The sequence below is a fragment of the Acrocarpospora catenulata genome (assembly GCF_018476525.1).
Taxonomy (GTDB): domain Bacteria; phylum Actinomycetota; class Actinomycetes; order Streptosporangiales; family Streptosporangiaceae; genus Acrocarpospora; species Acrocarpospora catenulata.
Genome location: NZ_JAHCST010000006.1, coordinates 115343 through 171753, shown reverse-complemented (window position 1 = coordinate 171753; position 56411 = coordinate 115343). Strand labels below are relative to the sequence as shown.

Here is a 56411-nt window from a genome sequence, read left to right as displayed (position 1 = left end):
GCGTCAGCCGATCCGCTGCGGTGCAGGCGCTGCGTCACCTCGATCTCAGCTGCCGCATCAGGTGCGGTGTAGATCAGGAACTGGCGGTCTGCCTCATGGCCTGCCTCGGCCAGGGCGTGCAGGAACCGGTCATACATGGAGTTGAGGGCGCCCGGGGCGATGGGCTGGATACGGAACCCGATCGTGCGCGACGCACTGAACTTGAGCGCCTGAGCTGCCCGGTTGGGCCGGTACCCAAGCTGCTCGATGATCGCCTCGACTTTCGCGCGAGTTTCCGGCCGGACCCGGTGCGGGGCCTGGATCACGTTGGCGACCGTCTGGCGCGACACGCCCGCGACCTTGGCGACATCGGTGGCGGTGGGCGGAGCTGCGGCGTTCATCTCACGGCGCGCCTCGTCTGCCACTGCATCCTCCGTGTCCGTTCCCGTCGGCAAGGCCCCATTGTGCCGCTGGCCTGTCTCGCGGGGAAATGCTACCTTCCCCGCAGCAAAAATCTTGCACGTGCAAATTGCTTTGGAAGATCAGCTTCCCAACAACTCCGTCCAGCACTCTTGGCACGAGCAAACGAACGGCCAGCATAGCCCCCATCCGCCGGTCGAACGGAATGTGCCCATGCGGCCATGGGCTGGCGAGACGGCCTGAATCTGCGGGCTGCCCCAGGGGAATTCCGGCACGTGATGGGCAGGTCTTTGCATGGATCTGGAGCGCCAGGGCGACATGGCGGTGGAGCGTTCGTTTCCGTTCCGTTACCAGGGGCCGCCTCCTGGCCCCTGGTCCTATCGGTGTGACGAGTGCTACGGTCACGAAACGTAAGAATTTGCACGTGCAAATCACGATCGGAAGATCCCGCTGACGCTACGGGGGCATCGTGAGTTACCACCGCCAGCCTTCTCTGGACGACTTGGTGTCGGTGCTGTGGGCGCCGTCGGTGTGCCTGAGCGCGCCGGACGGCCAGGTCCGGCCTGGGGAGCTCGACGGCTTCTACCGCGGCGATGTCCGGCTGCTGTCGCGGCTGACCGCCGAAGTGGGGGGCGCGGCGGTCAAGCCAGTGGGCCGGCAGGTTTCGGCAGCTGAGGCGGTGTTCGCCGCCTATGTGCGCCCGGACGGTGACGACGCCTCCGATGTGTCGCTGCTGTGGTACCGCCGCCGCACGGCCGGCCCGGACGCCGTCAACGAGCAGCTGGAGTTCTCCAGCTTCGCCCCGGGAGCCACGCAGGTCACTGTCACCGTGCGGGCCGAGGCCGACCTCGCCGCGGTGCACGAGGTCCGCGGCGGAACCCATCCGCCCGTGCTCACGCCTTCACTGACCGCTGACGGCGCGGCCTGGGCCGGCGCCGGGCACATGGTCGACTTGACCTGCGATCCGCTGCCACATCAGGTGACCCTCGACGGCGCCACCGTGGTGCTGACGTTTCACCTGGAGGTCACCGCGCGGCAGCCCGCCGTGGTGACGCTGTGGGTGCTTGGCACCGAAACGCCCGGTGACGCAGCCGAGCGGGTCTTTCTTCCGCTGCCGGCCGGGCAGCCGCCGGTCTTGGCGCCCGGCTCGCAACCGGCCGACCCGCGGCGGCGCCGGCTGCTTGAGACCAGCCTTGCCGATGTGGAGCGCATGATCCTGGCCGATCCGGCCGATCCACGCGACCAGTTCGTGTCAGCGGGAAGCCCCTGGTATTTCACACTTTTCGGCCGCGACGCGCTGTGGTCGGCGTCGCTGCTGCTGCCCCACAGCCGCACCCTGGCGGCCGGAACGCTGCGCGCGTTGCAGCGCCGGCAAGGAAACCGGATCGTGCCGGGTTCGGAAGAAGAACCAGGCAAGATCCTGCACGAGGTACGCCGCGAAACCCTGCGCCTGGGCGAGATGGTGATCCCGCCGGTGTACTACGGCACCATCGACGCCACCGCGTTGTGGATCCGGCTGCTGCACGAGGCGTGGCGGGCGGGCATGCCCGAGGCCGAGGTCGCCGCGCTGCTGCCCGGACTGCAGGCGGCCCTGGACTGGATCACCACGTACGGGGATGCCGACGGCGACGGGTTCGTCGAATACCGTGCCTCCACCCGTGGCGGGCTGGCCAACCAGGGCTGGAAAGACACCCCCGGCGCGGTGCGGTGGGCCGACGGCCGCGAAGCGCAAGCACCCCTTGCCCTGTGCGAAGTTCAGGGCTACGCCTACGCGGCGGTGATGCACGGCGCCGACATGCTCGACGCTTTCGGCCAGCATGGCGTACCGCTACGGCGCCAGTGGGCAGCCGACCTGCAAGACCGGTTCCGTCACAGCTTCTGGCTCACCGACGAGTCCGGCACCTACCCGGCCATCGCTTTGGACCGCGACAAGAAACCGGTCGACGGCGCCGCGTCCAATATGGCTCATCTGCTGGGTACCGGGCTTCTTGCCCCGCATGAAGCGGCACAGGTGGCAGCCAGACTCGCCGCCCCCGACCTCAACTGCGGATATGGGCTGCGGACCTTGTCGTCGGCGAGCAAGGCGTTCAACCCGCTGAGCTACCACTGCGGCAGCGTCTGGCCGCACGACACCGCCATCGCTGTGCTTGGCCTGGCCGCCGAGGGATATCACGACATCGCCCACACCCTGGCCGAAGGCCTGGTCACCGCCGCTGAGCAGTTTGACTGGCGGCTTCCCGAACTTTACGCGGGCACCAGCGCGCATCACGGCGAACCCGTGCTGGCGTACCCGACGGCCTGCCGCCCTCAAGCCTGGGCGGCGGCCGGTGCGGTAGCCGTCATCGGTTACCTCGAAAGCTCTGGCACCACACGGGAAATCGCGGCGAGTAGCCCTGTTCCCGGCCAGCGCACCCTGCAGCACCTACGGCCCAACTAAACCTACCCGCCCAACCCAAGGAGATAGAGAAGTGAACTCGCACCGTAAACGGGACCACGGCTACGGGGCCCGGCGCGTGCTCCCCGCCGCCGCGGCCGTGCTCGCGTTAGCGTCAGCGTTAGCCGCCTGCTCCAACGCCAGCCCCGATCCTGCGGCGGGCGGCGATGACCGTGGCGCGATCACGTTCGCGACCGGCAAGGACACCTCAGGCAACCTGCAGAAGCAGGTCGACACCTGGAATGCCGCGCACCCGAACGAGAAGGTCACTATCGTCGAGCTGCCCGCCTCAGCTGACGACCAGCTCAAGCAGCTGCAGCAGAACGCCCAGGTGAAATCCGACGCCTATTCGGTGCTCGGCCTGGATGTGGTGTGGACGGCCCAGTTCGCCGCCAACCGGTGGATCGACGAGATTCCCGCCAGCACCGACACCTCTGGCCTGCTCACCTCGGCCATCGAGTCAGCCAAATACCGCGGCACCCTGTACGCCGTGCCTTGGCAGACCAACGGCGGGCTCCTGTTCTACCGCACCGACCTTTTGACCGCGGCCGGAATCACTACGGCCCCAGCAACTTGGGCCCAGATGCAGGACGCCTGCGCCAAGGTCAAAGCGCTGCCGCAGGGCAAGGATGTCAGCTGCTACGCCGGGCAGTTCGACAAATATGAAGGCCTGGTCGTCAACTTCGCCGAAGCCGTGCAGTCAGCTGGTGGGCGGGTCTTCGACGAGCAGGGCAACCCGACCGTCGACGCCCCGCAGGCGAAAGCCGCGCTGACCTGGCTGGTGTCGGCGTTCAACGACGGCACCATCCCGAAGGCCGCGATCACCTACAAGGAAGAAGACGGCCGCAAAGCGTTCCAGGACGGCACTTTGGTGTTCCTGCGCCAGTGGCCGTACGTGTGGGATCTGGCCAACAAGACCGACGGATCGTCGAAGGTCGCCGGGAAGTTCGCCGTCGCCGCGCTGCCCGGCCTGAACGGGCCTGGCTCGTCGACCCTGGGCGGGCTCAACCTTGCCGTGTCCAGCTTCGGTAAGAACAAGGCCACCGCACGTGACTTCATCACCTATCTGACCGGTGAGGAAGCACAGCGCGCCAACCTGCTGGCCACCTCCACCGCACCCACCCGCACCAGCCTGTACGCCGATGCCGCTTTGCAGAAGCAGTTCCCGTACCTGCCGTACTTGCAGAAGTCGCTGGAGTCGGCGGTGGCACGGCCCAAGGCGGTGCACTACGGCGATGTGTCCGCCGCGATCCAGAACGCGATCGCGCCGGTGATCGCCGGCGACACCGACGCGGCCACCGCGCTGACCGCGTTGCAGGCCAACCTCAAGCAGCTCACCGCTCAGTAAGCAGCCGTCCCGGCCGGGCACCACAACTGGTGCCCGGCCACCAAGCCGGATTGACCGCCCAGCGAGGAAAGACCTGTGACATCGATGCCCACACTCGCCGACGCTGATGCCGGCACGCATACTGGCCGCCCACCTCGGCGCACCCGGCGCAGTCTGTCCGAGATTAGCCAGAACCGGCTCGCGGCATTGCTGCTCTCGCCCACCTTCCTCGCCCTGGCACTCGTCATCGGATACCCACTGATATCGGCGATCCGGCAATCTCTTTACAGCCAAGGGCAAGAGTTCGACGCCGACGGGTTCGTCGTGTCCGACGAGCACTTCGTGGGCCTTTCCAACTACGCCGACGTCCTGTCCGGCGACCGTGGCGCGGCGTTCTGGAACGCCTTCGCCAACACCACCTTCTTCACCATCACCACGGTGGCCATCGAAGTCGCCATCGGCCTGGCAATGGCCCTGGTCATGCACCACGCGCTGCGGGGCCGCGCCATCGTGCGGGCCGGCATCCTCATCCCCTGGGCAGTGCCCACCGCGATGTCCGGCCTGCTCTGGCAATGGATCTTCTCGTCCAACGGGATCGCCAACCAGCTTCTGGGCCAGCAGATCCTGTGGACCGCCGACGGCTGGCCCGCCAAACTCGCCATCATCATCGCTGACACCTGGAAAACCGCCCCATTCATCGGCCTGCTCACCCTCGCCGGGCTGCAGCTCATCCCGCAGGAGCTCTACGAGGCCGCCCGCGTCGACGGCGCCACCGCCTTACAGCAGTTCCGCCGCATCACCTTGCCGCTGGTCAAACCGGTCCTGCTGGTCGCGGTGCTGTTCCGGGTCATGGACGTGCTGCGCATGTTCGACCTGCCCTACATCCTGATCGGCAGCCAGAAACAGTCCGTGCAAACCATTTCCATCCTGGCCTTCAACGAAGCCGGCAACCTGCACTACGGGCAAGCCGCCGCCTACTCGACACTCCTGTTTCTCTACGTCGTTGCGGTGGCCTACGCGTTCGTCCGGCTACTAGGCACCGACCTGATCGCAGAAACACGCACCATCCGGAAGGACGCCCGCGCATGACCGCCAGCACCCTGCCCGCCACAGGCCGGCCGCGCGGCACCCGGTCAAGGGTGCGCGCCGCCGCCCAGTACCTTGGGATCGCCGTTATCGTCGTGTACTGCCTGGCCCCGTTCTTCTGGATGGTCGTATCCGCGTTCCGCCGGCCCACCGACCAATTCCAGACCACACCGCTGCCGGATCCGTGGTCGATTGCCAACCTGCAAGCCGTATTCGAGCCCTCAGTAGGCTTTCAGCGCGCGCTGCTCAACAGCATCCTGGTCGCCGGCACCACCACCGCAGTAACCCTCCTCATTGGAACCGCCACCGCTTACGCTCTCGCGCGGCTCGACTTCCCCTTCAAACGCACCGCGGCCGCCATCGTCATCGCGACCTCCATGTTCCCCGGCATCTCCATGGTCGTACCCCTGCTGAAACTGTTCACCGACATCGGCTGGATCAACACCTACCAGGCAATGATCGCGCCCAGCATGTCGTTCGCCCTGCCCCTGGCCGTCTGGAACCTCACCGCCTACCTCCGCCAGCTGCCACCCGAACTAGAACAAGCCGCAATGATCGACGGCTGCACCCGCATGCAGGCCTTCCGCCGCATCATCTTGCCCCTGGCCGCACCTGGCGTGTTCACCACCGCGATCATCACCTTCATCGCCGCCTGGAACGAATTCATCATCGCCCTGTCCATGGTGAACAAAAAAGACATGCAAACCGCCACCGTCGCCATCTCCCGGTTCACCGGCGCCCACGGCTTCGACACCCCCTACGGCACTCAAATGGCCGCCGCCGTCGTCGTCACCATCCCGCTCGTCATAGCAGTCCTCATCTTCCAGCGCCGCATCGTGTCCGGCCTCACCGCAGGCGGCGTCAAATAACCACACCCGAACGCACTCTGATCGTCTTGACGAACGCCAGGCATCGGCGCGCCTCAGTCCAGTACGAAGGTGCCGCCCGCGGCCGTCGCCAGGTCCGCCCCGAGGGCGGCTGCCGGTGTCCAGGCCCCGGGCCTGCCGACGCCCCGGGCCAGCAGTTCGGTGACGGTGGCGGTGACCTCGGCCGTGAAGTCCATGCCATCGTCGGCGCGGAGCCATCCCTCGCGCCGGGTGCCGTCCCTCCACTCGACGACGGCGTGCCCCCAGGAGTGCTTGCGCGGACGGGGCGCGGCCTTCACCGGGACCCGGCCGAGCCGGTCGACGGCGAGGCGTCGCAGCGCCGGAACCGACAGCAGGCGGCCGAACAGCGGGAGCAGGGCGCGTATCAGCGGAGCGGCCGGCACGAGAGCGGAAGTGGCGGTGACGAACGGTGCTCCGCTCACCGCGTGCGCCGCGACGAGCTCGCCGGAGGAGACACCTGCCGACTTCGCTGACTCCCCGTCCGGGAAGGTGAGTTGCTGCGGATCCGCGCCGAGGCGCGATGTCATCAGCCGCCCGTTCTCGTACCGCCGTCCGCCGGTGGTGAGCACGTCCACGAGGCTGGCCGCCAGGGCGGCACCGAGCGCGCCCGCCTCGACGGCCACCGAGGCCACGGCGTCGACGCGCACCCGGTGCGGCGTGGGCCGGCCTTCGCACAGCTTCGCCACCACCGCCTCCGTCGCCAGCACGCCGAATCCGGCGCCGGTGACCAGGGTGCTGCCCGCCCGCACCGCTTCGTCGTGCAGGGCGAGCAGCCGGTCGACGGCGACCACGTCGTTGGCCTGGTCGACGTAGTGGCCGCCGCCGGGCAGGCAGGCACGGGCGATCACCGGTGCCGTGGCGGCGAAGGCGCCCATCGTGTTCACCACCACCCGCGGGCGTTTCCGGACGATCTCGTCCGCGATCCGCTCAGCCGAGTCGGCGACGACCACCTTCGCGTCCCCGGGCAGACCGGCTGCGGCCCCGGCGGCGAGCATCCGCTCCCGGCTGCGGCCCACCGGCATGACCTTCAGTCCCCGCGCGGCCAGTCGCGCGGTCACGCCTCGGCCGATACGGCCGGTGGCCCCGACTATCCATACCTCGTCGTTCGTCCTGCTCTCGCCGGTCGTCCCGCCGGTCTCGCTGGTCTCGGTCATGCGAACGTCACCCTGCCTACTCCGGGCCGCACCGGGAGCGGGCGCCCCCAGTGATGACACAGTGTGTCGTGATTGCAGGCTAGCACTGATGGCACAGCGGGACATCACCTGTTACCGTCGGCGTATGGCGAGGTGGGATCCGGGTGCCGAGGAGCGCCTGAAGCGGGCGGCTCTGGAGCTGTTCCTGGAGCGCGGCTACGACAACGTGACGGTGACCCATATCGCCGAGCGGGCCGGCCTCACCCGGCGCTCCTACTTCCGCTACTTTCCGGACAAGCGCGAGGTCCTGTTCGGCGGCTCGGAGCGCCTGCCCCCGGCGCTGGCGGAAGCGGTCCTGACGGCAGACCCGGACGCGGCTCCGCTCGCTGCCGCCCTCGACGCGCTGGCGCGAGTCGGTGCCCAGCTCGTCGAGCAGGTGGACGGCGCGGCGGAGCGCCGGGCGGTGATCGACGCCAGCCCGGAGCTGCAGGAACGTGAACGGACCAAGACCGCAGCGATCATCGAGGCGATCCGCGATGCTCTGATGCGGCGTCAGGTGAACGCCGGCACGGCCGAACTGGTCGCGCAGCTGGCCGCGGTGGCCTTTCAGAACGCCTTCCGGAACTGGATCGAGGCCAAGGGACATGCGAGTTTCGGCAGCTGCCTGGACGCGGTGACCGACGAACTGCGGTCCGCCCTCGCCGGGACGTGACAAGGACGTCCGCCCAGCGCCGCAACTGATCGTTTCAGGGCGCCACCGACACCTCCACCTTGCAGGATGGCTCTCCGACTGCGGCACTTGCACTCGCGTGCGCCCTGCACGCCAGGACCGGCAGGTGTCAGAAGGAGTCCTGGCTGGCGGCGTTGGCGACGCCGCCGGCCGGCATGTTGGCCCTATCGCAGCTTCGGCAGGATTTCCTGTCCGACCAGATCGCACCGTTCGAGCCACTGGCCGGGCGGGCAGACCAGGGTGATGTGCGCGCCTGAGCACCCCCAGTCCCGTATTTGCGCCAGGCGGGCCGCGCAATCGTCGGCGTCGCCGGCGATGACGAGTTCCCGGAAGGTCTCGGGGTTCTGCCGGTACATGTGGCCCACCCACTCCGCCGCGTCTGCGCGGGCGCGGTCGCCGTTGTCGTCCACGTGCAGGAAGACGTAGGGCATGATCGGCACCCGCTGCTCGATCATGCCGATTTGCTCCCTGAGGCGGTGCGGGCGCAGCAGGTACGGCATGTACACGTCACCGGCGCGGATCGCCCGGCGCACGGCGGCCGGGGAGCGCCCGGCCACCCAGATCCGGGGCGGCGACGGCGGCTCGGGCTGCAGGCGGCCCTTCACCTGCCAGAACCGGCCGTCGTGGTCGACCTGCCGGCCGGTCCACATGGCGCGCATCACGTCGATCGCCTCGTCCGTGCGCGCGCCGCGGGTGCGCACGTCCACGCCGCAGGCGGTGAACTCCGCGGGATACTCCCCGCCGACGCCGATGCCGAGCTCGAACCGGCCGTCGGCGAGGATCGCCAGTGACGCCGCCATCTTCGCGAGCAGGGCGGCCGGGTAGAGGGGCACCAGCGTGATCGCGCTCAGCAGGCGGATCCGCGAGGTCACCCCGGCGAGGAAGGCCAGGTTGATCAGCGCGCTGGAGGTCGGGTTGTGGAACATGACGTGCTCGCCGTTGCCGAACCACGCGAAGCCGAGGTCCTCGGCCCGGGTCGCGGCCTCGGCGAGTTGGCTCCCGTCGCGTGCTCCGCCCGACGGGCCGCCGATTCCCAGTTCGAAGGCCGGTGCCACGTCCTCACCCTTCGTCGGCACGGAGAACCGCCGCCGCCGAGTTGAAGAAGAAGCCGCCAGAGGTCACCAGCGCGGTGGTCGCGCCCGGCACCTGGCGGCCCTCCGACGCCTCCCCCCTGAGCTGGAGCACCGCCTCCCGGAAGTGCCCGGAGCCCTGGGTGCCGCCGTCGGCCAGGCTGCCACCGTGGGGGTTGACGAGCACCCTCCCGTCGATCTCGATGCGCTCGCGCTCGGTGTTCCAGTGGTGCTTCATGAAGTCGTACGCCTCACCGGGCCCGCAGTATCCGATGACCTCGAACCAGCGGGTCTCGATGATGGAGAACCCGTCGTACGGCAGGAACACGTCGATGTCACGCAGGGTGGCGTCGCTGCGTGACCACATGGCGGCCGCCGCGATCTGCTGGCCGGTGTGGTCGAGGTCGACGAGTTGCTCCTCGTTGTTCACCCGTGCCTGGCCCATCGAGGCGGCGTGGATGGTCACCGGCCGCCGGGGGAGGTCGCGAGCGCGTTCCGTGCTCGTCACCACGAAGGCGTCGGCACCGTCGACCGGCAGGTCCATGTCGAGCATGGTCAGCGGTTCGCGCAACATCCGGGCGGCGAGGTAGTCGTCCATGGTGAGTGGTTCGCGCATCGCCGCGTGCTCGTTGAGCAAGGCGTTCGAGCGGCCGTTGACGGCGACCATGCCGAAGGTCGTACGGTCCAGACCGTAGTCGTGGAGGTAGCGGCCGGCCCAGGTCGCGTAGCCGACGGCGTTGACAGCGGCGTCGGGGTTCGCGTTCGGCACGTTGGTGCCCAGGCCGAACCGCCGCCGGAACGGGTCCGCGGCGGCCGACCGGGAGACCCCCGGCGCGCGGTAGGTGACGTGGTAGACCAGTACGGTCGTGGCCGCACCGGACCACACCGCGTACATCGCCTCGAAGAGCTGGTGGTAGACCGGGATGCGCTGGTTGCACCACCACGTGATCTCGGGGACGCCGAGCGCGGCCTGGAGCGTGTTCGAGTGCACGAGCTGGGATCCGGACAGGCCGTCGACGTCGCAGGGACCGAGCCCGGCGTCCCGCAACGCTCCGACGCACGCCTCGGTGACCATCGCCAGCGCCGTCATGCCCCGCGAGCGGGTGTACGGCGCGGAGAACACCCCGGCGATCGCGATCTGATCGCTGATCGGCTGAGCCATGGGTTCAGACCTCCTCTGAGCTTGGAACGAAGGCGGGGGTGGGGCCGTCCGCGCGGTCGATCCACACGAGTTCGACCCGCTCGTCGAGGCGGGCGTCGCGCCCGTCCGGCGTGACGAACTGGCCGGAGAGGCGGAGGCCTGGTTGTTCTCGCAGCTCGACGACGGCGATCGGGTGCCCTGCCGCGTAGTCGATCCCGAAGCCGGCCGGGCCGGTGTGTACCCGGCTGAAGAGGACCACCCTGCCCGCGCCGCTGACCGGTGCCGCCGCCACGTCGCCGGAGAGGCAGTCGGGGCAGAAGGACCGTGGTGGCTCGTGGTAGCGGTCGCAGGCACGGCATCGCTTGACGAGGAGCCGGCGCTCCAGACGGCCCAGGTAGATGTCGAGGTTGTCGTGGGTGATCGGCGCGTTGGGGAAAACGTCGAAGACCTCGTCGATCGAGCGGGGGTGATCTGGCACGTCCCGATGTCCTTCCTGGACTTGACCGGCTCCGGTGGGGTTGCATTAACTCGCCCGAAGTATACTATTCAGTCAGTGAACTATGGGCAAGGTTGTCTGGCGGCTGTTGGCACTGGGCGGATCCCTGGGGAGTGCATGTCGAAGTCATCGAATGAGAAGGCCGGGTTTCTCGCCGGGATCCGTGTGGTCGAACTGGCCGACGAACTCGGGGAGTACTGCGGCCGGGTGCTGGCGGGCCTCGGCGCCGACGTCGTCAAGGTGGAGCCTGTCGGCGGCGAGACCACCCGGTCGATCGGCCCGTTCTACCAGGACGTGGAAGGCCCCGACCGCAGCCTTCATTTCTGGCACTACAACCTGGGCAAACGCTCCGTCGTACTGGATCTGGACACCGACGCCGGACAGGCCGCCCTGGCCGGGCTGCTCGCCTCGAGCGACGTGCTCCTGGAGACACGGCCCCGCGGCTACCTCGCGGGCATCGGGTTCGACGCGCGGCGCCTGGCGGAGCTGAACCCTGGTCTGGTGCACGCACGGATCACCGCGTTCGGCGACGACGGGCCGTGGGCCCACTTCTCCGGCAGCGACCTGATCCACCTGGCGCTGGGCGGGGTGATGATGAACTGCGGGTACGACCCCGAGCCCGACGGCCACTACGACCTGCCCCCGGTGGCCCCGCAGATGTGGCAGGCCTACCACATCACCGGCGAGATGATGGCGACCTCCGTCATGGCGGCGTTGTGGCACCGCGACCGCACGGGGGAGGGCCAGCGGGTGGAGACCTCGGTGCACGAGTCGGTCAGCAAGAACACCGAGACCGACCTGCCCAACTGGATCTTCCAGCGGCAGACGCACCGGCGCCAGACCTGCCGGCACTCCCTCCCCACGCCCGGCGCCCCCGTACTGGCGGCCACCAAGGACGGCCGCTGGACGCTGCCGTACAACACCTACCTGCCCGGTCGCTCGACCACCTGGCGGGAGACCGTCGCCATGCTGGAACGCCACGGCATGGCCGATGATCTGGCCGAGGAGAAGTACGAGGACGGTGCCTACCGCAACTCGCCGCCCGTCCGCAAACACCTCGCGGCCGTCTTCGCCGCCTTCGTCGGAAGGTTCCTGAACGATCGGGAGATCTGGCGCGAGGGGCAGCGGGCCGGTCTGCCGTGGGCGCCCATCCGGCGGCCCGAGGAGAACCTCGCCGACGACCACTGGGCGCAGCGCGGCACGTTCGTCGAGGTCGACCATCCCGAGCACGGGCGCAGCTTCACCTACGTCGGAGCGAAGTGGGTCTGCGACGAGGTTCCGTGGAGCACCGGCACGCGTCCGCCGCTCCTGGGGGAGCACACCCAGGAGGTCCTCGGCTCGGAGCTCCAGCCCCGGTCCTGGCCGGAGAACCGCACCGAGACCGGTGACCGGCCGTTCGCGCTGCGGGGCGTCCGGGTGCTCGACCTCGCCTGGTTGCTGGCCAGTGCCGGGGCCGGGCGGTTCTTCACCGCCCTGGGCGCCGAGGTGATCAAGGTCGAGCACTCGTCCCGCTACGACGGCATGCGCTTCGGCACCGCCTTCCCCCCGCTCGGCGGACGCGCGGAACGGGACGCGGCCACCGGTCCCATCCCCAACCCCCAGATTCCGGGCCCCAACCGCTCAGGCTCCTTCATGGAGATCAACTCCGGCAAACTCGGCCTGAGCCTCAACCTGAAGACGCCGCGCGGGATGGAGATCCTCAAACAGCTCATCGCCCGCGCGGACGTGGTGATCGAGGGGTTCTCGCCCGGCACCATGGAGCGGATGGGCCTCGGCTACGCCGAACTTCGCAAGATCAACCCGTCGATCGTCTACGTGCAGCAGTCCGGCATGGGACAGCGGGGCTCCTACAGCACCATGCGCAGTTACGGCCCCACCGCGCAGGCGTTCTCCGGTCTCAGCGACATGTCCGGCCTGCCCGAGCCGTTCGCGCCCGCCGGAATCGGCTACTCCTACCTTGACTGGTTCGGCGCGTACAACATGAGCACCGCCATGATGGCCGCCCTCTACCGCAGGCAGCGCACCGGGGAAGGCTGTTACATCGACGCCTCCCAGGTCGAGACCGGGCTCTACCTGACCGGCACCGCGATCCTGGACCACAGTGCCAACGGCCGCCGCTGGTCCCGGTACGGCAACCGCTCGCCGTACAAACCGGCCGCGCCGCACGGCGCCTACCGGGCGGCCGGTGACGACCGGTGGATCGCGATCGGGTGCTTCACCCAGACCCAGTGGGAGTCGCTCGCCAAGGTGATCAGCGTCCAAGCGCTGCTGGAGGACGCGCGGTTCGCGGACCTGCCCGCCCGCCTGAAGCACCAGGACCTGCTCGACCGGCTGGTCGGCGAGGCCACCGCCGGATGGGACGCGTACGAGCTCATGGCGACCCTCCAGCAGAACGGCGTCCCGGCCGGCGTCTGCCAGACCGCCCAGGACCGGTACGAGACCGACCCCCAGCTCCGGCACCTGAACTGGCTGGTCGAGCTGGACCAGACGGAACTCGGCCGGTGGCCGGTCAAGGAGCTGCCTGTGCACTTCGAGAAGACCCCCGCCCACATCGGCGGTCTGATCAACCGTTCCGGCCCGAACTACGGAGAGGACACCGACCACGTGCTCGGCACCCTGCTGGGGCTGGACACCGCCGAGATCGCCGCGCTGCGCGCGGACGGCGTGACCTGAGCCAGGCCACCCGAACGACCACACCACCATTCCGCTGCGAACGAGAGAGAACCATGACCGAAGTGCTGAACTACAGCGGCCGGACCCCTGAGTCGATCAAGGGCATCAAGGTGATCGACGCTGACACGCACCTGACGGAGCCCGCCGACCTGTGGACCCGCCTGGCACCGGAGAAGTACAAGGACCAGGTGCCCCGGGTGGTGTCCTCGGCCGGACGGGAGATCTACAACCCCCACAAGGGCCGGATGGAGTCGGCCGACATGTGGATCTGGGTCGTCGGCGACAACGTGATGGGCCGCGCCGGAGGCGGGTCGGTCATCAACCACCAGAACGTGAAACACAAGGGGCCCGGCTTCACCCACTGGCCGCTCACCGAGGTCTCCCCGGCGGCCTCCTTCCTGGAGCCCCGGCTCGACCTGATGGACGAGGTCGGCATCTGGGGCCAGATCATCTACCCCAACGTGGTCGGTTTCGGCGGCCAGGCGTTCAAGGCGATCGAGGACCGCCAGCTCCGCCTGCTCTGCGCCCAGATCTGGAACGACACGATGATCGAGCTCTACGAGAACTCCAACGGCCGCCTGCACGGCATGGCGATGATCCCTTGGTGGGACATCGAGGCCGCGGTCAAGGAGACCCAGCGGGTGCACGCCCAGGGCCTCAAGGGTGTCAACATCACCTCCGACCCGCAGCACCAGGATCTCCCCGACCTGAGCGACCTGCACTGGGAGCCGCTGTGGGAGGTGTGCGAGTCGCTCGGCATGCCGATCAACTTCCACGTGGGAGCCAGCGACACCGGTGTCCAGTGGTACGGCGACTCGCCGTGGCCCAGCTTCGAGGAATCGAAGCGCCTGGCCATCGGCTCGGCGATGCTCTACCTCGGCAACGCCCGGGTGGTCGCCAACCTGATCTTCTCCGGCATCCTGGAGCGGCACCCGAACCTCAAGTTCGTCTCGGTCGAGAGCGGCATCGGGTGGATGCCCTTCCTGCTGGAGGCGCTCGACTACCAGGCCGACGAGGCCAACGTGCGGCTGTCGATGAAGCCCTCGGAGTACTTCCACCGGCAGATCTACTCCTGCTTCTGGTTCGAGAACCAGACGCTGCTGCGCGACATCGACTTCGTCGGCTGGGACAAGGTCATGTTCGAGACCGACTTCCCGCACCCCACGTGCCTCTACCCCGAGCCGCTCAAGCAGATCGGGGCGACCCTGGAGAAGGTGGACTTCGCCAAGCGTGAGGCCGTGCTCAGCGGCAACGCCGCGAGGCTCTACAACATCGACACCTCCCGGGGCTGATCTCTTCGAGGAAAGGGATGGCGGGCCATGCACGCATGGCCCGCCATCCCTGGGGCAGGTCAGGGTCTGGTCTCCGTCGGCCGGTACGAGGTCGCCAGGAGACCCGCCGCGGCCACCGTTCCGCCGATCGCGGCGATGGCGGCCCACCGCCAGCCGTACAGGTCGAGTCCGAGCAGGTGGTCGAGCGACCAGCGGCCGGGACCCAGCGCGGCGACACCGACCGACGCCATGGCGATGAGGATCGTGTACTCGCCGCCGCCCTTGAAGACGAAGTAGCCCTTGCCGCGGTGGTCGGTGAGGGTGGCGACGACCATCAGGGCCACGTACGCCGTGGCGTCAAGCCCGGTCAGCAGGCCAAGCGTCAGGAACACGCCGGCACCGATCTCCACGGTCGCCGCCATCCGGGCGTGCAGCCACGCCGGGCGCAGGCCGAGCGCCTCGAACCAGCCCTGTGTGCCGGTCAATCCCCCCGATCCGAAGAGTTTGTTCCAGCCGTGCGCGACGAGCATCGGCCCGAGCGCCAGTCGCAGGATGAACGCCGCGAGGTCGGTTTCCACCTGACTCCTCCACCGTGGTTCAGCCAAGTTGGCGAGACGGCTCACCGTGAACATCAACCTGGAGACGACAAATAAACTGAGTGATTAGTAATTAAGCTGGCCCGTCAGCAGGCGTAGCGGCGGACATCGGCCCGTTCCTCACAGGAGAGGACGCCGCGGGAGACCAGTACGTCGAGGTGGGCGAGGGTCTCCGAGACGGCGAGCATCTGGTTGAGCGGATCGAGTTCCCGGAAACGTCGGCCCCGGCTCGTCCAGGCCAGCGCCCTGGCGACGTCGTAGCCCGTGGTGCCGGTGGGACGCACTTCGGCCCGGCACAGCGCCAGCCTGTTCTCGTGATGCTCCAGCAGTTCGGCGGCGCGCCGGTGAACGCTCGGTCCCGGCGCGCCGTGGGCTGGGAGCATCGCCATGTCGGGCAGTTCGCGGACCCGTTCGAGGGAGTCGAGGAAGTCCTGCAGGGGCAGCTGGGCCTGGGCGGCCTCGAAACCGATCGACGGCGTGATGTGGGGGAGCACGTGGTCGCCGGTGAAGAGCAGGTCGCGGTGACGGTCGGCGAAGACGATGTGCCCCCGCGTGTGGCCCGGCGTGTGGATCGCTTCGAGGTGGCGCTGCGCGTCGACCGGGATGCGCTCGCCTCCGGTCAGCCACTGATCCGGCAGCTCCCAGGCGCGCGGCTCCATGGCGCGGCCGAATCCGGCCGCCAGCAGGTCCTCGGCCAACTCGCCGGCGTCGGCCCGGCGCAGCAGGGCCAGCATCGACCTGCCGCCCGGGCCCGGGGCCATCGCCTGCTCCAGCGATTCACGCTCCAGGGCGCCGAGGGCCACCCTGCTCCCGAATTCGCGCCGGATCGCCACGGCCTGCGTGTAGTGGTCGCGGTGGGCGTGGGTGACGACGAAGCGCGAGATGTCGCGCAGGCTGTGGCCGAGCGACCGCACCGCCTTCTCCAGCGCGTCCCGTGCCGCCTGTAGCGCCCAGCCGCCGTCGACCAGCAGCAGCCCGTCAGACGCTTCGAGTGCGTAGACGTTGACGGCCCGCAGGCCGTCCTGCGGCAGTGGGAGAGGGATGCGGTGGACGCCGTCGCTGACCTCATGGGCGCCGGGCGCCGTCCAGTCGTCACAGGCGGCTGTGGCCACGTGGGCCACGCCGTCGCTCGGCTGCTCGACCTGCGGGGAGTGTGCCATCCTCCACCCTTCATGCATAATGACGCTAGTATACTAATCATACAGTAACTTAATCAATCGCCCGGCCGTGCGGCCCGCCCGCAGGTCCGCTCAGTTCGCGTTAACGGACCCTTGCCGACCCGTCCTCAGCTAAGTAGTCTGACCGATCAGTGCACTAAGATGTGCGGACAGGGAGTGCCCGATGAGTGTGAACGTGGAGATCGTCGAGGCGGTACGGCGATACGCCCGTACGGAGGTCGCTCCGGTCGCGACACGCTTGGAACGGGAGGGCGCCCATCCGTGGGTCTTCGGCCCGGCACTCGCGGAGATGGGCCTCTTCGGTGCGGGGATCGACGAGAAATACGGCGGTCTGAGCCTCAACGAGTCGACCCGGGTCCGGATCGTGGAGGAGCTGGCGTACGCGTGGGCGTCCCTGGCCGGCACCGTCACCACGATCTGGGTCGCCGGAGGCCTGATCCAGACGTTCGGGACCGAGGAGCAGAAGGAGCACTGGCTGCCGAAGCTGGCAGCGGGCGAGGTGATCGCGTCCATCTCACTGTCCGAGCCGCAGGCCGGCAGTGACACCAGCGCGCTGCTGTGCCGGGCCGAACTCGACGGCGACGATTACGTCATCGATGGAGCGAAGACCTGGGTCACCAACGGATCCAGGGCGAACCTGATCGTGCTGGCCGCCCGCACCGGTGACCGCCTCTCCGCCTTTCTCGTCGAACGGGATCCGGCCGCGCCCGGCCCGACGCTGTCGGTCTCACAGCCCTTCGACAAGCTCGGGCACCGCGCGTCGGACACGGTGGAGATGACCTACAGCGGTCACCGGATCCCGGCCGCCGGCCTGCTCGGCGGGCCGGACATGCTCGGCCGGGGCCAGCACGCGTTCCTCAACCGCATCGACGTCGGCCGGATGCACGTCGGGGCGATCGCCCTCGGGCTGGCCAGGGCCGCCCTCGACCAGTCGATCTCCTACGCCGCCCAGCGGGAGGCGTTCGGCAAGCCGATCGACCAGCACCAGGCGATCGCGTTCAAGCTGGCCGACATGGCGGTGCGCGTCCGGTCGGCCGAGCTGATGCTGGACCACGCCGCCGCGCGGTACGACGCGGGCGAGGACATCCAGCTCGCCTGCTCGATGGCCAAACTCGTCTGTTCGGAGGCCGGCCTGTTCGTCACCGAGGAGGCGCTGCGCATCCACGGCGGCATCGGCTACGTCAGCGACCTGCCGATCGAGCGGTACTTCCGCGACGTGCGCCTGGAGGCCATCGGCGAGGGGACCAACGAAATCCAGCACGTCGTCATCTCGCGCTGGCTGAAGAAGCACGCGGGTCTGCCGCGCTGACCACCACCGAACGGACCGACAGGCAGGAACAATGACCGAACCGCCGAGTGGCACCGAAATCGTCCAGGCGTTTATGAAACATGTCAACGTCGGCGACCTCGACGGCGCGCTCGCCTACGTGCACGCCGACGTCCACGTATCCGAACCGCCGTCCATGCCCTATGGCGGGGAGTACCGGGGCCACGAACAGTTCGCCGACCTGATGCGGAAGATCGGTCAGACCTGGGCGTCGTGGCGGGAGACACCCAACCGCTTCGCGGAGTCGGGAAGCCTGGTCTTCCGGGAGTGCACCGTCCGGGGCCGGCTGCGCGGCAACGGAGTGGTCGTCGAGATGCCGTTCGTCGAGATGTTCGAGATCGAGCAGGGATCCATCGTCGCGATGCGACCGCACTACTGGGACCCGGGCCTGCTGCGTCAGGAGCCCGGAGCAGCCGGAACGGAGGCCACCACATGAGCCCTGACCTCGCGGGCGAGCAGACGCCCTTCGCCCTCGCCGACCTCGCCCGGCGCCGCCGGCGGCTTGAGGAGAGCATCGGCGCGTGGGCGCCGATGTCCATCGACCAGCGGCTGGACGCCAGTGCCGCGCGGTGGCCGGACCGGGCTTACCTGATCTTCGACGACGACTCCCACACCTATGCCGACACCGCCCGCCGATCGCGGGAGATCGCCGCCACGCTCGCGGCGGCGGGGGTCGGGCCCGGGGCACACGTCGGCCTCCTCATGGGGAACTGCTTTGACTTCTACGCCGCCACCTTCGCCATCTCCCGGCTGGGCGGCTGGGTCGTCCCGCTCAACTACCTGCTGGCGCCGGTCGAGCTGGCGTTCGTCCTCCGGCAGTCCCAGTGTTCCGTCGTCGTCGTCGATCCCGACGTACCGGTGCGCGATGGCGTGGAGCTGTTCACCGAGACGCTGGCCGCCGGCGGCGAGGAGGGCTTCCCGCACCTGCGGCAGGTCTTCGTCGTGCCGGCCGACTTCAAGGTGACGCCGTCCTTCGCCCACGCCCCCTTCACCCCCGGCGCGGCGTCCTACGACGGCGACTCTCTCGCCGACCCGCACGATACCTCCCACCTCTTCTACACCTCCGGCTCGACGGCCCTGCCCAAGGGCGTGACCGAGACGCATGACGCCATGCTCCGCGAGGCCTACGGAACCGCGCTGTGCCGGGCCTACGACGACGGCTGGCGGGTCATGACCGCGCTGCCGACCTTCCACATCTTCGGCCTCATGCAGTGCGTGTTCGCCTCGATGTTCGTGGGCGGCGCGGCGGTGGTGGAGAAGACGTTCGACGCCGAGCACCAGCTCGCCCAGGTCGAACGCCACCGGGTGCGGGACATCGTGTCGGTGCCGGCGATGAGCCAGCGGCTGGTCGCGGCCGCCGAAGGCAAGGACTATGACCTGTCCTCGCTGACGGCTCTGTTCACCGCGGGGAACGCGGTGCCCGCCGCGAGCTGGATGGACATCCGGCGGGTGCTCGGGGCGACCGAGCTCGGCACCGGCTACGGCATGACCGAGGCGCCGGGCATCACCTTCATCGCCCGGCCGGAGGATCCGCTGGAGGTGCTGACCGACACCGTCGGCCGGGCGAAGGTCTCCGGCGCGGCGGGCCTGGCCGAGTCCGGCGGGCGCCAGCATCGCTGTCTGATCGTCGACCTGGACACCGGCGAGCCGGTCCCCGACGGCCAGGACGGCGAGATCCTCATCTCCGGCCCGACCGTCACCCGCGGCTACTGGGACAACGACCTGGAGAACGTCAAGTCCTTCCGCGACGGCTACCTGCGTACCGGGGATGTGGGTCACCTGCGTGCGGACGGGTGCCTGGTGCTGACCGGCCGGGTGAAGGAGATGTACAAGAGCGGCGGCGAGAACGTCACGCCGAAAGAGGTGGAGGCCGCGCTCTACACCCACCCCGCGGTCGGGCAGGCGGTCGTCGTCGGCGTGCCCGACCCGAAGTGGGGGGAGACGGGCTGCGCCTGGATCGTCCCGGTCGCCGGCGTGGCGGTGACGCCGGAGGAACTGGTCGAGCACTGCCGGACGCGGCTCGCCCGCTACAAGGTGCCCCGCCACGTGTTCATCATCTCGGCCGCGGAGCTGCCGCTGACCGGCATGGGCAAGCTCAAGCGCCAGGACCTCGTGGCCATGGCGGCCGAACGGGGCCGCGACGCCAGGTCAAGGAAGGACTCACCATGCAGACCGCCCTCCTCGGTGGGCTCGTCATCGGATCGATCTACGTCATCGTCGCCCTCGGCTACAACCTGACGCTCGTCGGCGCCGGAGCGTTCAACTTCGCGCAGGGCGCGATCGTGATGCTCGGGACCATGCTCGCCTACCAGTTCGGCGTCACCGGCGACCTGCCGCCGGCGGTCGTCATCCTGCTCGGCGCCGGGTTCGGCCTCCTGGTCGGCCTCCTGGTCAACCTGCTGGCGATCAGGACCGTCCAGGGCCGGGGTTCCCACGGTGAACTCGTCACCACGGTCGGCGCCTCGATCGTCATCGAAGGCGTTGCCATCCTCATCTGGGGCGACCAGCCGTTCCAGGTGAAGGACCTGGTCTCGCCGACGGTCGTCGACCTGGTCGGCGGCCGCGTCACGGTCGACGGCCTGGCCCTGATCGCCGTGGCCCTGCTGGCCTTCCTCGGACTGTGGGGGTGGTCGCGGTTCACCCTCTCCGGCCTGTCCTGCCTCGCGATGTCCGAGGACCGCGTCGCCGCCGCGCTGCGGGGGATCAACGTCCGCCGCATGTCGCTGGCGACCACGGCGGCGGCCGGCGCGATCGGCGCCGCTGTCGGGCCGGCGGTCGGCCCCACCACCTACGCCGTCGTCACGCTCGGCACCGCCATCACCCTCAAGTCCTTCCTCGCGCTGGCGATCGGCGGGTTCGGGTCGTTCCCCGGCGCCCTCGTCGGCGGCTTCTCGGTGGGCATCGTCGAGTCGGTCTCGGCCCTCTACCTCGGCGCCAGTTTCTCCGCCGTGGCCCTGTTCGCGGTTCTCCTGTTGGTGCTGCTCCTGAGACCGACCGGACTGTTCGGCAGCCGACAGCAAAGGGTGGTGTGATGAAGATCCGCGGAGTGGACGTGACACTGACCCGCTACATGTGGGTCGCCCCCCTGGTCGTCGGCCTGTTCGTGATGGCCGCGCCCTACTGGGGAGCCGGTCACGGCTTCATGCGCCAGGTGTTGCTGATCTCGATCCTGGCCCTGGTGGTCAGCGGGCTCAACCTCGCCTGGGGGTACGGCGGTGAGCTGGCGATCGGCCAGGTCGCGATGTACGCCGCGGGGGCGTACCTGACCGGTTGGCTGTCCATCCAGGGCTACGACATGGCGGTCTCGCTGGTGGCCTCCCTGGTCTTCGTCGCGATCCTGGGCCTGATAACCGCCCTGCCCGGCCTCCGGATCACCGGCTGGGGCCTGGCCATGTGCTCCTTCTTCCTGGTCGCGCTGATCCCGGAGACCACCGACCTGCTGGACGCCTACACCGGCGGCACCTCGGGCATGCTGGGCATCAACGCCCCGGTGCTGTTCGGACAGCCGCTCGGCACCGACGGGTTCTACGTGCTGACCGTGGGCTGCCTGATTCTGTGGCTCACGCTGATGCGCAACCTGGTCCTCGGCCGGCACGGCTCGGCGCTGCGCGTGATACGGGAGAGCCCGGTCCTGGCCAAGTCGCTCGGCTACAGCGTCACCCGGCTCAAGGCCACGGCCTACGTCGTGGGCGCGTTGCCGGCCGGCGTGGCGGGCTGGCTCTACGCCTATCTCGATCGGTTCGTGACCCCCGACTACTTCAACTTCATGTTCGCGATCACCATTCTCGCCGCCGCCGTGCTCGGCGGCGCCGAGACGGTCTACGGCGCCGTCGTCGGCGTGGCGATCCTCCAGCTCGGTCCCAACCAGATGGAGGCGTTCCAGGAGTACACCTTCGTGGTGTACGGAGCCTTCCTGATCGCCGGTGGCGTCCTGCTCACCAGTGACCGGTACCGCCGGCTGGTGCGTTCGGTCAAGCGGCGCCTCGGCCTGATCCGGTCGACCGTCATCGCCAAGTCCGTCGCGGACGTCGGCGACGTGCCGCCGGTTCCCGGCAAGCGGGTGCTGGTCCAGGACATCGTCATGTCGTTCGGCGGGGTCCGGGCGCTCGACGGCGTCACTATCGAGGCGGCCCCCGGCCAGATCACCGGGCTGATCGGCGCGAACGGGTCAGGCAAGACGACGATGCTCAACATCATCTCCGGTTACTACGGCGCCGACTCCGGCCGGGTCGTCCTCGGCGCCGACGTGCTCCCGCCGCGCCGTCCGGAGACGGCGGCGCTCATGGGCGTGGCGCGCACCTTCCAGACCCCGGTCGTGCCCCGGTCGATGACCGTCGCCGAGGTCGTGTCGTCGGCCCGGTACCGGCGCCACTACACCGGCGTCCTGCCCGCGATGCTGCGGCTGCCGAACTACCGCAGGTCAGCCGTCGAGGACAGCGAGGCCGCCACCCGGTGGCTGAGCGCGGTCGGGCTGCTGCCCGTGGCCGACGCCGACGCGAGCGGCGTGCCGCTGGGCACCCGCCGCCTCGTCGAGGTCGCCCGCGCGTTGTGCACCGACGCCTCCGTCCTGCTGCTGGACGAACCGGCCTCGGGACTGGGCGCCGCGGAGGTGGAGGAGCTGAGCGACCTGCTGCGCGCCCTGCGCGACGCCGGCGCGACGATCATCTTGGTGGAGCACAACTTCGAGATGGTCTGCAACGTCGCCGACCGCATCCACGTGCTCGAACGCGGCCGGCTGATCGCCAACGGCACGCCCGACGAGATCCGCGACGACGAGGCGGTGGCGCGCAGCTACCTGGGGTCGGTGGACCCGACCGAGGTGGTCCAGGCCCTGGCGGCTCCGCGCGCCTCCGCCGCGAGTGAGGACGAGACCGACTGACATGACCGAGCTGTACCTGAGCGTCGAGAACCTCGTGTCCGGCTACGGCGACCTCACCGTCCTGCGTGACGTCGCCCTGTCCGCCGCACCAGGCAAGATCACCGTAGTCCTTGGCGCCAACGGCGCGGGGAAGACGACCCTGCTGTCCACCATCACCGGCGTCGTCAAGGCCCAGGCCGGCACGGTCGAGCTCCTCGGCCGGGACGTGACGCGGACCCCCACCCACCTGCGGGGGCGGCAGGGCCTCGCGCTCGTCCAGGAGGGCAAACGGGTCTTCCGGCAGCGGACCGTCGAGGAGAACCTGGCACTGGGCGGCCGGCACCTGGGCCGCCGCGACCGGGCCGCCGCCATGGAGGTGGCCTACCGCCGGTTCCCCGTACTCAAGGACAAGTCACGGCAGAAGGCCGCGCTGCTGTCCGGCGGCCAGCAGCAGATGCTGGCGATAGCCCAGGCGCTCATGCCGGAGCCGAAGGTCCTCATGCTCGACGAGCCGTCGGCCGGTCTCGCCCCGGTCATCGTCAAGGAACTGCTGGCCACGGTCCGGATGCTGCGCGACGAAGGCAAGGCGGTCGTGCTCGTCGAACAACTCGTCGGCGAGGCGCTCTCCGTGGCCGACCAGGTGCTCGTCCTCGGCCGGGGACGCGTCGTCATCGACGAACCGGCCAGCGCTGTCACCGAGGAGGACGTACGGGCCATCTATCTCGGCCTCGGGGCAATGACGACCTCATCGCGCGAAGCGCCGGGAGCCGCCGTCCCGGGTGCATGTCAGGACGTCTCGCGGGAAAGCAGGCAGTCGTCTTCGGGGCGGCGTCGGGGATCGGCCGGGCGATAGCCCGCCGGTTCGCGCAGGAGGGGGCGAGCAAGGGCGGCCGCCGAACCCCACATCGGAGTGATCTAGCGGGTGCCGCCGGAGGGGTTCCTCCGGCGGCCGGGTGTGTGGCTGAGCCGGGGTGCCGGGGCGGCCTGCCAGCCGGCGTCGGACCGCCGGTAGGTGCCGCGGGCGGACAGGTGCGGATCGTCACCCAGTTCGTCAAGGTCCAGCACCGGTGTGCCGCACCCCTCCGTCCCGGCGAACACGCGCGTCCACTCCGCCCGCGTCCGGGTGCCGAACACCTCGGCGACCCGCGCGGTGAGGGCGGGCCAGCGGGCCCGGTCGTGCTGGTGGGCCGGGTCCTCATCGTCGATCCCCAGGCAGGCGAGCATCGCGACGTAGAACGGCGGCTCGACGGCGCCGACCGCGAACCACCGGCCGTCCGCGCACCGGTAGGAGCGGTAGAACGGCGCCGCCCCGCGCAGCGGGTTCTCGCGGGGTGGGCCGAGCACGCCACGGCCCTCCAGTTCGAGCACGCAGGACATCAGCAGGGCCACGCCGTCGACCATCGCGGCGTCGACGACCTGACCCCTGCCGGTGCGGGCCCGTGCCTGCAGCGCGAGCAGCACGCCGATGACCGCCAGGAACGAGCCGCCGGCGAAGTCGCCGAGAAAGCCCGGTGGGGCGACCGGCTCGTCGAGCCCGATCTGGGACAGCGCGCCGGCCGCCGCGACGTAGTTGATGTCGTGTCCCGGCCGGTGGGCCGACGGCCCGTGCTGCCCCCAGCCGGTGACCCGCAGGTAGATCAACCCGGGCGTCCGGCTCAGCAGGTCATTGGGGCCAAGGCCGAGGCGCTCGGCGACACCGGGCCGGAACGCCTCCACGAACACGTCGGCGTCGGCCGCCAGGTCCCGTACGCGCTCGCGGCCCTCGGGGGATTTGAGGTCGAGCGTCAGCCGGCGCTTGCCGCCGAGGAAGAGCGGGTCCCGGCCGGCCCAGCCGGCCTGGTCCCGCCCTCCCGGTCGTTCGACCAGCGTCACCTCCGCGCCGAAGTCCTCGAGCATGAGCGTCGCCAGCGGGGCGGGGGCCAGCGACGCCAGCTCCACCACCCGGACCCCCGTCAGGGGAAGCGGGGTGTTCATTCCGCGACGGCGAGGGACCGGTCCGCGAGGCGTTCCACCGCGAGGTCTACCAGCCCTCGTTTGCGGAACTTGCCGGACGCGGAGACCGGCACGTCCGCCTCGGCGATCAGGAAGGCGTACTTGGGCACCTTGTAGCGGGCCAGGCGCTCCTGGCAGTGCGTGATGACGGCGTCCAGGTCGGGCTGGGCGCCGGGCGCCGGGACGATCCAGGCGCAGCCGGCCTGTCCCCAGCGGCGGTCCGGCACGCCGACCACGTAGGCGGCCCCGACCCCCGGCAGGTCGGCGATCAGAGCCTCGACCTCGCGCGGCGAGACCAGTTCGCCCCCGGACCGGTAGACGTCGGAGTTGCGGCCGGTGAAGACGAACGCGCCGTCCTCGCGGACCCATCCGAGGTCGCCCGAGCGGAACCAGCCGTCGACCCGGGAGGCGTCGGTCTCCGGATCCATTCGCCAGTAGCCGGGGGAGACGCTCGGGCCGCGATACTGGAGTTCGCCGATCTCGCCGGGCGCGACCACCTGTCCGCCGCCGGGGTCGACCACCCGCCACTCGTGCTCGGCGCCGCCGAGGGCGGCGATTCCCGCGCAGCCCGCCGTCGACTCCCAGCCGACCGTGTTGGCCAGAACCTCGTTCGACGAACCGGGCGGGACCATGAACGCCGTGCCCTGGAGTTCGGTCATGCCGAAGCCGGAGGTCACCTCGTCGACGCCGAAGGCGTCGCGGACCTTCTGCCAGTCGGCCTCGGGCATCGCGTCGCCGCCGATGAAGACCGACCGCAACGCCCAGCCGGGATGGGCGTCGCGGTCGAAGGTGGCGAGCTCGTCGATCAGCCGGTAGGCCATCGCCGCCACGACGACGATGTCACTGGCCGCGCCGGCCGCGATCGTCTCCAGCTGCTCCCGGGGGTCGAACCGCTGCCGCAGGATCACCCGGCCGCCGACGAAGGTGGCCGGCAGGATGCACTGCGCCAGGCCGAACAAGTGGAAGGAAGGCAGCGCGGTCAGGCTGCTCCACCCGGTGTCGTAGCCGCGGGTCAGGGCGGTCCCGTACGCCTCCCGGAGCATCGCGTCGCTGTGCAGGAGCGCGCCTTTGGGCGTGCCGGACGACCCGGCGGTGTACATGATGGCGCACGGCGCGGTGGGGGACCCGGCGTCCGGCGCGGCGGCGTCCTCACCGTCGCCGAGCAGGTCGTCCCAGGCGGTCCACGGCTCGAACGAGGGCCGGCCGGATCGCACGACGAGCCGCGGGCCCCGGCCGTCGAAGGCGCCGGTGTTCCGCAACACGGTGGCGACGTCCCGGCCGGCGACCTCGCAGTCGAGCACGACGATCGACGGCTCGGAGTGGTCCAGGACGTAGCGCATCTCCTCGGTGCCGAGGAGGTAGTTCATCGGTACGGCGATGGCCCCGATGCGGGTCAGACCGGCGTACATGGCGACGAACTCGGCGGAGTTGCCCATCAGCAGGGCCACCCGGTCGCCGGCGCCGATGCCGGCGCGGTGGAACCCACCCGCCGCGCGTCTGCTGTAGGCCGCCACGTCGCGGTAGGACCAGGACTGCCCGGCGCTCTCGATGTAGATGTTGTCCGGCCACCGTTCGGCGCAGTGGTCGAGGTGCTGGGCGAAGGTCCGAGGTGTCCAGGTCGGCCGGCTCAGTTCGAGATCAGCTCGCCGGCGGGCGAGATCGGGGTTCGTGGCGTCGGGGGAGAGGTCCAAGGCGACGTCACCTCGTCTTTCGACTTGCAGCAGGGATGTTCCGGTCGGGGCTTGCCGGAAGTCCCCGCGGGGGGCCTTTGTATTCCGACTGGACAGTGACTGTCAAGGTCGCTCCTTCCCTGCCGTCCCGCAGCCTGCGGATGCGCGTTAGTATACTGTCCATTCAGAATATGTCATCCGACCCATCATCACTCGGGCTTGCCGGTGCGGCCCGTTCCGCCGGCCGCGAGCAGGCGGTCCACCATCTCGCGGGCGATCTCGTTCAGCAGGGACGGCGGCTGACCGGTCTGCCCCGACACCAGGGCGGTGAAGAGGCCGACATCCTTGTCCAGCAGGTTCACATAGTCCATTCGCGGCTCGGGACGGTAGAACGGCGTCAGGCCGACCATCACGCTCCCGCCGCTGGTGTGCCGCAGGGCGGCCAGCATCTCCTCGGGATCCAGCCCGGCCGCCTCGCCGACGCGCAGCGCGTCGAAGATCAACGCCAGGTTCGACACCGCGAGCGTGTTGTTGATGATCTTCATGTGCTGACCGCTGCCGAGCGGTCCGAGATGGAAGACGAAGTCGGCGTAGGCGCGCAGGACCGGATGGACCCGCGCCACGACGTCCGTCTCGCCCCCGACGAGCAGACTGAAGCGGGACTCCTCGTGCGAGGCGCCGTCGCGGGTGACCGGGGCGTCGATCACGTCCACGCCCAGCGGGGCGGCCTGCTCCGCGAGAGCCACGCAGGTCCGCGGCGCGACCGTGCTGTGGACCACGAGCGTGGTGCCCGGCCGCATCGCCGCCAGCAGCCCGCCGCCGACGGCGACGTCCACGACATCGCTGTCGGCCGTCACGCAGACCGCGATGACATCGCACCGTTCGCCCAGTTCCGCCGGGGACGCGGCGACCAAGGCCCGGGTGCCGGAGAAAGGTTCCAGGGACTGCTCGCGACGGGCCCACAGCACGACGTCGTGCGGTGCCGTCAGCAGCCGGCGTACGAGCGGGACGCCCTGGTCGCCGAGGCCGATCCAGCCGACCCGGGCCGCCGTCACCGCTGCCCGCCGGGCGTGCGGGGGGTCACCTGGACCGGGAGTCCGCTCAGGGTCGGCATGCCGGTCAACGGGTCGATGCCCGTTCTGGTGCTGGTCAGCCTGTTCACGTTGGTCCTTTCGAAGCCGTGCGGAACGCTCACCGCGCCGCGGGGGAGCCGCCGGTCGAGCCGGGCCAGGGCGTCGAGCGCGCCGAACTCGCTGGTGACGGTGACCGGGCCGGCGTCGCCGATGCCGAGATCGGCGGCGTCGAGCGGGTTGAGGTACACCGCGTCCGAGCCGTCGCCGGCTGGTCCGGTGGTGAGCTGGGAGTTGAAGTGCCGGAGCTGGCGGCGTGGCAGGAGCACCAGCTCACCGGCCGGTACGGGCAGGTACATCGCCGCGCGGAGTTCGGCCGGGGCGAGGTTCCACCCGCCTCGCTCGCGGACGCCCGCCCGCACCCAGCCCGTGGCCGGCTCGGGGTCCACGACGACCCGCGCGGCGCGCAGCGTCTCCAGGTCGCAGCGGGCCGTACGCAGCGCGTCGGCGAACAGCGTGTCGGCTGTCGCCTGGGCGACCGGCACGCCGCCCGGCAGGATCGATCGGCCCAGCCGTTCGCCGAGATCGGCCAGGATCCGCCACAGTTCCCGGCGGTCGGCCGCCGGTGGGACGACCGCGTCGGTGTACTGCGCCGAGATCTCGGGCGCGTACTGGTCGGTCAGGTAGGTGAGGTCGGGCCGCTCCAGCTGACCGGCGCAGGGCAGCAGGTGGGTGGCCAGCCTGGTCATCCCGTTGTGCACGACGTCGGCGACCGCGACGACCTCGGCCGCCCGCAGGGCGCGCAGCGCGCGGCCGGTGTCCGGCAGGCAGGAGGCCAGGTTCGCGCCCAGGATCAGGAGCGCGCGGACGTTGCCCGTCTCGATCTCGTCGAGCAGCGCGACGGTGGGCTGTTCACCGAACTGGCGGGGAAGCTCGGGACGGCTCGGCGGGCCGGGGCGCGGGCGATGGTCGCCCGTCCGCCAAGGGTGCCGGTCCAGGGACCGGATGAAGCCGGGGTTGAACCAGGTGCCCCCGGGCGCGTCCGCCGACCCGGTGACGATCTGGAGGACGAGCATCAGCCACTGGGTCAGCGTGCCGGAGCGGGACATCGTCACCCCTGTGCCGGTCAGACCCGCGAACCGGCCGTGCCGCCGCAGCGCGTCGCGCATCGCCACCAGGTCATCCGGCGGGATCCCGCAGACCCGGCCGGCCAGCGCCAGATCGTAGGGGGCCAGGCAGTCCGCGAGCTCGGCCAGCCCGGTCGTCTCGCGGGCCAGCGCGCGGTGGTCGGCGACGGCCAGCATCTCGTTGACGAGGGCGGCCAGCCAGACGTGGTCGGTCCCCGGCCGCGGCGCCAGGTGCCGGGTCGCCATCTCGGCCGTCTCGGTGCGCCGTGGGTCGACGACCCAGACCTCGCCGCGGGCGGTCAGCTCGCGCAGCCGGGTGCGTGGATTCGGGGCGCCACTGGAGTGGCCGTGGGAGATGACCGGGTTGGAGCCGACCAGGACGGTCAGGGTGGCGCCGGGCGCCACCCCGGCGGCGAAGAGGCCCGGTTGGCCGGCGACCAGCGCGCCGACGAGAGGTTTGGCCGGCGCGTCGATGGTGAGGGGGCTGTAGACGCTCGTGGTCCCGAGCGCCCGGGCGAGCCGCCGTGCGGCGAGCGCGCCGGCGGCGTCCATCCCGCCGCCTGAGCCGTTGAAGACGGCGATCGCGTCGGGGCCGCTCTCCCGGCTGATCGTGGCCAGCCGGGCGGCGAGGTCGGCGAGGGCGGTGTCCCAGGTGGTCGGTCGCCGGTCCGGGCCGGCCCGGCCGACCATCGGCGTGTCGAGCCGGTCCGGGTCGTGGTGGAAGCCCGGGAGCGCGCGTCCCTTGGCACAGGTATACCCGGCGGACAGCGGGTGTTCGGCGTCTCCGGTGGCCCTGACGACCTGCCCGTCGTCGACGTCGACGAGCAGACCGCAGTGTGCGACGCAGAACCGGCAGTAGCTGCGGACGGTCATGGTCACGTGAGGTCCTCACGGCCGATAAGTAGTCTGAATGGTTAGTGTATCTGTCTGTGTGGGACTAGGACAGCTTGACATATACCGACCGTCCAGGATACAACCCAGGAGACCGGCCAGGGGTGCCGCTGCCTCTGGATTCCGAACCCCGCCGGAGGCGAAATGTCCACCCGTATTCCCACCCGGTTCACTGAGATGGTCGGCATCAGGCATCCCGTCATGCAGGACGGCATGGGGTCGGGTTCGTTCACGACCGGGGCGATCGCCGCCGCCGTGTCGGCCGCCGGAGGCCTCGGCTCGGTCAGCGTCGCCGACCTGTGGGCCGAACCGAAGAAGGCGGAGAAGGTCTTCCGCGCCCAGATGGACTTCGTCGCCTCCCACACGGACCTGCCGTTCGCCGCCAACATCCCCATCGGGATCGACTACACCGGCGACGTGATCGAGTCCTCGGTCCAGCACCTCGGCTACCTGCTCGACGCCCGGCGCGCCGATTCGGCGCTGGAGAAGCAGTTGCGGGTGGTGACGACCTCCGGCGGGGCACCGGACAGGTTCCGCGACGCCATCCGCGACGCCGGGCTCCTGCACTTCTGCAAGGTCGGCTCGACCCGGCAGGCTCTGCACGCGGTCCGCGCCGGCGTGGACCTGGTCATCGCCTCCGGTTACGAGATGGGCGGGCACACCCACTCCAAGCCCGTGCACACCTTCGTGCTCGGCCCCAACGTCACCGAGGCCGTCGACGTGCCGGTCATCGTCAGCGGCGGCGTCCGGGACGCCCGCGGCCTGGCGGCGGCGCTCTGCTTCGGGGCGGACGGGGTCGCCATGGGGACCCGCTTCATCGCCACCGAGGAAAGCGGGTGGCATCCGGCGATCATCGAGCGGGTCCTCGGGGCCAAGGAGGGCGACGACGTCACCTTCCCCGGGGTGTACGGCCCGATCCGCGGCCTGCGCAACCAGGCGACCGACACCATCGAGCGCATGGTCGCCGAGGGGCGCTCCGACGAGGAGATCACCGAATGGAAGGCGGCCGCCTTCCGCCGGGTCCAGGACGAGGGCGACGTGCTCAACGGGCTGTTCCCGACCGGCCAGGTGGCCAGCGGCATCGACTCGGTGGTACGGATCGCCGACTTCGTCCCGGGCATCGTCGCCGAGGCCGCGAAGATCCTGGCCGGACTCACCGGCCGGGCGATCGACGCCTAGCGAGCGCGGATCCTGGCCGGGCTCGCCGGCTAGGTGATCGACGACCAGCGAGCGCCGGCGCCCGGGCGTCTAGACGATGGCCCAGGTGGTCCCGGTCGCTGGGGCGGCTCAACGGCCGCCGGTGAGCCGGGCGGCGGCCTCGCCGAGGTCCGGGCGGTACCGGTTGGCGTACTGGAACTGCATCAGGACGTGCTCGGCCGCCGACTGGTCCCGGCCGGCCACGAGCATGCGTTTGCTCGCCTGGACCGCCGCCGGGTCGCCGGCGGCGATTTCCCGGGCCAGTTCGGTGGTGACCGCGCGCAGCGACTCGTCGGGCACCACCTGGCTGACCAGGCCGACCTCCCGGGCCTGCGCGCCGGTGAGCACTCGGCCGGTGAACAGGAGTTCGGCGGCCAGCGCGTATCCGACCTGGCGGGGGAGCAGCCACGTCGCCGCGCCGGTGTCGGTGACCGCGCCCATCTTCGCGTACGGGAAGCCGAACCTGGCCGACTCGCCGGCGATCCGGATGTCGGCCTGAAGGGCGAGTTCGTACCCGTAGCCGAACGCGGGGCCGTTGACCATCGCGATCACGGGCTGGCGCACGGCGCTGAGGTTCCACAGGCCGTCCCGCGAGTCGAGCAGTGTGCCGCTGGCCGGGGGGAACATCGGGGCCGTGCGCAGCGTCTCGTCCTTGAGGTCGGCGCCGGAGCAGAATCCCCGGCCGGCGCCGGTCACGACGATCACCCGGACGTCGGGCCGGGGGGACAGACCGGCGACGACGTCCTGGATCCGCGCGATACGGGCGAGGGTGACGGGGTTGAGCCGGCGTGGCTCGTTGAGCGTCACCCAGGCGATCCCGTCCCCGACCTCCGTCCTGACGTAGTCCTTGTCGCTGTCCTTGCCGCTGTCCGCGTCGCTCACGCTGCCCCTTCCTCGCTGTGCGTGGCCCTGGCCAGGCACCCCGCTCCGTGTATACTAAACGCACAGTGCGCAGAGGTGGAAGGCCCTCCCATCGGCATCGCGACCCCGGTCGAGATCGCCCACTCATGCTCGACGACGCCGCGGCGCGTCGTCATCTCACGTCGGCTGAAGAGGCTCGGGGAACCGCCTCGGGCCTGACTCCCAACGACCATGGAGAGCGGCACCATGCACGACCCCGACCCGACATTCATGCACGACAACTACGACGACATCCGCGACTTCCCGCTGGCCGGCGGCGACGTCATCGTCTCCGGCTTCCCGAAGTCGGGCACCAACTGGATGCAGGTCATGCTGAGCGGCCTGTGGGACGGCTGGGGCACGCTGTCCGGCGGCTCCCGCCAGGTGCCCAACCTCTCCGGCAAGGACCGGCCCGGTTATCGCGGTTACCTGGCCTGCGTCGAGTCCCCCTCGCCACGGCTGATGAAGACCCATCTCCCGGTGGATCTGATGCCCAGGGCCTGGCCGGAGAAGGGCAAAGTCGTCCACATCACCCGTAACCCCAAGGATGTCTGCGTCTCCTACTTCTACGAGGTCAAGGGCCTGGGGACGCACGCGGCCGGGTCCCGCTACGTGACGGGCGACGGCTTCTCGATCCACGACTTCGCCGAGCAGTTCGCCCGGGGCGAGGTGCCCTACGGCCCGTACACCGACAACGTCATCGGCTGGCGGCGGACCGAGCACCCGAATCTGCTGAAGATCACCTACGAACAGGCCCGCGCGGACGTGCGCGCCACCCTGGCCCAGGTGATCGAGTTCGTCGGCCGACCGGTGTCGCCGGAACGGCTGGCGGAGGTCATAGCCAGGACCGAGTTCAACGCGATGCGCAACAGCGACCTGCGTTTCGAGATCAACCACGCCGACCTGCGGGAGGGCCGCGAGGACGCGACGCCGTTCATGCGCAAGGGCATCGTGGGCGACTGGAAGCGCGAACTGTCCACCTACGACAGCGAACTCATCGACGCCGCCGTCGTGGCCCGCCTGGAGTCGGCCGGCGTCCACCTGACGTACGAGCTCAGCAGGACCTGATGCCCGGAGACGACACAGAGGAACTATGGCGGGCCTGGGAAGACTTCTGCGTCGGCCTGGGCGCCAAGCTCGCCTGGGCCGGAGCCGAGATCCTCGATCGCGACGGCCCCGAACTCGACCGGGTCGAGGGCCTGCGTGTCCTACTGCGCGACATGCGCATGTCGGTGGAGCGCGCGGTGGAGTACCTGGACCGGGACTTCCCGTTCTTCGGCGACGGATTCAACGACACCTACCACCTCATCGGTGACGCGCCGGACTACACCCTCCAGCTCGCCTACGTGGACGGCGACGCCGAGTACGTGATCAGGGGTCGGGCCGGCACCGCCGACTGTTTCACCTTCACCAGCCAGGGACCGGCGCCCGGATCGCCGGATCCGGGCGTCCTGATGAAGCTGGTCGACCCGACGGCCAGCGCGGCGATCACCGGCACCCTCGACAGCGACGCCATCCCCATGGACCCGGACGGCCACTTCGAGGTGACCGTGTCGCGGGCGCCTCCGGCCTCCGGTGCCTGGCTCCCGCTGGCGCCGAACTCGACGATGATCCTGGTCCGCAACGAGTTCCACGGCCGGTTCACCGACCACCGGCGCCACCGGCCGGCCAAGCTCACGATCTCCAGACGGTTCGCGCCGGAGCGTCCGGCCCCGTTGCGGGCGGCCGGCCTGCGCCGAGGGCTGGACCAGATCGTCCGGGAGACCGGCACCGCGACCGTGTCCCGGGGGCGGATGTTCGCGGAGTTCCAGCGGCGGGGCGTGGGGTTCGACGCCGCCCAGGACCGGTGGAAGGCCGGTGGCGGGAATCCCCGTACCGTCTTCCTGAGCGGTTTCTGGGAGCTGGCGCCCGGCCAGGCGCTCGTCGTCGAGGTCGACGACCCCCCGAAGGCGAGCTTCTGGCTGCTCGGGCTGACCAACGCCTGGATGGAGTCGCTCGACTTCCGCTTCCACCAGATGTACCTCAACAGCACCACCGCGACCGTCGGCCCGGACGGCGGGCTGCGCTTCGTCGTGGCCGCCGAGGACCCCGGCGTGCCCAACTGGCTGGACACCGCCGGTCACGAACGCGGCGTCCTGATGTGGCGGTGGACCTACCCCGAACGCCCGCCACCGATCCCACGGGTTCGGCCGGTGCGGCTGAGCGACCTGGTCCGGAAGCACCCGACCTGATGGCGCTCAGCGGTCCGTGACCCGGGCCGCGACGGTGAAGAGCACCGCCGCGAGCACCGTCACCGCGGCCGCCGCGAACCAGGCGGCCCCGAACGAGCCGGTCCGGACGATCCAGCCGAATCCCACCGGGCCGGCGATGCAGCCCACGAAGATCATCGCGGTGACGATCCGCAGCGGCCGGTCCGGTTCCGGGGCGAACGCGCTCACCGACGCCATCTGGTAGACGGGCGACCAGCCCCAGATGGTCACGAAGGCGATCACGATCGCCACCGCGAATGTCGAGGTGGACCCCAGGCCCAGCACGGCGAACGTCACCACCGAGGCGAGGAGGATGTTCCGGGCGATGAGCAACGGGCCGCGTCGTGCCCGGTCGGCCCGGACGCCGAGGGAGATCCGGCTGACCACGCCGACGATGCCGCCCAGCGCGACCAGCAGCCCGGCCGTCGACTCCGGGATCCCGTTGGCGCCCGCCGAGCTCACGACGAACGCCGAGAAGCTGTTCGCCGCGGCGAAGGCCAGGCCCGCGCCGATCCCGAGCAGGAGGACCAGGGTGACATCGCCCGGCGCGCGGCCGGTGGTCCGCCGGGCTGCCTGGGGCCGTACGGACGGTGTCACCAGCACGGTCGGCAGGATCAGCGCGGCTGCCACGACGAAGGCCGCACGCCAGCCCAGCGGCGCCGCGACCAGGGGGACGGCGATTCCGCAGAGCAGAGAGGAGAGGGGGAGGGCGGCGAGCTTGACGCCGAAGGCGAAGCCCTGGTGCCGACGGTCGACGGCCGCGCCGATGTAGGCGCCGGCGGCCGGTTCCACCAGACTCTGCGCCAGGCCGGCCACGGCCACGGCGATCACCAGGCCGACCCACGAGTGGACGGCGAAGGCGATGGCGAGCAGGCTGCCGGCGGCCAGGAGGATGCCGGCCTGGATCATCCGCGGGTAGCCGATGCGCGGGGTCAGCCATCCGCCGGGTATCGTCGCCACCGCCCCGGCCGCGAAGTACGCGCTCGTCACGACTCCGAGGCGGCCGGCGTCCAGGTTCATCTCGCGCCCCATGCTGAGCGCGAGTGACGCCGTCAGGTAGAGCGGGAGGAAGCACGCCAGCGGGCCTGCCGCCGGAAGTAGCAGGTCGCGCCCCCGTGGCCGCACCGACGGCTCGGGTTCACCGAGCGGCACGACAGGTCCCACGTCCGGCCGCATCCCGCACCCCCACCGATGGTTGTCGCCCAGGACCGCGATCCGGCCTTCAGCATGACCTCACGCTTAACTATACTAAGCAGTCAGGGAACTTTGAGTCTCCTATTTCGTGCAGAGAGGCCGAAATTCCCACTGATCTCGCGTAGCTCGCCAGGCTGCTGGGCCCAGAACTCCCCACACTGCGCCTCTTCGCGACGGTCACGCCGAAACCCTTGACGCGACCGCCGTACCTATGGACACTGACCATTCAGTAACTAACTCGCTAGCTCTTGTACATCGTGGGCCGTGCCCGGCGATGCCTACAGGAAGCGGGAGGACCTGGTGGGTAAACCCAAGAACACATGGCGCCGGCGGCCCTTTGCCGCTGTCGCGAGCCTGCTCATCACCGTGCTGACGGTCGCCGCGTGCGGGGCCGACGGTGAAGGCGGCGCACAGTCCGAGACCGAGCCGATCCGAATTCTCGCCCTTCTCGCCACCTCCGGCATCTCCGCACCCTCGGGTGAGCCGCTGCTCGCCGGCGTGAAGGCGGCCGCCGACGTCGTGAACGCCAACGGCGGAGTGAACGGCCGGAAGGTCGAGGTCAAGACCCTCAACACCCAGAGCGACCCGACCAGGGCCGTCTCGCTCTTCCAGGGCGAGGTGGCCGCCAGCAAGCCCGACCTGGTCTTCGCGGGCACCTCCAGCAGTGAGCTCGTCGCGCTCGCGGCGGCCACCACGGCGGCGAAGGTCCCGGTCATCTGCCCCAACCAGGCGGCGGCCGCGGGCGATGCCGCGACGAACCCCTACATCTTCTCCGGCGCGGGCGCGAGCGTGGTCCAGTCCCAGTACTTCGCGAAGCTGTTCAAGGACAAGGGCTACACCAACGCCGGGCTGCTGGTTCCCAACAGCGCGGTCGGCGAGGCCCAGGAGGCCCCCTACGCCAAGGCGTTCCAGGATCTCGGGCTCACCCTGCGCATCGAGAAGTACGGCGCCGCGGACCTCGACATGTCCGCACCGCTCACCCGGCTGCGGGACGCGGGTACCCAGGCGGTCGTGTTCTTCTCGGTCGGGCCCGCCGGCGGCTACATCATCAAGTCCCGGGCGAAGATCGGGTTCGACGCCCCCTTCTACGGGGATTCGGCGGTCGCCACCGGCAACATCTCCGGCCTGTTCACGGCCGAGGAGGCCGAGGGCGTCGTACTCAACGCCTACCAGGTCAGCGTCGCGCAGACGGACGCCGAGATGTTGCCCGGCAAGAAGAAGCTCATCGCGACGCTCGCCGAGGAGAACGTCACCTACACCACCCCGCTCCTGACCTACGCTCTCTCCTACGACACGGTTCTCGCGTCGATGAACGCCTTCATCGCCGTCGGCAAGACCGACGACCCGGACGGCTGGCGGGCCGCCATGGAGAACAACCCCACCACGCCCTTCGATCCCGCGATGAGCAGCAAGTTCGACTGGACGAAGGACAGCCACTTCCGGGGTGACCCGGGTCCCTACGTCCTGATCCCGGCGAGCACACAGCTCGTCAACGGTCAGTACGACGTGCTGTAACCCCCTCCGAGCCGGACGTCCCCGATGACCACTCGTCATCGGGGACGTCCGTTTTGTGGCAGGCCGTCACGCGGAGGGAGCGCTGCCGGCGCGGTAGATGGTCTTGGTACGCAGGTAGGCGTCGACCGACTCCGGACCGAGTTCCCGGCCCAGACCGCTCTCCTTGTAGCCGCCGAAGGGGGCCTCCAGCGCGATCGAGAACTGGTCGACGCCGACCGTGCCGGTCTGCAGCCGCCGCGCCACGTCGGTGGCGTGGTCGACGTCGCGGCTGAACACCGCTCCGCTGAGGCCGTAGGTGGAGTCGTTGGCGATGGCGATCGCCTCCTCCTCGCCGTCGTAGGGAATGATCGACAGGACCGGTCCGAAGATCTCCTCGCGGGCGATCCGCATGTCGTTGGAGACATCCCGGAACACGGTCGGTTCCACGTAGCACCCGTCTTCGAGCCCCGCCGGCCGGCCGCCACCGGTGGTCAGGCGCGCGCCTTCCCGCAGACCCGCCGCGATGTACGACTCCACCCGGGCGCGCTGCCGCGCGGACACGAGCGGCCCGAACACCGACTTCGGGTCGGCCGGGTCGCCGACCGGGACGCGGGCCAGGACCTCGGTGGCGAGTTCGACGACCTGGTCGTACTTGTCGCGAGGAGCCAGGACCCGGGTGCACGCCGTGCACTGCTGGCCGGTGTTGGGGAGGCACACCTCAAGGATCCGGGCGCCGAACTCCTCGAGGTCGGCGTCGTCGAGCAGGATGGCCGCCGACTTGCCGCCGAGTTCCAGGGTGACCGGCTTGAGCTGGGCCCCGGCCCGGGCAGCGATGATCTTGCCGGTGGCGGACGAGCCGGTGAAGGCGATCTTGGTGATCAGCGGGTGATCGACCAAGGCCTGCCCGGTCTCGGGGCCGCCGCTGACGATGTTGATCAGTCCGGGCGGGAAGCCGGCCTGCTCGATCGCCTCGCTGAGCAGGAACGCGTCGAGTGTGGTCTCCGGCGACGGCTTGATGACCACGGCGCACCCGGCGGCGAGGGCCGGCCCGAGCTTCCACGCGATGAGCCCCTGGGGGCCGTTCCACGGAATGATGAGCCCGGCGACGCCGATCGGCTCCCTGCGCACGATGGCGTAACCGGTGCTGGTCGGCCGGGTGTGTTCCAGTTCCAGGGTGTCCGCGACACCGGCGAAGTACCGGTAGTAGCGGGCGGGGCGCTCCTCGTGGACCAGCCGGGAGAAGGAGATCGGCATACCGTTCTCCGAACTCACCAGCCGGGCCATCTCCGCGCCACGCTCCACGTACGCGTCCGCCAGGCGGCGGATGTAGGCGGCCCGGTCCTTCGGCGTGAGCTCAGCCCAGCCGGACGTCCGGAACGCCCGGTCGGCCGCTTCCGCCGCCCGCGCGACGTCGGTCGCGTCACCGTCCACGATCGACCCGATGCGCTGCCCGTTGGCGGGGTTCACCACCTCGATGCGGCTCGCCGAGTGGGGTGCGACGTATTCTCCGCCGATGTAAAGGTGCTTGATGTCGTGTTCCATGACCCTCGTATCCCGTTCGGTTACTGCCGTTCCAGCACCACGACCGGAATGACCCGGTCGGTCCGCGTCGCGTACACGTCGTACTCCCAGAGCGGGACCATCTGCTTCCACAGGCGCTCGCGTTCTTCTCCGGTGGCCGTCCGGGCACGGGCGGTGAAGCGGTCGGCCTTCACCTGTAGCGTTACGACGGGGTCCGCGAGGATGTTGAGGTACCAGTTGGGGTGGCGAGGCGCTCCCCCCTGGGACGCGACCAGGATGTAGCGGCCGTCGTCCTCGCCGAAGATCAGGGCGACCGTGCGCTCCTGGCCGGAGCGCCGCCCGCGGGTGGTCAGCAGCAGGGTGGGCGTCTCCGACCAGAGGTAGCCGTCCTCGCCGTCCGTCGCGAGGTACCGGGCGATGTGGTCCGCCTTGTCGGCGAACCGGGTGTCCCAGCCGGTGCGGCGCTTTCCGCTTTCGGTCATGCCATCGCCTCCATCGCGTTGAGGTCGATCGCGGCGACCCCGAATTTGTAGACCGTGGCGGTCACGCGGAGCTCGGTCTGCATGTCCGGAGGGGTGACGAGCCAGATCCACAGGCCGAAGACGGCGTGCCTGCGGTAGCTGTCCCAGGCCTCGTCCCAGTCCGGCGCCGGGGCGCCGTGCTCCGACAGGGTCCGCAGGTAGCGTCGGAGCAGGGCCTTCTCCGAGCTGCGCCGGTCTTCCGGGTCGAGCGCCGACATCATCGTCTTGGCGACGTCGAGACTCCAGTGGCCGGCGCGTGCGCACTGCCAGTCCAGCAGGCCCGGACGGCCCTCGCCGTCGATGAACAGGTTGCCGGTGTGGGCGTCGCCGTGAATGAGGCACGGAGTCGCTCTGCCATCCAGCTCCAGCAGCCGGTAGAGGGCCTCCCGGAGGAAGACCGGGTCGCGGAAGCGCCGTGGCAGGGCTCCGCCCCGGGGCATCTCCAGGAACTCGGGGATGCGCTCGGTGAAGAGGTCGTAGAACGGATCACGCTCGCCGAGCGGGACGCCGTGGTGCAGCCAGCGCCTGTCGTGGAGCCACGGCGCGTCCCACGTCATGGCGTGCATGGCGGCCTGCTGGGAGAGCACGTCGTCGACCTGCTCCACGGTGAGCGACCGGTCCGCCGAACTGAAGGTCCCGTTGCGGAGGGTCAGGTCCTCAAGCATGATGTACGCCGACTTCGTGGCGTCGTCGTAGCCGCTGGAGAAGCAGCGGGGCACGTTGAGCGGCAGGTCCGGCAACATGCGCCCGTACATGTACGCCTCCTTGGCGTACAGCCCTCCGTCGAGCATGACCGGGCTGTGCGGGGAGCCGAAGCAGCACTTCACGCAGACCGACCGTGGGTAGTCCGGTGAGTCGTTCTCGTAGGTGAGATGGATGCGGGCCGTCATCGCGACCCCGGTGTTGACGGTCTCGACGGTCGCGGAGCTCACGACCACCCCCGGAAACGACGGTGCCAGCACCGTCGTCAACCAGTCCGGAGTGAAGTCCGCCATCGACCTCGGGATCGTGGAGCTCGCGGGTGTTTCGGCAGTGTGCATGGCGCCTCCCAGGGATGTCACCGCCGTGTTACGAACGATCGCCGAAGTCTACCGAACGTATCGTATACATGCTAGAAGTGCTCTATGAGCAGAGCTGGTACGGGCACCGGGGCCTCGACGGTCATCGCCGAAGCGGCGGTGTTCACCGAATCCGGCGGCCCGCTCGAACTCCTCGACCTGGCCGTCCGCGCACCGCTCGCGCACGAGGTGCGCGTACGACTCGCCGCCACCGGCGTCTGTCACACCGATCAGTCGATCCTCACCGGCGCCATCCCCTTCGCGCCGCCACTCGTGCTCGGCCACGAGGGCGCCGGTGTGGTCGACCTGGTCGGATCCGGCGTGACCGGGCTGTCCCCGGGCGATCCGGTGATCCTGACCTGGCTGACCCAGTGCGGCTCGTGCTTCTACTGCGTGCGGTCGCAGCCCGAGTTGTGCGAGACCAAGCCGACCGCCGATCCGTCGGCCCCGCCGCGGCTCACCCGCGCCGGCGATCCGGTGGCCCAGCTCGCCGGCGTCGGCACGTTCTCCTCCGTCGTCGTCGTCGACGCCGCCACGGTCGTGCGGCTGCCCGCTGACATTCCGATGACCAGCGCGTGCCTCATCGGGTGCGGGGTGCTCACCGGCATCGGCGCCGCCCTCAACACCGCCGCCGTCCGGCCGGGCGACGTGGTGGCCGTGCTCGGCTGCGGCGGCGTGGGCCTCAACGTGGTCCAGGGCGCGCGGATCGCCGGCGCCTCCCACATCGTCGCCGTCGACCTGATGCCGGAGAAGCTGGAGCTCGCCCGCCGGTTCGGCGCCTCCGCCGTGGTCCGGGGGACGGATCCGGCCGCGGTGCTCGAGTCGGTCCGCGAGCTGACCGGGGGACGCGGCGCCGACGTGGTGTTCGAGGTGGTGGGCCTGCCGTCGACGGTCCGGCAGGCCCTGGACCTGACGCGGCCGGGCGGGCGGGTGTGCCTGGTGGGGGCGGCGCCGCTGAACGCCACCATGGACCTGCCGATGTACCTGCCGTTCGTCAGCCAGCAGAAGTCGATCATCGGCTGCCGCTGCGGCTCGACCAACGTCGCACGCGAGGTGCCCTTCATCGTCGAGCGGTACCGGCGCGGAGATCTTCTCCTGGACGAACTCGTGGGGAACACCGTCCCGCTCACGAAGATCAACGACGTGGTGGACAACCTCGACAGCGCGGCCGTGGCCCGCACAGTCATCGACTTCACGCTTCAGCCGAGCGACTCGGCACACCGCACCTGACGTGCCCGAAGGAGAAGGTCCATGAAGCTGACCGACATCGACGTCCTCAATCCGGAGATCTACCAGAACGGCCTGCCGCACGACCAGTTCGCCTACCTGCGGCAGAACGCGCCGTGTTTCCTCCAGTCCAACCGCGAGCCCGGCATGATCGAGTCCGGCTGGATCATCACCCGGCACAGCGACGTCAGGAACATCAACCGCGACGCGGCGAACTACCTCAACTACAAGGGTGTCAGCCCGAAGAAGGCGGGCCCGACCCTCAAGAGCGGCGGCAAACCGGCCATGACCAGCCTCGACGGGCCCGAGCACCACCGGAACCGCCTGCTGGTGAGTCAGGCGTTCACCCGCCGGTCGATCAAGACGTTCGAGGACTCCTTCCGCGACCTGGCCGCCGAGATCGTCACCAAGGCGCTGGAGAAGAAGTCCTTCGACTTCGTCCACGACGTCGCCGTCGAGCTGCCCATGCAGGTGATCTGCAACCTGATGGGCGTCCCGGAGGAGGACCGGTACAAGGTTCTCGACTGGTCCAACACCATCGCCTCGCCGATGGACCCGGAGTACTCCCCGTCCCCCGAAGCCCAGATGGAGGCGGTGCACGGCCTCTGGAACTACGGCCTCCACCTCGCCGACCTGCGCAGGGACGACCCCGGCGACGACATCATGTCCAAGCTCACCAGGGCCGTGGACGGGGACCGGCTGACCAACGAGGAGCTGATGGGCTTCACGCTCCTGCTGATCGGCGCCGGCAACGAGACGACCCGCAACGCCCTGTCGCACGGCATGCACGGGCTCATCCACAACCCCGACCAGATGGCCTACCTCCGCCGGCACCTCGACCGTGTCCCCGATCCTGCGGTGGAGGAGATCCTGCGCTGGTCCACGCCGGTGGTGTTCATGCGCCGCACGGCGGCCCGGGACATCGAGCTGCACGGCTCGACCATCAAGGAGGGGGACGCCGTGATCATGATGTACGGGTCCGCCAACTTCGACCCCGACGAGTTCGAGAACCCGATGTCGTTCGACCTGACGCGCAGCCCCAACGCGCACCTCACCTTCGGCTTCGGGAACCACTTCTGCCTCGGTGCCTTCGTCGCGCGGTTGGAGATCCGCATCCTCCTGGAGGAGTTCCTGCGGCGCACGAGCGACGTGCGTCTCGACGCCGAACCGACCTACGGGCGTGACTGCTACTTCCGGCCCGTGAAGCGGATGCCGGTGACCGTCTCCCCGGCGTAGGGAAGGAGCCCGCGGTGTTGATATCGGTTGACCGCGAGGTCTGCCAGGGCCATGGCCAGTGCGCGATGGTCGACGAGTCGCTGTTCCCGCTCGACCCCGCGGGATACAGCGCGGTGGGCGACGACGGGGTGGCCGTCGAGCCGGGCAAGGAGGAGGACGCCGAACTCGGCGTGAACGTCTGCCCGGTGCAGGCGTTGCGGCTGGACTAGCGGCCTTCCGGTCCGGGGCCCGCGCCCCGGACCGGAAGCGGCTTGCTAGGAGGTCCTCCCGCGCCGTACGGCGTCGGTCATCACGGTTGGGTCGCCCTGGGACCAGACCTGGTTGAACACGATCTGGGTGAGTTTCAAGGCGCCGTCGACCTCGGTCATCCGGTCGTCGTACCACCCGGCGAGGAGATAGAGCCGGTCCGGCTCACCCTTGGTGCGCAGCACGTGCTGGGCCGTGACGTACGAACGCACCGCCAGCCCGCCGGGCCCTTGGTCGACCACCAGGTTGGACACCGCGTGGTGCGAGGCGTCCAAGCCGTCCATCACCTTGCGTACCTGGGCGATCCAGTCGTGGGCGCGCAGCGTCATGACGGACTTGTAGCCGAGGCTGCGGAAGTCGACCGTCAGTTCGTCGGCCAGGGTGGCCAGGTAGCCAGCCCAGTCCCGTCCGTCCAGGGCCCAGACGTAGCGGTGCTTGGCCTCGCGGGCCCGCTCGAGAAGCGCGGCGGTCATGAGCCGATGGCCTTCAGGAAGCCGGGCACGTCCTGGTAGAAGATGACGATCCGGCTGATCTTCCCGTCGGTGAAGGTGAAGAACTCGGCGAGCGGGGTGGTGTACTCCTGGCCGGTGGCCCGGCTGACCGCCGTGATCACGTTGAGCTTGACCACGGTGCCCTCGTTCTCGGCGTACCAGATGGGACCGTCGCTCCACCGGCGCCAGGTCGCGGCGAAGATCCGGCGGAACTCGTCGAAGCCGGCCAGGCCGGTGAACGTGCCGCCGTACGGGATCGCGTCCGGCTCTTCGATCCGCACGTTCTCCGCGACCATCTCGCGCGCGGTGTCGAACCTGCCGGAGTTCATCAGGCCGACGAAGGTCTTGAGTCGTTCGGTGTCGGTGGTCATCGGTCCGCCTCTCGTGGGGGATTGCCGGTGGACGGAGCCTTCTCCTCGGGGAAGAGGATGCATCGGTCGATCAGACCGCCGAACCGTCGCTCCAGATCGGCCCGTAGATCGGCCGCCGGGGCGACCACGGCGACGGTCTCCAGGACCTCGTCGGGCACCCGGCGGGACATCTCCTGCCACTCCTGCGCGCGGGACAGGGCGTGCAGTTCGTCGCCGAGGTCCGCCCAGCCGTGCAGGTCGAGCAGCGGGCGGTAGGTCGGCGTGCTGGCGTAGAAGGCGACCTGGCTCCGGATCGCGTCGAGCTGCCGTCGTGACCCCTCCGGATCGTCGCAGGTGGCGGCGAACGGCGGGTAGACGACCTGGAAGGGCCGCTCGAGGGGACGGGCCCGGCCGGCCAGGCCGCGCCGCAGCCGGGGGAGGGTCACCTCGCGCAGGAACCGCTCGGACATGAACCGGTGCACGACCAGGCCGTCGGCGAGTTGCCCGGCCAGTTCGGTCATCGCCGGGCCGAGCGCGCCGAGGTAGATCGGTGGACGCCCGTACGGGCTGGGGCCGGGGGAGAAGGCGTCCGTCATCAGCGTGTGGGTGTAGTACTCGCCCTTGTGGTCGAGCCGCGAGCCGGTCTCCCAGGCGTCGAAGATGGCGTGGATCGCGACGAGCATCTCGCGCATCTGGGGCGCGGGGCGGCCCCACGGCATGGAGAAACGCCGCTCGATGTGCGGTTTGACCTGGGTCCCCAGGCCGAGCACGAACCGGCCCTCGGTGGCGATCTGCAGGTCGTTGGCCAGCTGGGCGAGGATCATCGGGCTGCGGGCGAACCCGACGGCCACGGCGGTGCCGAGCTGGAGCCCGGTACGCCGGGTGGCGGCCGTGTTCAGCAGGAGAAACGGGTCGTGCCTCGTCTCGATCACCCAGCCGCCGTCGAAGCCGTCGTCGCGGGCCGCGGTACACGAGTCGCCGACCGTGGTCGGGGTGGGATCCAGCATGAGGTCGAACTTCACGGTGCCTCCGGCGGGCCGCCATGCCATCAAATATTCGGAACGGTCAGTATACTATGCTGTCAGTGAGTTCGATCGGTGGAGGGATACGACATGGACGATCGGGAAGCGGTCATCGTCTCGGCCAGGAGGACGCCGTTCGGCCGACGGCGGGGCGGGCTGTCCACCGTCCATCCGGCCGAACTCCTGGCCGGTGTGCACGCCGCCGCCCTGGAGAGCGCCGGCCTCACCTCCGCGGACGTCGACCTGGTGCTCACCGGCGCGGTGACGAAGGTCGGCGAACAGGCGTACAACATCGGCCGGATCGCCGTGCTGACCGGGGGCATGCCGGTCGAGGTCCCGGCCGTGACCCTGGACGCGCAGTGCGGGTCGAGCCAGCAGGCGGTCAACATGGCCGCCTCGTCGATCGCGGCGGGCACCGCCGACGTCGTCCTGGCCTCCGGAGTCGAGTCGATGTCCCGGGTGCCGCTGGGCAGCGACCGGGAAGCGGGCATGGGCGATCCCCTCACGGACCGGTACCGCGAGCGGTACCCGGTCGTGTCGGCGGGGGAGTCCGCCGAGATGATCGCCGAGAAGTGGGGCATCAGCCGGGCCGAGTGCGACGAGTTCGCCTGGAACTCCCACCAGCGGGCGCTGCGGGCGCGGGCGGCCGGCGCCTTCGACGCGGAGATCGCCCCGGTCGTCGTGGCGGGCGGTGTCCGGGTGACGGCCGACGAGCCGGTCCGCGACAGCGGCCTCGACGCGCTGCGCGCGCTCAGGCCGGCCTTCCGCGACGACGGCTTCCACACCGCGGCGAGTTCCTCCCCGATCACCGACGGCGCCGCCGCGGTCGTGGTCATGAGCGCCGCCGCCGCGCGGGCCCGCGGACTGCGGCCGCTCGCGCGGATCACCGGGCAGGCGATCGTCGGCGTCGACCCCACGCTGCGGCTCACCGGCCCGATCCCGGTCACCCGCGCCCTGCTGGATGTCGCAGGTCTCTCCCTGGACGACATCGACCTGTTCGAGGTCAACGAGGCGTTCGCGAGCGTGGTACTGGCCTGGTTGCGGGAGTACGACGTCGACCCGGCCCGGGTCAACCGCAACGGGGGCGCCATCGCCCTGGGCCACCCCGTCGGAGCCACCGGCGCCCGCCTGGTCACGACCGCGGTCCACGACCTCGTCCGCACCGGGGCCCGCCGCGCGCTCGTGGCCATGTGCACCGGCGGCGGCCTGGGCACCGGCACCCTGCTGGAGCGGGTCCCGCGCTGAGGGCAGGGTCAAGGTCCGGAGGTGGAGGCTCCGTCCGACGGTGCCTCCATGGCCACGGCCAAGCGGGTGCCGGGGATCAGGGCCACGCACTCACTTCGCGGGCGCGGGTGGCGACCCGGAGTCGCGGCGCGCGAAGAACTCGGCGATCTTGGCCTGGGCGGTCTCGGAGTCCATGGCGATGATCTGGGCCGTGTTCTCCAACCGCACCGCGTCCTCCAGGCTGATGCCGCCGGAGGCGTTCAGGGCCCGTTTGGTCATCCAGATCGCCAGCATGTCGTGGGCGGCGATCTGCTCGGCGAGGTCGAGCGCCGTGGCGAGCAGTTCGCCGGCGGGCGCGACCCGGTTGACCAGCCCCAGCCGCAGGGCCTCCTCGGCGTCCACCACCCGGCCGGTCAGCATCAGCTCCGCCGCCACACCCGAGCCCACCAGCCGGGGCAGGGTCCAGGAAAGCCCGGCGTCGCCGGAGGAGATCCCGATGTTGACGAAGGCCACGCCGAACGTGGCGGCGGTGCTGGCGACCCGCATGTCGCAGGCGACGGCGATCGACATGCCGCCACCCCGGGCCGGGCCGTTGACCGCCGCGATCGTCGGTGTGGTCAGTGAGTGGACCAGCAGCAGGCAGCGCACCTCGTCGTCGATGCCGATGAGCCGCTCGCCGATGGACAGACTCCGGGTGGCCTGCACTTCCGTCAGGTCGTGCCCGGCGCAGAACCCCCGGCCCGCCCCGGTGAGCACGATCACCTTCACCTCGCGGTCGCGGTCCAGCTCCCCGAGCCGGTCCGCGAGCGCCACGAACAGCTCGTTGTTCAGGGAGTTCAGGCTCTCCGGACGGTTCATGGTCACCACGGCGACCCCGGGCCGCGGCCGGTCCACCAGGATCGTGTCAGTCATGCTTCACGCCTCTCATTCGTTGGTCTCCTTCCCCGGGGGCGGCGTGGCGCTCAGGAGGTCACGCCCTCTGACGAGGTGAGATGGGGGACCTCATCGGGCGAGCTGAACACCAGCCCCCGGTAGCCGTCTGCGGCCACCTCGTCCAGTTCGCGTCTGTACCGGGGCGCCCCGCCGGTGTAGATGAGGTAGCGCGTGCGGTCCTGGCCGGGGATGTTCGGGTTGTACCCGGTGAACCAGGACTTGGCCTTGCGCAGCAACTGCCGCTGGTAGAGATCCTGGATGTGCCGGGTCCACTCCGTCTCCGCGTCGGGATCGCAGTCGATCCGGACGTAACCGAGGGCCATGACGTGGGCGAACAGGTGGGCGGCCCAGTCGACGGAGGTCTCGATGGCGCGCGGGAAATTGGTCGCGACCGAGGCGGAATGGGGCCCGCCGAGCATGACGAGGTTGGGAAACCCCGAGACGAGCGCGCCGAGATAGGTCGTCGGGCCGTCGGCCCACTTGTCGCGGAGCCGCACCCCGTCGCGGCCGCGGAAGTCGATGCGGTCGTACGACCCGGTGATCGCGTCGAAGCCGGTGGCGTACACGATCACATCGAGGTCGAACTGGCCTGCCGAGGTGGCGACGCCGGTCTCGTTGATCTCGACGATCGGCGTCTCCTCCAGATCGACCAGACGCACGGAATCGTGGTTGTAGGCCTCGTAGTAGCCGGATTCCAGGGGAACCCGGTGCACGCCGAAACCGTGGTCCTTGGGGATCAGTTTCTCCGCGGTGACCGGGTCGTGCACCCGTTTGCGAATCTTGTCGGCGATGAAGTCGGAGAACTCCCGGTTGGCGTCCTCGTCGAGGAGGATGTCGCGGAAGTTGCCCAGCCAGATTCCGAAGCCGGGGGAGGCGTACAACTTCTCCCACAGCGCGAGCCGCTCCTCCCGCGACACCTCGTGGAAGGGTCGGCGGTCGGGGCCGTGGATGAACCCGCCGGGGGTCTCCGCGCACCGGGCGAAGATCTCGTCGTAGCCGGCCTTGATGTGCGCCATCTCCTCACGGGTGATGGGGCTGTTGTTCAGCGGGGCGCACCAGTTCGGCTTGAGCTGGAAGACGTCGAGTTCGGCGACCTGCCCCGCCAGCTCGGCGATGATCTGTACGCCGGTCGACCCGGTACCGATGACCCCCACCCGTTTCCCGGTGAGGTCGAGGCCCTCGGGCCAGTCGTAGGTGTGGAACGAGGTGCCCTGGAACCGCTCGATCCCGGGGATGCGCGGTTTCACCGGGGCGGACAGCAGGCCGAGGGCCGTCATGAGGAAACGGCAGGTGAGTCGCCGGCCGTCGGCGAGTTCGAGGGTCCACCCGCCGGCGCCGTCGTCGAAGACGGCTGACCGGACCACGCTGTCGAAACGGATGTGCGGGCGCAGGTCGAACCGGTCGGCGACGTGGTTCAGGTAACGCAGCGTCTCCGGCTGGGCGGCGAAGTGCTCGCTCCAGTCCCACTCCTGGAGGAGTTCCGGGGAGAAGGAGTACCCATAGGTGTAACTCTCGGAATCGAACCGGCAACCGGGGTAGCGGTTCTTGTACCAGGTACCTCCCAGCCCGGGGTGCGCTTCGAGCGCGATGACGTCGCGCCCCATCTCCAGGAGGCGGTGAAGGGCGTACAAGCCGCAGATCCCGGCCCCGATGATGATGAACTCGTGATCCGGCCCTCCACTCCTGTCAGGTGCTCCTGCCGCCTTGCTCACCGTGCGACTCCCCTCGGCGTTTGGTCGAGCGCTCGCTCACCGCTATGTATACTGACCGGTCAGAGGCTGAATGTCAAAATCTTCAAACGGTCTTCGCTTGGGGTGCATTGGATCGAGGGCCTCCTGGAACCGGGGTGATGTCAGAGGCATGGTGCGTGTGTATACTAAGCGTTTAGTGCGCAACGGGAAGCAGGTGGGGGCAATGTCTGATGGCGGCCAGGCCATCGCGGCGGTGGTGGGGATCGGCAGAACGGCCTATACGAGGGACCCGGCCGGTCCCCGGTCGCCGCTCTCGCTGGCCGCCGAGGCGAGCCGGGCCGCCGTCGCCGACGCCGGGCTCGACGTCGCCGACATCGACGGGGTGGCGTCGTACAGCATGAACGACAGCGCCACGTTCGGGCAGGTGCCCTACGCGATCGGCGCCGGTGAGCTGACCTGGAACCTCGACGTCTACGCGGGCGGCACGGGTTCCTTCACCTCAGTGCACGCGGCGGCCATGGCCGTCAGTTCGGGCGTGTGCAGGTACGCCCTCGTCTACCGTTCCCTGTGCGGCCGTTCTGGACTGCGTTACAGCCAGGGGTCCGGCATGGCGAGCCTGCTCAACCACCCGGACCAGGTCTTCGACTTCGCCTCCGGCTACGCCGTTCCGCCGCAGTGGTTCGCGATGTGGGCCCGGCGGCACCAGGCGCGGTACGGCACCACGCCGGAGGATCTCGGCGCCCTGGCCATCACCCTGCGCGCCCACGCGGGGCGTAATCCGCACGCGGTCATGCGGGACCCGCTCACCCTGGAGGCCTACCTCGGCTCGCGGATGGTCTCCGACCCGCTGCGGGTCTACGACTGCTCGCTGGAGGTGGACGGTGCCTGCGCTCTGGTCGTCACCACACCGGAACGGGCCCGGGACCTCGCCCAGCCGGCCGTGCTCATCAGGGGCGGGGAGTTCACCTGGAACTCCGGCGGGTCGTGGAACAACTGGCCCGACTTCACCGAGATGTACACCGCCAAGATCGCGGACCGGTTCTGGAACCGTTTCGGACTGCGGCCCGCCGACGTCGACGTCGCCTGCGTCTACGACTGTTTCACCTACACCCTGCTGGTCTCGCTCGAAGGGCTGGGTTTCTACAAGCCCGGCGAAGGGGGCGACTACTTCCGTGACGGCCGGGCCGGCTACGGCGGCGACGTCGTGGTGAACCCCCACGGCGGGCTTCTCTCCGAGGGATACATCCATGGTTTCAACCACCATTACGAGGCCGTCGCGCAACTGCGCGGGCAGGCCGGCGAGCGCCAGGTCGACGGCGCGAGCACAGCCGTGGTGACCGCAGGCGGCGGCCCCTACGGCGGAGCGCTCCTGCTCGAGGCGGCCCGATGAGCGACCTGAGCGCCTTCCAGCCGGTCCCCGACGCCCTGACCGGCCCGTTCTGGGACGGCGCCCGCGGCGGCCGGCTGATCCTGGCGCGCTGCCCCCGCTGCCGCGCCTGGCAGCACCCGCCCCTGGAGATGTGCCGGGCCTGCGCGGTCCCGCTCCAGCCGGAGGCCGCGCCGCTGTGGGGCGTGGTCTACAGCGGCACGGTGATGCGGCACCCCGCCGTCCCGCTCTACCCCACCCCCTACACGGTGGTGATCGTCGAGGTCGGGGGCGTCGGCGGGCCCAGAATCGTGACCCGGGTCGTCGGCACCGACGGCGACGTCGCTCCCGGGACCCGAGTGGACATCGCCATGCGGCCACTGCCGGGCGGGGACTTCATGGTCCCGGTCGCCCTCGTGAGCACCCGTGAGGAAGTCAGATGAGCCAACCGCGCATCGACGAGGACGAGGCCCGTTCGCTGGCTCGCGCCCTGGTCGCCGACCTGCCGCCCGCCCGGACCCCGGTACGGGACTTCCTGGCCGCCCAGTTCGACCGCGGCCTGGCCTGGATCAACCATCCCCCCGGTCACGGCGGACTCGGCGCCGACGTCCGGCTGCAGGCGGCGGTCAACCATGTGATCAAGGAGGCCGGGGGTCCGGACGCCTTCGAGATCAACCCCATCGGCCACGGCATGTGCGCGCCCACCCTGGTCGTGTGGGGCACCGAGGAGCAGAAACGCCGCCACCTGCGCCCGTTGTTCACCGGCGAGGAAATCTGGTGCCAGCTCTTCAGCGAACCCGGCGCGGGCAGCGACGTGGCCGGCCTGGCGGCCCGGGCCCGTCGCGACGGCGCGGAGTGGGTGGCCGACGGCCAGAAGGTGTGGACCACCATGGCCCACCGGTCGTCGTGGGGTCTGCTCATCGCCCGTACCGACCCGGACGCGGTCAAACACCAGGGGCTGACCGCGTTCCTCCTGGACATGTCGGCGCCCGGGGTGGAGGTGCGCCCGCTGTACCAGCTCACCGGAGAGGCCGAGTTCAACGAGGTGTTCCTGGACGGGGTCCGCATCCCCGACGCGGCGCGGCTGGGCCGGGTGGGCGACGGTTGGAAGGTCGTGCTCACCACCCTGATGAACGAGCGCGTCTCGATCGGCGGCGTGATCCCGCCGCGTGGCTCGGGCCCGATCGCCCGGCTCGTCGAGCGGTACCGCGAGCTCGCCAGGACCGACCCCGCCACCGCCCGCCTGCACACCGGCGCCGTCGCCGATCTCTGGGTCCGGGCCGAGGTGCTGCGCCTGGCCAACATCAGGCTGAGCCAGCTCCGTACGGGGGACACCCCCGGCCCCGAGGGCTCCATCTCGAAGATCATCGCGGCGGACCTGAACAAGGACGTCTACTCCGAGCTGGTGACCCTGATGGGAGCGGAGGGCCTGCTGTACGAGTCGTACGACAAGGTGCGTCCCGTCCTGGCCATGGAGTACTCCACCCCGCAGAAGGCGTTCCTGCGCAGCCGCGCGAACTCCATCGAGGGCGGCACCAGCGAGGTCATGAAGAACGTGCTCGCCGAGCGGGTCCTCGGTCTCCCCGGCGACCCGAGGGCCGACAAGGACGTGCCCTGGCGTGACATCCCGAGAAGCTGAGAGTGAGGAAGCCAGTGACTTCGAGACCGGAGACCGCCGCCGAGGACGCCGTGCTGATCAGCATGCACCCCGTCGGCGAGTCGGGCGCGTTCGCGGCGCTGCTCACGCTGAACCGGCCCGACGAGCTGAATCCGCTGGATCTGCCCATGCTGCTGCGGCTGCGTGAGCTGCTGGCGGAGTGCGACGCCGACGAGAGCGTGCGCGCCATCCTCATCACCGGCGCCGGGACCGCCTTCTCCGCCGGGGGAAACCTCAAGAAGTACATCGCGATGCAGAAGGACCCGGTCGGCTGGTCGCACTTCCTGGAGGAGGCGCACCAGACCTTCCTCGCCATCCGCATGCACAGAAAGCCCGTCGTCTCGCTGGTCAACGGAGTCGCGGTCGCCGGGGGCCTGGAGATCATCGTCTGCTCGGACTTCGCCTACGCGGCCGAGTCGGCCCGGATCGGGGACGCCCACCTGCGGTACGGGCAGATGGGCGGCGGCGGCGCGCTGTCCCTGATCCCCCGGGCGATCGGCGCCCAGCGGGCCCGGGAACTGATCTTCTCCGGGCGGATCCTCCCGGCCGCCGAGGCGCTGGAGTGGAACATCGTCAACCGGGTGGTCCCGGACGACGGGCTGCTCGCCGCCGGTCTTGAGTTCGCCGAGCTGGCGGCCCGGATGAGTCCCCTCGCGGTCGCCAACGCCAAGTTCGTGATCAACGAGAGCATCGAGACCGGGCTCGGCGTCGCGGCGCAGATGCGGCTGGAGCTGGAGCGGGCCGCCCGCTACAACCTGACCTCCCACGACGCCGCCGAGGGGCTCGTCGCCTTCGCCGAGAAGCGCCTCCCGAAGTTCATCGGAAAGTGAGCGGGCACGTCATGTCAGAACTCGGCTTCGAGGGCCGCGTCGCCCTCGTCACCGGCGCGGGCGGCGGGCTCGGCCGGGAGTACGCGCTGCTGCTGGCCGCGCGCGGAGCGCACGTCGTGGTGAACGATCTGGGGGGCGACGTCGGTGGCCAGGGCGCGAGCGGGGGAGCCGCGCAGCGGGTCGTCCAGGAGATCCTCGACCTGGGCGGATCTGCCGTGGCCGACACCGGTTCGGTCGCCTCGCCCGGCGACGCGGCGGCCATGGTCGCGCGGGCCGTCGAGACGTTCGGCCGGATCGACATCCTGATCAACAACGCGGGGATCCTGCGCGACAAGGCCTTCCACAACATGTCGGTGGAGGAGATCGACGCGGTCCTCGACGTGCACCTGCGGGGCACGTTCTACGTCACCCGGCACGCCTGGCCGCACATGCGGGCCGCGTCGTACGGGCGGGTCGTGAACACCTCGTCGAACTCGGGGCTGATCGGGAACTTCGGGCAGTCGAACTACGGCGCCGCGAAGATGGGGATCGTGGGCCTCACCCGGGTCCTGGCGCAGGAGGGGGCACGCCGGGGGATCCAGGTCAACGCCGTCGCGCCCGCGGCGCGGACCCGGATGACCGAGTCGATCCTGACCCCGCAGGCGGCCGAGGCGCTGGAACCCTCCCGAGTGGCCCCGGTCGTGGCGTGGCTCGCGCACGAGAGCTGCCCTACCACGGGCGAGGTCATCTCGGCCGGTGCGGGCCGGGTCGCCCGGTACTTCGTCGGTCTCACCCACGGTTTCCTGTCGCGCGACCTCACCGTGGAGACCGTTCGCGACCACTGGGACGAGGCCCGTGACACCGGCGGGTTCATCATCCCCGACGACCCCGGCGAGGAGCTGGCCCTCCTCATGAAGCAGTGGACCTGAACATGGACGACCACCGTTTCGGAGAGGTGCGCGTCCGCGTCGCCGACCGGGTCGCGACCCTGATCCTGGCGGCGCCGGGCCGCCGCAACGCCCTGACGCCCGGCTTCGTCGACGACATCGTGGCCGCCGTCGACCACGCCGAGACACGCGCGGACGTGGGCGCTCTGGTGGTCGCCGCCGAGGGCGCCGCTTTCTGCGCCGGAGCCGACCTCGGGGAGCTCGACGGCGCGGACGAGAAGGTGCTGCGGCGCATCTACGCCGCCTTCCTCCGGGTCCGGGCCACCCCGCTGCCGACGGTCGCCGCCGTCGCCGGACCTGCAGTCGGCGCCGGGCTCAACCTGGCGCTCGCCTGCGACCTGCGCGTGGCCGGGCGGTCGGCGCTCTTCGACGCCAGGTTCGCCGCCATCGGGCTGCACCCGGGAGGCGGGGTGTCCTGGCTGCTGCGCGAGGCCGCAGGACCGGCGGCGGCGACCGCGATGTTGCTGTTCGACCAGCGGGTCGACGGCGCGACCGCGGCGCGCATCGGCCTGGCCTGGGCGTGTGTCGAGGACGACGAGGTGCCGGCCGCGGCCCACCGGCTGGCCGCCCGCGCGGCCCGGGTGCCGGGTGACCTGTCCAGGCTGATCAAGTCCACCCTGAGCGACACCCGCGGCCTGGATCACTCCGGGAGCCTGGAGCTGGAGCTTGGCCGCCAGGTGTGGTCGACGACCCAACCGTGGTACCGGGAGCGGCGTGCCGCGCGTCCCCGTTCGAAAGGATGAGCCCCACCGTGGACTTCACGTACACCGACGAGCAACTCGAACTGCGCGGGGTGTTGCGCAAGTACCTCGCGGCGCACTCGCCGGAGAGCGTGGTGCGCGAGCTGATGGACAGCGCCGGGGGGTACGACCGGGCGCAGTGGAAGGACCTCGCGGACCAGCTCGGGCTCCAGGGCCTCCTGGTGCCGGAGGAGTACGGTGGTCTCGGCCTGGGCGCCACCGAGCTGGGCGTGGTGATGGAGGAACTGGGCGCCCACCTGGCCTGCCTGCCGTTCCTGTCCACCTCGGTGCTCGCGACGACGGTCCTGCTCTCGGCCGACGGCGAGGCGGCCGCCGCCTGGTTGCCGGGCATCGTCGCCGGTGAGGTGACCGCCACCGTCGCGGTGACCGAGGGGCGAGGCGCCTGGGACCCGGCGGCCATCACCACCGAGGCGGTGCCGGCGTGCGGCGGCCGTTACCTGGTCACGGGGGTCAAGACCTTCGTACCCGACGGGCACACCGCCGACCTCGTCCTGGTGGCGGCCAGAAGCGGCGGCGAACTGCTGCTGCTGGCCGTGGAGGCGGACACCCCCGGCCTGAGCCGCCACCCGCACTCGACCATGGACCAGACCCGCAGGTTCGCGACGCTGGAGTTCGGCGGCGCCCCCGCCACGCCGATCGGCGGCGACGCGGCGAAGGCGCTGGACCGGGCCCACCACGTGGCCCTGGCCGCCCTGTCGGCCGAGCAGGTCGGCGGGGCGCAACGCTGCCTGGACATGGCCGTCGAGTACGCCAAGAACCGCTTCCAGTTCGGCCGCCCGATCGGCTCCTTCCAGGCGATCAAGCACAAGTGCGCCGACCTGCTCATCCTGATCGAGGCGGCCAGGGCCGCGTCGGCCTTCGCCCTGTGGTCGGCCGACGCCGACGCCGAGGGGCTGCCGCTCGCCGCCGCGATGGCCAAGGTCACCTGCTCGGAGGCGTTCTTCCGGGCGGCGGCCGACAACATCCAGATCCACGGCGGGATCGGGTTCACCTGGGAGCACCCCGCCCACCTCTACTTCAAGAGGGCCAAGTCCAGCGAGTTGCTGTGGGGGGATCCGGCCCTGCACCGGGAGCGCATCAGCCGCCTCCTGGAGCTCACCGTGTGAGCGCGGGAGGCGGCCCGGTCGAGATGCCGGAGAAGAACAGCCGGGAGAAGATGGCGGCGAGCTGTCCGGGGGGCAGCGGGCCGTCGGGCCGGTACCAGCGCGCCGCCGAGTTCAGCATGCCGACGAGAGTCCGGGTGAGGAAGCCGATGTCGAAGGCGGCCAGCTCGCCCTCGGCCATGCTCTTGTGGAGCAGGTCGGAGAAGTGGCCCAGCCACTGGTCGCGGAGCCGGTCGATCCGCGCGAAGGCCTCGCCGTCCAGGTACCGCATGTTGTCGTTGACCACGGCGATCGCGTCGAGGTGGGTGCTGAGGAACCCCAGGTGTGCGCAGACCAGGCGGTGGGTCGAGGTGATCGCCCGGTCCCCCGGCCGGGACGCGGAGGCCAGGACCTCGATCCCGCCGTGGAAGGCGGCGGCGATGATCTCTTCGAGCAGGTCGTTCTTGTAACCGGCGTGGTACATCACCGCGCCCTTGGTGACGTTGGCGACCTCGGCCAGGTCACGCATCGACGTCGCGTGGAATCCCCGGCCGGCGAAGCTGGTGGTCGCCGCGCGCCGGACCCGTTCCCTGGCGCCGAGCGACTCGGGGGCGACCGGCCGGGCCGGGGGCCGGTCGCACGGGAACCCGCCGACGTCGCGGTCGGCGGCGGCGCCGTACAGGAAGAGGCGGGTGTGCGCGGCGGCGAGCTGGTCGACGCCCATCGTGCCGCCGGGGGAGTACCAACGGTACATCTCGGTCATCGCACCGAGGATCGCCTGCGCGACCGCGCGGCACGGCAGCGCGTGGAAGACGCCTGCGCTCACCCCCCGCTCGATGATGGCGACGGCCCGCCTCTCGTAGGCGTCGCGGCGCTCCTCGATGCGGCGGGCGTGCGGGCCGGTGAGGTGCTTGCGCTCCTCGAAGAAGACCCCGATCTCGGTGGTGTGGTCGGCGACCATCGCGACGTGCAGCCGGATCAGCTCGGTCAGCTCGGCGACCGGGTCGTCGGAGCCCGGCGGGAGCCCGGCGAGCACCGAGGAGTATCCGGCGAAGCTGTCGTGGATCTCGAAGAGCAGCTCGTCCTTGGTGCTCATGTAGCGGTAGAGGGTCCGCTTGGTGATCTTCGCCGCGCTGGCCACGTCGTCCATCGTCGTGGTGTCGAAGCCGTGGGCGGCGAACAGCCGGGTCGCGCAGCGGAGGATCTCCGCGCGGCGCTCGTCGGCCGGCTTGCGGTTGGACGTCTTGACCGGTGCCCCGTCCCGGCTCGCGCCCCGGGTCCGTCCGCTCATCTGGACGCCGGGAGCGCGCCGAGTTCGGCCAGCAGATCGGCTGACCGGGCGGTGCGGCCGGTCAGCTCCCGCGGCGGGCCCGAGCAGAGCAACAGCGCCGCGGCCGGCATCAGACCCGGATCCTCCACGTCCTCACCTCTACTGTCGACGAGCCCGTGGAAGACCGTGCCCGGGGTGGGCACGACCCGGTTGGGCGCCAGGGAGTTGACCGCGATGTTGTGCCGGAAGAGTTCGGCCGCGGCCCCGGTGCTGGCCCGCTCCAGGGCCGCCTTGCACATCCCGTAGACGGTGCCGGGCAACTCGTCGGTCCAGGTCCGCGGTGGCACCCCGGGATGCTCGGAGGCGATGGAGGAGATGTTCAGGATCCAGCCCTCTCCCTGTTCCTTCATGTGGGGGATCGCCAGATGCATCAGGTGGTATGCCGCTTTGACCTGCACCTCGAACATCAGGTCGTATCGCTTCATCGGCATCTCGTCGATCGCGCCGAAGAAGGTGACGGCGGCATTGTTGACCAGGATGTCCAGGCGGCCGAACTCGGCGACCGTGGTGGACACCAGCCGTTCCCGGCCCGCCGCGTCCGTGAGATCG

51 protein-coding genes (2 of these 51 running past the window's edge) are annotated in these 56411 nt (G+C 70.2%); 28 read left to right on the top strand and 23 right to left on the bottom strand.

The features are described from left to right. A protein-coding gene (locus tag KIP79_RS08605; RefSeq protein WP_214104161.1) for a LacI family DNA-binding transcriptional regulator crosses the window boundary here: on the bottom strand, window positions 1-404 show its start. 637 nt of this gene lie to the left of the window's left edge; the window shows 404 of its 1041 coding nt (coding positions 1-404); it begins with the start codon at window positions 402-404; the stop codon falls past the left edge of the window. Between the two features lie 464 nt (window positions 405-868). On the opposite strand from KIP79_RS08605, the gene KIP79_RS08600 reads away from it, so the two are divergent. The 4 genes from KIP79_RS08600 (at window position 869) to KIP79_RS08585 (ending at window position 6115) form a co-directional block, all read left to right on the top strand. Then, window positions 869-2836, top strand: coding sequence for a glycogen debranching N-terminal domain-containing protein (locus KIP79_RS08600; RefSeq protein WP_214104160.1), 1968 nt, complete (start codon window positions 869-871; stop codon window positions 2834-2836). A gap of 76 nt (window positions 2837-2912) precedes the next feature. Beyond that, on the top strand, window positions 2913-4181 hold the full coding sequence (locus KIP79_RS08595) for an ABC transporter substrate-binding protein (RefSeq protein WP_214104159.1): 1269 nt from the start codon (window positions 2913-2915) through the stop codon (window positions 4179-4181). A gap of 84 nt (window positions 4182-4265) precedes the next feature. Further along, window positions 4266-5249, top strand: coding sequence for a carbohydrate ABC transporter permease (locus tag KIP79_RS08590; protein WP_250212920.1), 984 nt, complete (start codon window positions 4266-4268; stop codon window positions 5247-5249). After that, a complete protein-coding gene (locus KIP79_RS08585; protein ID WP_214104157.1) occupies window positions 5246-6115 on the top strand; it encodes a carbohydrate ABC transporter permease in 870 nt (289 codons plus the stop codon). Before KIP79_RS08590 ends, KIP79_RS08585 begins: the two co-directional genes overlap by 4 nt. A gap of 53 nt (window positions 6116-6168) precedes the next feature. Here KIP79_RS08585 and KIP79_RS08580 read toward each other — a convergent pair whose 3' ends face one another. Then, entirely contained in the window at window positions 6169-7287 is a 1119-nt protein-coding gene (locus KIP79_RS08580) for a saccharopine dehydrogenase NADP-binding domain-containing protein (protein ID WP_214104156.1), read from the bottom strand. Between the two features lie 124 nt (window positions 7288-7411). Here KIP79_RS08580 and KIP79_RS08575 point away from each other — a divergent pair, with 124 nt between their 5' ends. Beyond that, on the top strand, window positions 7412-7978 hold the full coding sequence (locus tag KIP79_RS08575; protein ID WP_214104155.1) for a TetR/AcrR family transcriptional regulator: 567 nt from the start codon (window positions 7412-7414) through the stop codon (window positions 7976-7978). A gap of 182 nt (window positions 7979-8160) precedes the next feature. Here the strand turns inward: KIP79_RS08575 and KIP79_RS08570 are convergent, their stop codons facing one another. The 3 genes from KIP79_RS08570 to KIP79_RS08560 are packed head-to-tail and all read right to left on the bottom strand — an operon-like array spanning window position 8161 to window position 10685. Then, a complete protein-coding gene (locus KIP79_RS08570) occupies window positions 8161-9051 on the bottom strand; it encodes an LLM class flavin-dependent oxidoreductase (protein ID WP_214104154.1) in 891 nt (296 codons plus the stop codon). A 4-nt stretch (window positions 9052-9055) separates the two neighbouring features. Then, window positions 9056-10228: a thiolase family protein gene (locus KIP79_RS08565; RefSeq protein ID WP_214104153.1), complete on the bottom strand. Its 1173-nt coding sequence runs from the start codon at window positions 10226-10228 to the stop codon at window positions 9056-9058. A gap of 4 nt (window positions 10229-10232) precedes the next feature. Then, window positions 10233-10685 carry a Zn-ribbon domain-containing OB-fold protein gene (locus tag KIP79_RS08560; protein WP_214104152.1) on the bottom strand — a complete coding sequence of 151 codons (453 nt, stop codon included), beginning with the start codon at window positions 10683-10685 and terminating at the stop codon, window positions 10233-10235. Window positions 10686-10820: 135 nt separating this feature from the next. Between KIP79_RS08560 and KIP79_RS08555 the strand changes: the two genes are divergently transcribed. Together KIP79_RS08555 and KIP79_RS08550 are read left to right on the top strand one after the other, a co-directional pair. Continuing rightward, a complete protein-coding gene (locus KIP79_RS08555) occupies window positions 10821-13376 on the top strand; it encodes a CaiB/BaiF CoA transferase family protein (protein WP_214104151.1) in 2556 nt (851 codons plus the stop codon). 53 nt (window positions 13377-13429) lie between these two features. Next, on the top strand, window positions 13430-14668 hold the full coding sequence (locus KIP79_RS08550) for an amidohydrolase family protein (protein WP_214104150.1): 1239 nt from the start codon (window positions 13430-13432) through the stop codon (window positions 14666-14668). Window positions 14669-14727: 59 nt separating this feature from the next. Here the strand turns inward: KIP79_RS08550 and KIP79_RS08545 are convergent, their stop codons facing one another. Then, window positions 14728-15225 carry a DoxX family protein gene (locus KIP79_RS08545; protein WP_214104149.1) on the bottom strand — a complete coding sequence of 166 codons (498 nt, stop codon included), beginning with the start codon at window positions 15223-15225 and terminating at the stop codon, window positions 14728-14730. Between the two features lie 104 nt (window positions 15226-15329). After that, window positions 15330-16403: an MBL fold metallo-hydrolase gene (locus tag KIP79_RS08540; protein ID WP_214104148.1), complete on the bottom strand. Its 1074-nt coding sequence runs from the start codon at window positions 16401-16403 to the stop codon at window positions 15330-15332. Between the two features lie 181 nt (window positions 16404-16584). On the opposite strand from KIP79_RS08540, the gene KIP79_RS08535 reads away from it, so the two are divergent. The 6 genes from KIP79_RS08535 to KIP79_RS08510 are packed head-to-tail and all read left to right on the top strand — an operon-like array spanning window position 16585 to window position 23459. Further along, a complete protein-coding gene (locus KIP79_RS08535; RefSeq protein WP_214104147.1) occupies window positions 16585-17730 on the top strand; it encodes an acyl-CoA dehydrogenase family protein in 1146 nt (381 codons plus the stop codon). Between the two features lie 31 nt (window positions 17731-17761). Further along, window positions 17762-18184, top strand: coding sequence for a nuclear transport factor 2 family protein (locus KIP79_RS08530; RefSeq protein ID WP_256447163.1), 423 nt, complete (start codon window positions 17762-17764; stop codon window positions 18182-18184). Then, window positions 18181-19986, top strand: coding sequence for a class I adenylate-forming enzyme family protein (locus KIP79_RS08525; protein WP_214104145.1), 1806 nt, complete (start codon window positions 18181-18183; stop codon window positions 19984-19986). Before KIP79_RS08530 ends, KIP79_RS08525 begins: the two co-directional genes overlap by 4 nt. Next, window positions 19914-20780, top strand: a complete 867-nt coding sequence (locus KIP79_RS08520) for a branched-chain amino acid ABC transporter permease (RefSeq protein WP_214104144.1) — start codon at window positions 19914-19916, stop codon at window positions 20778-20780. Before KIP79_RS08525 ends, KIP79_RS08520 begins: the two co-directional genes overlap by 73 nt. Next, on the top strand, window positions 20780-22627 hold the full coding sequence (locus KIP79_RS08515) for a branched-chain amino acid ABC transporter ATP-binding protein/permease (RefSeq protein ID WP_214104143.1): 1848 nt from the start codon (window positions 20780-20782) through the stop codon (window positions 22625-22627). Before KIP79_RS08520 ends, KIP79_RS08515 begins: the two co-directional genes overlap by 1 nt. 1 nt (window position 22628) lies before the next feature. Then, entirely contained in the window at window positions 22629-23459 is an 831-nt protein-coding gene (locus tag KIP79_RS08510; protein ID WP_214104142.1) for an ABC transporter ATP-binding protein, read from the top strand. A 62-nt stretch (window positions 23460-23521) separates the two neighbouring features. Here KIP79_RS08510 and KIP79_RS08505 read toward each other — a convergent pair whose 3' ends face one another. From KIP79_RS08505 to KIP79_RS08490, 4 genes are all read right to left on the bottom strand, one after another. Then, on the bottom strand, window positions 23522-24580 hold the full coding sequence (locus tag KIP79_RS08505; protein ID WP_214104141.1) for a CaiB/BaiF CoA transferase family protein: 1059 nt from the start codon (window positions 24578-24580) through the stop codon (window positions 23522-23524). Then, the gene (locus tag KIP79_RS08500; RefSeq protein ID WP_214104140.1) at window positions 24577-26289 is read right to left on the bottom strand and encodes a class I adenylate-forming enzyme family protein; all 1713 of its coding nucleotides are present in this window, start codon (window positions 26287-26289) and stop codon (window positions 24577-24579) included. Before KIP79_RS08500 ends, KIP79_RS08505 begins: the two co-directional genes overlap by 4 nt. Before the next feature lie 188 nt (window positions 26290-26477). Next, window positions 26478-27323: an NAD(P)-dependent oxidoreductase gene (locus KIP79_RS49285; RefSeq protein ID WP_214104139.1), complete on the bottom strand. Its 846-nt coding sequence runs from the start codon at window positions 27321-27323 to the stop codon at window positions 26478-26480. Continuing rightward, on the bottom strand, window positions 27320-29338 hold the full coding sequence (locus KIP79_RS08490) for a molybdopterin-containing oxidoreductase family protein (RefSeq protein ID WP_250212915.1): 2019 nt from the start codon (window positions 29336-29338) through the stop codon (window positions 27320-27322). Before KIP79_RS08490 ends, KIP79_RS49285 begins: the two co-directional genes overlap by 4 nt. Window positions 29339-29500: 162 nt before the next feature. On the opposite strand from KIP79_RS08490, the gene KIP79_RS08485 reads away from it, so the two are divergent. Continuing rightward, window positions 29501-30535, top strand: coding sequence for an NAD(P)H-dependent flavin oxidoreductase (locus tag KIP79_RS08485; RefSeq protein WP_214104137.1), 1035 nt, complete (start codon window positions 29501-29503; stop codon window positions 30533-30535). Window positions 30536-30643: 108 nt separating this feature from the next. Here the strand turns inward: KIP79_RS08485 and KIP79_RS08480 are convergent, their stop codons facing one another. Next, window positions 30644-31435, bottom strand: a complete 792-nt coding sequence (locus tag KIP79_RS08480; protein ID WP_214104136.1) for an enoyl-CoA hydratase/isomerase family protein — start codon at window positions 31433-31435, stop codon at window positions 30644-30646. Between the two features lie 225 nt (window positions 31436-31660). Here KIP79_RS08480 and KIP79_RS08475 point away from each other — a divergent pair, with 225 nt between their 5' ends. Beyond that, window positions 31661-32521 (top strand): sulfotransferase domain-containing protein, encoded by an 861-nt coding sequence (locus KIP79_RS08475; protein ID WP_214104135.1) that lies wholly within the window; start codon window positions 31661-31663, stop codon window positions 32519-32521. Beyond that, the gene (locus KIP79_RS08470) at window positions 32521-33684 is read left to right on the top strand and encodes a DUF1214 domain-containing protein (RefSeq protein ID WP_214104134.1); all 1164 of its coding nucleotides are present in this window, start codon (window positions 32521-32523) and stop codon (window positions 33682-33684) included. Before KIP79_RS08475 ends, KIP79_RS08470 begins: the two co-directional genes overlap by 1 nt. 6 nt (window positions 33685-33690) lie before the next feature. On the opposite strand, the gene KIP79_RS08465 is transcribed toward KIP79_RS08470, so the two are convergent. Continuing rightward, complete coding sequence (locus tag KIP79_RS08465) at window positions 33691-34854, bottom strand: MFS transporter (protein ID WP_214104133.1); 1164 nt, start codon at window positions 34852-34854, stop codon at window positions 33691-33693. Window positions 34855-35196: 342 nt separating this feature from the next. Between KIP79_RS08465 and KIP79_RS08460 the strand changes: the two genes are divergently transcribed. After that, window positions 35197-36411, top strand: a complete 1215-nt coding sequence (locus KIP79_RS08460) for an ABC transporter substrate-binding protein (RefSeq protein ID WP_214104132.1) — start codon at window positions 35197-35199, stop codon at window positions 36409-36411. Window positions 36412-36477: 66 nt separating this feature from the next. Here KIP79_RS08460 and KIP79_RS08455 read toward each other — a convergent pair whose 3' ends face one another. The 3 genes from KIP79_RS08455 to KIP79_RS08445 are packed head-to-tail and all read right to left on the bottom strand — an operon-like array spanning window position 36478 to window position 39472. Continuing rightward, complete coding sequence (locus KIP79_RS08455; protein ID WP_214104131.1) at window positions 36478-37932, bottom strand: aldehyde dehydrogenase; 1455 nt, start codon at window positions 37930-37932, stop codon at window positions 36478-36480. A 20-nt stretch (window positions 37933-37952) separates the two neighbouring features. Further along, window positions 37953-38393, bottom strand: a complete 441-nt coding sequence (locus KIP79_RS08450) for a nitroreductase family deazaflavin-dependent oxidoreductase (RefSeq protein WP_214104130.1) — start codon at window positions 38391-38393, stop codon at window positions 37953-37955. Beyond that, window positions 38390-39472, bottom strand: a complete 1083-nt coding sequence (locus tag KIP79_RS08445) for a phosphotransferase (RefSeq protein WP_214104129.1) — start codon at window positions 39470-39472, stop codon at window positions 38390-38392. Before KIP79_RS08445 ends, KIP79_RS08450 begins: the two co-directional genes overlap by 4 nt. Before the next feature lie 84 nt (window positions 39473-39556). On the opposite strand from KIP79_RS08445, the gene KIP79_RS08440 reads away from it, so the two are divergent. Genes KIP79_RS08440 through KIP79_RS08430 form a run of 3 tightly spaced genes read left to right on the top strand, consistent with a single transcriptional unit; the run spans window position 39557 to window position 42162 of the window. Further along, entirely contained in the window at window positions 39557-40720 is a 1164-nt protein-coding gene (locus KIP79_RS08440; RefSeq protein ID WP_214104128.1) for a Zn-dependent alcohol dehydrogenase, read from the top strand. A 21-nt stretch (window positions 40721-40741) separates the two neighbouring features. Further along, window positions 40742-41953 (top strand): cytochrome P450, encoded by a 1212-nt coding sequence (locus KIP79_RS08435; protein WP_214104127.1) that lies wholly within the window; start codon window positions 40742-40744, stop codon window positions 41951-41953. Window positions 41954-41967: 14 nt separating this feature from the next. After that, on the top strand, window positions 41968-42162 hold the full coding sequence (locus tag KIP79_RS08430; protein ID WP_214104126.1) for a ferredoxin: 195 nt from the start codon (window positions 41968-41970) through the stop codon (window positions 42160-42162). A gap of 45 nt (window positions 42163-42207) precedes the next feature. Here KIP79_RS08430 and KIP79_RS08425 read toward each other — a convergent pair whose 3' ends face one another. Genes KIP79_RS08425 through KIP79_RS08415 form a run of 3 tightly spaced genes read right to left on the bottom strand, consistent with a single transcriptional unit; the run spans window position 42208 to window position 44062 of the window. Further along, the gene (locus tag KIP79_RS08425) at window positions 42208-42672 is read right to left on the bottom strand and encodes a nuclear transport factor 2 family protein (protein WP_214104125.1); all 465 of its coding nucleotides are present in this window, start codon (window positions 42670-42672) and stop codon (window positions 42208-42210) included. Beyond that, a complete protein-coding gene (locus KIP79_RS08420) occupies window positions 42669-43061 on the bottom strand; it encodes a nuclear transport factor 2 family protein (RefSeq protein WP_214104124.1) in 393 nt (130 codons plus the stop codon). Before KIP79_RS08420 ends, KIP79_RS08425 begins: the two co-directional genes overlap by 4 nt. Next, complete coding sequence (locus KIP79_RS08415; protein WP_214104123.1) at window positions 43058-44062, bottom strand: TIGR03617 family F420-dependent LLM class oxidoreductase; 1005 nt, start codon at window positions 44060-44062, stop codon at window positions 43058-43060. Before KIP79_RS08415 ends, KIP79_RS08420 begins: the two co-directional genes overlap by 4 nt. Window positions 44063-44152: 90 nt before the next feature. On the opposite strand from KIP79_RS08415, the gene KIP79_RS08410 reads away from it, so the two are divergent. Next, on the top strand, window positions 44153-45307 hold the full coding sequence (locus KIP79_RS08410) for a thiolase family protein (RefSeq protein WP_214104122.1): 1155 nt from the start codon (window positions 44153-44155) through the stop codon (window positions 45305-45307). Window positions 45308-45397: 90 nt separating this feature from the next. Here KIP79_RS08410 and KIP79_RS08405 read toward each other — a convergent pair whose 3' ends face one another. Then, window positions 45398-46198 carry an enoyl-CoA hydratase/isomerase family protein gene (locus KIP79_RS08405; RefSeq protein WP_214104121.1) on the bottom strand — a complete coding sequence of 267 codons (801 nt, stop codon included), beginning with the start codon at window positions 46196-46198 and terminating at the stop codon, window positions 45398-45400. A gap of 50 nt (window positions 46199-46248) precedes the next feature. Next, window positions 46249-47931: a flavin-containing monooxygenase gene (locus KIP79_RS08400; protein ID WP_308169623.1), complete on the bottom strand. Its 1683-nt coding sequence runs from the start codon at window positions 47929-47931 to the stop codon at window positions 46249-46251. A gap of 202 nt (window positions 47932-48133) precedes the next feature. Here KIP79_RS08400 and KIP79_RS08395 point away from each other — a divergent pair, with 202 nt between their 5' ends. From KIP79_RS08395 to KIP79_RS08365, 7 genes are read left to right on the top strand one after another with little or no spacing between them, the layout of a single operon-like run. Then, entirely contained in the window at window positions 48134-49300 is a 1167-nt protein-coding gene (locus KIP79_RS08395) for a thiolase C-terminal domain-containing protein (protein ID WP_214104119.1), read from the top strand. After that, window positions 49297-49719: a Zn-ribbon domain-containing OB-fold protein gene (locus KIP79_RS08390; protein ID WP_214104118.1), complete on the top strand. Its 423-nt coding sequence runs from the start codon at window positions 49297-49299 to the stop codon at window positions 49717-49719. Before KIP79_RS08395 ends, KIP79_RS08390 begins: the two co-directional genes overlap by 4 nt. After that, window positions 49716-50915 (top strand): acyl-CoA dehydrogenase family protein, encoded by a 1200-nt coding sequence (locus KIP79_RS08385; protein ID WP_214104117.1) that lies wholly within the window; start codon window positions 49716-49718, stop codon window positions 50913-50915. The genes KIP79_RS08390 and KIP79_RS08385 overlap by 4 nt, the downstream gene beginning before the upstream one ends. Window positions 50916-50929: 14 nt before the next feature. After that, on the top strand, window positions 50930-51763 hold the full coding sequence (locus KIP79_RS08380; RefSeq protein WP_214104116.1) for an enoyl-CoA hydratase/isomerase family protein: 834 nt from the start codon (window positions 50930-50932) through the stop codon (window positions 51761-51763). After that, on the top strand, window positions 51760-52671 hold the full coding sequence (locus KIP79_RS08375) for an SDR family oxidoreductase (protein WP_308169622.1): 912 nt from the start codon (window positions 51760-51762) through the stop codon (window positions 52669-52671). The genes KIP79_RS08380 and KIP79_RS08375 overlap by 4 nt, the downstream gene beginning before the upstream one ends. Before the next feature lie 2 nt (window positions 52672-52673). Next, window positions 52674-53432, top strand: coding sequence for an enoyl-CoA hydratase-related protein (locus KIP79_RS08370; RefSeq protein ID WP_214104115.1), 759 nt, complete (start codon window positions 52674-52676; stop codon window positions 53430-53432). Next, on the top strand, window positions 53429-54556 hold the full coding sequence (locus KIP79_RS08365; protein ID WP_214104114.1) for an acyl-CoA dehydrogenase family protein: 1128 nt from the start codon (window positions 53429-53431) through the stop codon (window positions 54554-54556). The genes KIP79_RS08370 and KIP79_RS08365 overlap by 4 nt, the downstream gene beginning before the upstream one ends. Here the strand turns inward: KIP79_RS08365 and KIP79_RS08360 are convergent. Next, on the bottom strand, window positions 54546-55823 hold the full coding sequence (locus KIP79_RS08360) for a TetR-type transcription factor C-terminal domain-containing protein (protein WP_214104113.1): 1278 nt from the start codon (window positions 55821-55823) through the stop codon (window positions 54546-54548). The two genes, KIP79_RS08365 and KIP79_RS08360, sit on opposite strands and share 11 nt — an antisense overlap. Continuing rightward, window positions 55820-56411 carry the 3' portion of an SDR family NAD(P)-dependent oxidoreductase gene (locus KIP79_RS08355; RefSeq protein WP_214104112.1) on the bottom strand. Its footprint extends 221 nt past the window's final position, so the window shows 592 of its 813 coding nt (coding positions 222-813); the start codon falls outside the window, past its right edge — the gene reads right to left on this strand; it ends in the stop codon at window positions 55820-55822. Before KIP79_RS08355 ends, KIP79_RS08360 begins: the two co-directional genes overlap by 4 nt.

What these genes read in the sequence shown, in the direction of transcription:
- KIP79_RS08590 (WP_250212920.1), top strand. Translation starts at nt 4,266, where the DNA reads ATGCCCACACTCGCCGACGCTGATGCCGGCACGCATACTGGCCGCCCA.
- KIP79_RS08585 (WP_214104157.1), top strand. Translation starts at nt 5,246, where the DNA reads ATGACCGCCAGCACCCTGCCCGCCACAGGCCGGCCGCGCGGCACCCGG.
- KIP79_RS08580 (WP_214104156.1), bottom strand. Translation starts at nt 7,287, where the DNA reads ATGACCGAGACCAGCGAGACCGGCGGGACGACCGGCGAGAGCAGGACG.
- KIP79_RS08575 (WP_214104155.1), top strand. Translation starts at nt 7,412, where the DNA reads ATGGCGAGGTGGGATCCGGGTGCCGAGGAGCGCCTGAAGCGGGCGGCT.
- KIP79_RS08565 (WP_214104153.1), bottom strand. Translation starts at nt 10,228, where the DNA reads ATGGCTCAGCCGATCAGCGATCAGATCGCGATCGCCGGGGTGTTCTCC.
- KIP79_RS08555 (WP_214104151.1), top strand. Translation starts at nt 10,821, where the DNA reads ATGTCGAAGTCATCGAATGAGAAGGCCGGGTTTCTCGCCGGGATCCGT.
- KIP79_RS08550 (WP_214104150.1), top strand. Translation starts at nt 13,430, where the DNA reads ATGACCGAAGTGCTGAACTACAGCGGCCGGACCCCTGAGTCGATCAAG.
- KIP79_RS08540 (WP_214104148.1), bottom strand. Translation starts at nt 16,403, where the DNA reads ATGGCACACTCCCCGCAGGTCGAGCAGCCGAGCGACGGCGTGGCCCAC.
- KIP79_RS08535 (WP_214104147.1), top strand. Translation starts at nt 16,585, where the DNA reads ATGAGTGTGAACGTGGAGATCGTCGAGGCGGTACGGCGATACGCCCGT.
- KIP79_RS08530 (WP_256447163.1), top strand. Translation starts at nt 17,762, where the DNA reads ATGACCGAACCGCCGAGTGGCACCGAAATCGTCCAGGCGTTTATGAAA.
- KIP79_RS08525 (WP_214104145.1), top strand. Translation starts at nt 18,181, where the DNA reads ATGAGCCCTGACCTCGCGGGCGAGCAGACGCCCTTCGCCCTCGCCGAC.
- KIP79_RS08520 (WP_214104144.1), top strand. Translation starts at nt 19,914, where the DNA reads ATGCAGACCGCCCTCCTCGGTGGGCTCGTCATCGGATCGATCTACGTC.
- KIP79_RS08515 (WP_214104143.1), top strand. Translation starts at nt 20,780, where the DNA reads ATGAAGATCCGCGGAGTGGACGTGACACTGACCCGCTACATGTGGGTC.
- KIP79_RS08510 (WP_214104142.1), top strand. Translation starts at nt 22,629, where the DNA reads ATGACCGAGCTGTACCTGAGCGTCGAGAACCTCGTGTCCGGCTACGGC.
- KIP79_RS08505 (WP_214104141.1), bottom strand. Translation starts at nt 24,580, where the DNA reads ATGAACACCCCGCTTCCCCTGACGGGGGTCCGGGTGGTGGAGCTGGCG.
- KIP79_RS08490 (WP_250212915.1), bottom strand. Translation starts at nt 29,338, where the DNA reads ATGACCGTCCGCAGCTACTGCCGGTTCTGCGTCGCACACTGCGGTCTG.
- KIP79_RS08485 (WP_214104137.1), top strand. Translation starts at nt 29,501, where the DNA reads ATGTCCACCCGTATTCCCACCCGGTTCACTGAGATGGTCGGCATCAGG.
- KIP79_RS08475 (WP_214104135.1), top strand. Translation starts at nt 31,661, where the DNA reads ATGCACGACCCCGACCCGACATTCATGCACGACAACTACGACGACATC.
- KIP79_RS08470 (WP_214104134.1), top strand. Translation starts at nt 32,521, where the DNA reads ATGCCCGGAGACGACACAGAGGAACTATGGCGGGCCTGGGAAGACTTC.
- KIP79_RS08455 (WP_214104131.1), bottom strand. Translation starts at nt 37,932, where the DNA reads ATGGAACACGACATCAAGCACCTTTACATCGGCGGAGAATACGTCGCA.
- KIP79_RS08450 (WP_214104130.1), bottom strand. Translation starts at nt 38,393, where the DNA reads ATGACCGAAAGCGGAAAGCGCCGCACCGGCTGGGACACCCGGTTCGCC.
- KIP79_RS08445 (WP_214104129.1), bottom strand. Translation starts at nt 39,472, where the DNA reads ATGCACACTGCCGAAACACCCGCGAGCTCCACGATCCCGAGGTCGATG.
- KIP79_RS08440 (WP_214104128.1), top strand. Translation starts at nt 39,557, where the DNA reads ATGAGCAGAGCTGGTACGGGCACCGGGGCCTCGACGGTCATCGCCGAA.
- KIP79_RS08435 (WP_214104127.1), top strand. Translation starts at nt 40,742, where the DNA reads ATGAAGCTGACCGACATCGACGTCCTCAATCCGGAGATCTACCAGAAC.
- KIP79_RS08425 (WP_214104125.1), bottom strand. Translation starts at nt 42,672, where the DNA reads ATGACCGCCGCGCTTCTCGAGCGGGCCCGCGAGGCCAAGCACCGCTAC.
- KIP79_RS08420 (WP_214104124.1), bottom strand. Translation starts at nt 43,061, where the DNA reads ATGACCACCGACACCGAACGACTCAAGACCTTCGTCGGCCTGATGAAC.
- KIP79_RS08410 (WP_214104122.1), top strand. Translation starts at nt 44,153, where the DNA reads ATGGACGATCGGGAAGCGGTCATCGTCTCGGCCAGGAGGACGCCGTTC.
- KIP79_RS08405 (WP_214104121.1), bottom strand. Translation starts at nt 46,198, where the DNA reads ATGACTGACACGATCCTGGTGGACCGGCCGCGGCCCGGGGTCGCCGTG.
- KIP79_RS08395 (WP_214104119.1), top strand. Translation starts at nt 48,134, where the DNA reads ATGTCTGATGGCGGCCAGGCCATCGCGGCGGTGGTGGGGATCGGCAGA.
- KIP79_RS08390 (WP_214104118.1), top strand. Translation starts at nt 49,297, where the DNA reads ATGAGCGACCTGAGCGCCTTCCAGCCGGTCCCCGACGCCCTGACCGGC.
- KIP79_RS08385 (WP_214104117.1), top strand. Translation starts at nt 49,716, where the DNA reads ATGAGCCAACCGCGCATCGACGAGGACGAGGCCCGTTCGCTGGCTCGC.
- KIP79_RS08370 (WP_214104115.1), top strand. Translation starts at nt 52,674, where the DNA reads ATGGACGACCACCGTTTCGGAGAGGTGCGCGTCCGCGTCGCCGACCGG.
- KIP79_RS08365 (WP_214104114.1), top strand. Translation starts at nt 53,429, where the DNA reads ATGAGCCCCACCGTGGACTTCACGTACACCGACGAGCAACTCGAACTG.
- KIP79_RS08360 (WP_214104113.1), bottom strand. Translation starts at nt 55,823, where the DNA reads ATGAGCGGACGGACCCGGGGCGCGAGCCGGGACGGGGCACCGGTCAAG.